Source organism: Janthinobacterium lyxosi (assembly GCF_051380665.1).
In the GTDB taxonomy this organism is placed as follows: Bacteria; Pseudomonadota; Gammaproteobacteria; order Burkholderiales; family Burkholderiaceae_D; genus Janthinobacterium.
Genome location: NZ_JBNYXM010000028.1, coordinates 1 through 56,796 on the forward strand (window position 1 = coordinate 1; position 56,796 = coordinate 56,796).

Sequence of the window (56,796 nt, forward strand, 5' to 3'; positions counted from 1 at the left end):
CAATATCCCGCAGCGCGCCTTACACCACCAGACACCCATCCAGGCGCTCAAAGAGTGGCAGGCAAAGAAGCCGGATTTATTTGTTAAACGCGTTTATAACCAAGCGGGTCTTGACAGCTATCGGCTGGGACGCGCCGCGTTTATATGAACGGTTTTGACTTGACGGCGCTCCAGGGTGCGCTGGCGGCCGCAGGACTTTCCACTTTCCACTTTCCACTTCGCGCTGACGCACAGACAGCTTGCGATGACACCCGACATACCTGTGTATGTGACCCTGCGCCAGAGGATGGCGCGCGCAGGGATTCATCAGCCATTCGACTTTGGGAGAACACTATGAATAAAAAGCTCGCTGCATTTCTTTTTGCGACAGGTCTCGGCTTAGCTGTGACTGCGACGCCAGCCTTTGCAAGCTGCTATCACTACTGCGCTGTCGAATGGCGGGCTTGCATCGCTGGCGGTACTTCTCAAGCCGAGTGCGGCGCCGAGCAGTCCGCCTGCCAACAAGCCTGCAATTGACAGGTGGGGGGCTGCGCGCGTACCAGGCGCAGCCCCCAGCCGGTGACGATCACTCCGTCACCGGTTTGCAGATGTGCCACGGCATCCATGAACGCCCTGCGCAGGCGCTGTCTGGCGTCGGCGTCCAGGCGGTCGATGTCATACGTGTCTGTCAGGGCGGCCCACAGTTCGTTGGGTGTGGGCGTCCATGGGACGTCGATATCGTCAAACGCGACCTGTGCAAACGCGCCATCGAGCAGCTCGCGCCAGCCGGCTTCCGACCCGGCGCGCCGGTCGCCGAAGCGCAGCGGCGGCAGCGCGTTGCTGGCGATCGGTTTGAACACGCGCATGAAAACATCATTGACTTCGCCCAGCAAAAAAGTCCGTCCGACGATGGCCGCGAACTGGCCGCCGGGCCGCAGCACGCGGCGCATTTCGCGCACGACTTGTTCGATATCGTCCATCAGCATCAGCGCCATGTGCGACACGAGATAATCCACGCTGGCCGATGGCAGGTCCAGTGCCTGGGCGCGGCCACACTGAAGCTGCACGGATAGGGGCAGGGTGGCGTGCGCGGCGGCCAGTTCCGCCTGGCTCATGTCGACGCCGAGCAGTTGCAGCTGGGGCTGCTGCCTGGCTGCCAACAAGCCCAGCAGATGGCCGTCGCCGCAGGCAAGGTCGAGCACCGTTAGGGGCATATTGCTGACCGGCACTAGGTCGGTCAGCACGGCATAGGACGAGGCGTAGCTGGTAGACGCAGAGCGGGCGGGCAGGTGTGCAAACGCTGCGGAGGTCACGCCGACCTGGCGCTGATGAAAGTCCCGCAAATAGGTTTCGGCCGCTGTCAGTGGGGGCATGCAAGGTCCGCAAAGTCGTGGCGCCCGGGCGCCGGATGGCCATCTTAGCATGGGGAAAGTTTCGCCAGCGACCGTGGTGCATTGCGTGTATGAGCGTTTTTATCTGCCCACCATTGCGCCAGATCAGACTGCAAAGAGTGGAAAGCGATCACAGTACCTGAGCCCTTTTCGCAGCGAGTGACGATCCTGCCTTCTCATGCGCATCCTGATACTCTGCTTTGCCGCTGGCGCCGCCTGGTTGCAGATGCAGGCCAGCTTGCCGCCGCACGCGGGCGCGCTGCTGTTGTCCGTCGCTGGCGCTGGGGCGTTGGCTAGTCTGGCGCTGCGCCGCCACGCGCGCTGGCGCTCTGCTGTCGCGCTTTCCGCCGGCGTGGGACTGGGCTTTTATTGGGCCGCCTGGTTGGCCCAGGCGGCCCTGGCCCCGCAGCTGGCGCTGGCCGATGAAGGCCAGGACATCACCGTCACGGGCACGGTCGTCAGTTTGCCGTACCGCTTCGAGCAGGGCGTGCGCTTCAATTTTTCCGTGGAAAAGGCGCCGGGTGCGAAGGTACCTCCCTTGATCGCCCTGTCCTGGTACGCGGGTTTTCGCGATGAGGTGACGAATCAGGTGGGGGACGTGCAGCCGGGCGAGCGCTGGCGCCTGACGGTGCGATTGCAGCGCCCGCACGGCAACGCGAATCCCATGGGTTTTGACTATGAGGCGTGGCTGCTGGAGCAGGGCGTGCGCGCCACCGGCTACGTGCGGCCGCAGCCGCGCGCCGATACGCCGAACGTGCGCCTGGCGGCCTTCGTGCCCGGCTTCGGCAATGTGGTGGAGGCCAGCCGCGCGGCGTTGCGTGCGCGCATACTGCGCAGCCTGGACGGCAAACAGTATGCAGGCGTGATCGTGGCGCTGGTGGTGGGCGACCAGCGCGCCATTCCCCAGTCGGACTGGCAAGTGTTCAACCGCACGGGCGTGAGCCACTTGATTTCGATTTCCGGTTTGCACATCACCATGATCGCGGGCCTGTTCGCCCTGGGCGCGGGCGCGCTGTGGCGGCGCTCATTCTTTACGGACCGGCAACTGCCTTTGCTGCTGCCGGCGCAAAAGGTGGCGGCGCTGGCGGGCGCGCTGGCGGCCTTTCTTTACGTGCTGCTGGCCGGCTTCGGCGTGCCCGCGCAGCGCACCTTGTATATGTTGCTGGTGGTCGCGCTGGCCCTGTGGCTGGGACGCATCACCAGCATAGGCCATATCCTGTGCCTGGCGCTGGGCGTGGTCGTGTTGCTCGACCCGTGGGCCGTGCTGTGGCCCGGCTTCTGGCTGTCGTTCGGCGCCGTCGCCACCATGCTGTACGCCACGGCGGGCCGCACCACGGCGCCCTTGCCGGAGAGCGCCAGCCGCTGGCGCCGTTTGCGCGCGGCCGTGGCGCTGGGCGCGCATACGCAGTATGTGGTGACGGTGGGGCTGGTGCCTTTGACGATGCTCCTGTTCTCGCAAGTATCGCTGGTCAGCCCCGTGGCCAATGCACTGGCCATTCCCATCATCAGCCTGCTCGTCACGCCCCTGTCGCTGGCGGGCAGCCTGCTCCCCGCGCCCCTGTGTGATGGGCTGTTGCTGCTGGCGCATGCCATCGTGCAGATGCTGGCGCAAGTGCTGGACTGGCTGGGGGCGCGCCGTTTTGCCGTGTGGACGGCGCCCGCGCCGCCGTGGTGGAGTTTTTGCTGGGCATTGTTCGGCACGGCGTGGCTGCTGGCGCCACGCGGATGGCCCCATCGCTGGGCCGGCATGCTGGGCTGGCTGCCGCTGCTGACGGCCTTGCCGTCCAGTCCGCCGCCGGGCCGCATGTGGGTCACGGCCTTCGACGTGGGACAAGGCATGGCCGTGCTGGTGGAAACGCATGGGCACCGCCTGCTGTACGACACGGGTCCGGCCTACAGCCTCGATTCCGATGGCGCCAGCAGGGTCATCGTGCCTTACTTGCGCGCGCGCGGCATAGGCAAGCTCGACGGCGTGATCATTTCCCACAGCGACCTGGATCATGGGGGCGGCGCCGTTTCCTTGCTGGAAAACATAGACGTGGGCTGGCTGGCCTCGTCGCTGTTCGATGGCCACCCGGCGGTCGAGGCCCGGCGGCAAGCCCGGCGCCCGTATTTGCACTGCATGGCGGGTCAGAGCTGGACCTGGGAAGGCGTACATTTCGCCATGCTGCACCCGCTGCCAGCGAGCCACGACGATATATCGCTGAAACCGAACGCCCGTAGCTGCACCGTGAAAATCACGGCAGGCGAGCATGCAATTTTGCTGGCCGGCGATATCGAAGCGGCGCAGGAAGCGCAGTTGCTGGCGCGCTCGGCCGAGGGCGACTTGGCGGCCGACGTGCTGCTGGCGCCGCACCACGGCAGCGGCACCTCGTCGACCCAGGCTTTCCTGAACGCCGTCCATCCGACCTTGGCAATTTTCCAGGTGGGGCACAGGAATCGCTATAAGCATCCGAAGGCGCAGGTGTATGCGCGCTATGGTGATATGGGCATCACGCGGCTGCGCACGGATGTGGCGGGAGCAGTGGTGATGGAATTTGGGAGCAATATTGATGTGACGCAGTATCGTGCCAGCCGGCCGCGCTACTGGCATGGGCGCTAGCGCTTTCATGCTACGCTGCCCAAATCATCGTCCGAGGAGCCCAGATTGAGCCATTCCAGCCACGCTTACCGTATTGGCACGGCCCAGGCCGCCGACATCGACGCCATCACTGCCTTGCTGCAAGCCAACTCCCCCTCGCAGGGCGGCAGCCTGACGGGTGAGTTTTCGCGCGACAAGGTGGCCGCCATGGCGGATGGACAATCGCCCGTCATCGTCGCGCTGCATGCAGCGGACGGGCCTGTCGTTGGCGTGCTGTTCAGCGCGGCGACCGCCACCGTGCAGGCGCCCGTGGTGCTGGCCATGCTGGCCGCATATGCCGGAAGTGAAAACGCTTATGTGTACGGTCCCGTCTGCATTGCGGACTCGGAGCGGGGACAGGGTTTGCTGGCGCTGCTGTACTCTGCCATGCGAGAGCAGCATGGGCGCGCGGAGGCAGTGCTGTTCATCCGGCGCGACAATATCGGCTCGCTGCGTGCGCACGAACGGCTGGGCATGCGCGAAGTGGCCGCTTTTGTCTTCGATGGCGCGCAGTTCGCCGTGTATAGCGACGCTGGCGCCGCGGCATAGGCGCTACATTAGCCGTTCATCTGGTATCTCCAGCCCCCGCTGGCGCACATATTCCAGAAACAGCCGCGCCCCCTTGGCCATGCGCGAGGTGCCATACACGGCATGGATGCTGGGATCGAGCTCCTTCGACGACGTCAGCCGGTACGCCGTGCAGACTCTGTGCAAGCTGCCGTTGGCGACAGCCGGTTCCGCCAGCCAGCTGGCCAGGCGCACGATGCCGGCGCCTTCCAGGGCGGCCTGGAAAGTGGCGATGCCGGAAGTGAAGCGGAAACGCGGTTGCACCTGGTAGCGTACGTTGCGGTCGCTGGAGACGAAATGCCAGTCGCGCAGGATGCGCGGGGCCGAGTGCATGATGATGTCGTGGCCGGCCAGCTCTTCGGGTTCGTCGGGCGCGCCCATGCGTTGTATATAGTCGGGCGAGGCGTACATGTAGCGGCGGTAGTTCCACAGGGGATAGCCGATCAGCTCGCTCGACTGGGGGAATGCGCCGCGGATGGCAAAGTCCAGCTTTTCCTGGATGGGATCGATCGACTTGTCCGAGAAATGGATGTCCACCGAGACGTTCGGGTAATCGCGCGAAAATTGCGCCACCACCTTCGGCAGGAAACCCAGCGAGAGGATTTCCGGCGCCGAAAGGCGCACCCAGCCTTGCGGCGAGTTGCTCAGCTCGGCCAATTGATCTTCCGCCTCGGCCTGCGTTTCCAGCAAGTGCTTGGCCGACGCATAATACGTTTCGCCGGCCGTCGTCAGGGTGAACTGCTTTTGCGTGCGCAGGATCAGCTCGGCGCCGATGGCGTCTTCGAGGAACTGGATGGCGCGCGTGACGGCGGACGGCGAGCGTCCCAGCATGCGCGCCGCGTGGATGAAGCTGCGCTTTTCGACCACGGTGCAAAAGGCACGGATCTCCCACATCAGTTTCATCGACATCGCGTGACTCCTGGCAAAAGAGGCCAGTAGACCGCACGGGGCGCATTCCGTCAAGCGTTACGCCTGATTGCGTTTTCCGCAATTTGAAGTTGCATCCGGAAAAATCCACGGCGCCTATACTGCCGCTGTCGCCCATTCCTTACTGCCTATCATGCTGACCATCTCGCTGCTGTGTTTATTTGCCTTCTTTGCCGGCCTGATCGATGCCGCCGTGGGCGGGGGCGGGCTGATCCAGCTGCCGGCCCTGTTCAACCTGATGCCGAACATGGCCTCCACATCTTTGCTGGGCACGAATAAACTGGCGTCCGCCTGCGGCACCACGTTTGCCGCCCGCTCGTTTGTCGGCAAGGTGCACATCCCCTGGCTGCTGGTGCTGCCGGCCGTGGCCAGCGCCTTCGTCATGTCCTTCATCGGCGCGGCGGCCGTGTCGTATGTACCGCAGCAGGTGGTGCGCCCCATGGTGCTGGTGTTGATCATCATCATGGCCATCTACACCTTCATCAAGAAGGATTTCGGCACGACGCGCGAAGCGCGCCCCATCGGTCCGCGCGAACGCATCCTCGCCATCGTCATCGGCGGCGCGATCGGCTTTTATGACGGCCTGTTCGGGCCGGGCACGGGCAGTTTTTTGATTTTCCTCTTCATCCGCGTCTTCGGTTTCGATTTCATCCTCGCTTCGGCCTGCTCGAAACTGGTGAATATCGCCACCAACGTGGCCGCGCTGGCTTTCTTCATTCCCGCCGGCCATGTGGTCTACGCGGTGGCCGCACCGATGGCTGTGTGCAATATCCTGGGCGCCCTGACAGGCACCTGGATCGCCGTGCGCCGCGGCGCCGCCTTCGTGCGCATCCTGTTCCTCGTGCTGCTGCTGCTGCTGATCGTGAAATTGTCTTACGACATATTTTTCAAGTAATTGACTGCACGTAAAAACCTCACCGTGAAAACCATCCAGGGCGTGCTGTGGGACAACGATGGCGTGCTGGTCAACACCGAGCAGCTGTTTTACGAAAGCAACCGCGACTTGCTCTTGCCCTACGGCATAGACTTGACGTCGAAGCAATTCTTTGACTGGTTCCTGGACAATAACTACGGCGCCTGGCATGTGCTGCTGGGGCAGGGCCACGCTATCGAACTGGTCGAGCGTCTGCGTGCCGAGCGCACCTTGCTGTTTGCGCAACGCTTGCGCCAGGCGCGTGGGCTGGCCATACCCGGCATCGAACCGGTGCTGGCGGCGCTGCGCCCGCATGTGGCCATGGGCGTGGTGACGAGCGCTTACGCACAGCACTTCCAGATCAGCCATGCGGCCACGGGCATGTTGCAGCACTTCGACTTCGTGCTGACGCGTGAAATGTATGGGGAGAGCAAGCCGGCGCCCGACGGCTATCAGCTGGGCTTGCAGCGCCTGGGCCTGGCCGCTGCCGACTGCGTGGCCGTGGAAGACTCGCCGCGCGGCTTGCGCGCCGCGAACGCGGCCGGGCTGGAATGCATCATTGTGCGCAATCACATGAACCGTCACCACGCGTTTGACGACGCTTTTTGTGTAGTGGAATCGATGGCCGAACTGGGGGAGGTGCTGGCTTCCTTCGTGCCCGGCATGGCGCCAACGCGCCCGCTGGTACCTCGGAAATTAGAGGCCTTCCTCTGATACGTCGTGCCGGCATGCCATTACAATTGCCTATCGCATTCACCGGCAACATCCCACGATGACACTCCCGCAACTGCACTTTGCCCACGCCAACAGTTATCCTGCCGGCACCTACCGCAAGCTGTTCGGCTTGCTGGGCCAGCACTACGATGTGCAGGCGCTCGACATGCATGCGCACGACCCCGAGTACCCCGTCAGCACGGGCTGGCCCGAACTGGTGCGCGAGTATATCGATGAGCTGGAGCGCCGCTACAGCGGGCCCGTGATCCTCGTCGGCCATTCGCTCGGCGGCATGCTCAGCGTGATGGTGGCCAAGCAGCGGCCCGACCTGGTGCGCTGCGTGGTCTTGCTCGATTCGCCCGTGGTGGCGGGCTGGCGCGCCTTGCTGGTGCGCCTGGCGCGCAACACGGCCCTGGGCGAGCGGTTTTCTCCGTCGCGTTTTTCCGCCCGGCGGCGCAAGCTGTGGCCCGACGCGCAAGCCGCGTATGCACACTTTGCCGCCAAGGACATGTTCGCTATCTGGGCGCCGCAGGTGTTGCGCGATTACATAGACAGCGGCCTGGTCCCTCATCCGCAAGGGGTGCAGCTGCGCTTTACGCGCGAAGTGGAAACCGATGTCTACCGCAGCTTGCCGCATCACATCGGCAGCCTCGTCAAGGATGGTTTTCCCGTGCCCATCGGCTTTATCGGCGGCACGGAATCGGTGGAATGCCGTCAGGCGGGCTTGATGGCCACGCGCAAGCTGGTCGGCAAGTTTTTCCGCCAGGTACCGGGCGGCCATCTGTTTCCCATGGAAAACCCTGAACTGACGGCGCAAGTGGTGCGCGAGATGATCACTTCCTTGCTGGCGAAACAGTAGCCTGACACCAACGATTTTCATCTCGCAAGGGCCAAAAGTGGCGGTTTTTCGCGTAAAATCCTGCCATTCGGGCCGTGCCTGCAGCAGGCGTGCGGCCCCCGCCATTCTGATATTCTAGAAAGAACCCCCTGCGATGACGATTAAAAGCGATAAATGGATACGCCGCATGGCGGAAACAACGGGCATGATCGAGCCGTTCGAACCGGGCCAGGTCAAGGAACGCGACGGCAACCGCATCGTATCCTACGGTACGTCCAGCTATGGCTATGACATCCGCTGCGCCGACGAGTTCAAGTTGTTCACCAACATCAACACCACCATCGTCGATCCCAAGGATTTTGACGCGAATAATTTCGTCGATGTGTCGGGCAAGGGTTATTGCATCATCCCGCCGAACTCGTTTGCGCTGGCCCGCACGGTCGAGTATTTCCGCATTCCCCGCAACGTATTGACGATTTGCCTGGGCAAGAGCACCTATGCGCGCTGCGGCATCATCGTCAACGTCACCCCGTTCGAACCGGAATGGGAAGGCTTTGTGACCCTGGAGTTTTCGAATACGACGCCGTTGCCGGCGAAAATCTACGCCAATGAAGGCGTGGCGCAAGTGCTGTTCTTCGAGTCCGATGAAGTGTGCGAAACCTCGTACAAGGATCGTGGCGGCAAATACCAGGGCCAGGTTGGCGTAACCCTGCCCAAGACCTGATTGCCGTGAAGGGCGGGGCACCAGGCCTGCCTGGTCTTGCTTTAAAACTGTTTCAGCAGCCACGCTTTCAGTGCGGCTGACGGCTGGTACAGGGGAACATGGCCGCGCAGCAAGATTTGCGTGCTGCGCCGGTAGGCCGCGCTGTCGATGACGATGTTTCCCGTCGCCCCGTCCTGGCGCGCCACGATGGTGGTGGCCAGGATGCCGGCCGGGTTTGCTATGCCCAGTTCAATCTCTGCATCCGCTTGCCCGACGGGCGGCACGCCGCGCACCAGCGCATGCGCCACCGTGCCCGGTATCAGACAAGCCGCCGCCAGGCAGCAGCCGCCCGAGACGGCCAGCGAGGCGTGGCCCGCTTGCGGCGTAAAGTAGCGTACCGCAATATTTCCCTCTCCCGTTGCCGCTGCCACAATGCAGAACTTGGGGATGGTTGCGCTGCGTTCCAGTTCTTCCAATGTCATCAACCCGCCATCGCGCCGCCGCAAGCCCATCAGCAGTCCCGCCGCGCTCCACACCTGGCGGATGGCTTGCATGAACGCCGTGTCCGCCTCCAGTTCCCGTATTGCTTCCTGTGCCGTCTTGCCGAACTGGCTCGCTAGCGCGATGACCATGGGCACGGCCACGTCCACGCACGAGACGTCGTAGCCGTGTACCTTGTCTTGCGCCTTGCCTGTCGGTAATAATTTACCCGTCTTGGCGCCCGCGGGTTGCTGCAGGAACAGGTCGACGCGGGGGAAGCTGCCGGGCACGCCGGGAATGCCGGTGGCCGTAAAGCTGCCATCGAGTTCGCGCGCCATGCGCGAGGTGGTGATGACGCCCGTGTTGGTGTTGCGGATATCGATATCGTGCGCGCCGATGGCCAGCGCCTCGATCACGCCGCTGTCCAGGCCCCACAGTTGCAGGGCGGACGACATATTGCCGCAGTTCACGCTCCAGTCGATATCTCCGTGCTCGCCGGCCAGCTGCGCCAGGGTGCTGACCAGGCGCGGCTGGCCGGCATGCTGTTCCACCTCGACCAGGAAGACTTTGTTGCTGGTGGGCGCACCGCGTCCCAGGCCCGTGATCTGCCGGTTGCCCGGCAGCTGGCCGGATTGGGGCACGCCCATCAGGTGGCGCAGCAATTCCTCGCGCAGCGCCGGGTCGGCCGGCACGCAGGACGCATGCAAGACCAGGCCTGTCGATGTGCCGCCACGCATGTGGTGGACGGGAAACTCGATCACGCCGCAGCGCTGGCGGGGCACGTGGTCGGGCAGGGCGGGCAGCAGGGACATGGCGATCCGATCAGGGTTTGGCTGGAGTAGCGTCAGTGTGCCAGTTTTTTGTGCCGAGGAGCAACAATGTGTGCCGGCCGCGCTCTTTACCTGCCTTTACACCCGCGGCACTACATCCGCGCCCATGCCTGCCGTTAACCTTGGTATCGACACATTCGGGAGGCATCATGGTAGCGGCAATCGGTTCAGGCAGCGCAGTCGGCACAGTCGGCGCGGCCGGTAGCGCCAGTTCGGGCAGCAGTTCGCAGATCGCGGCGCTGCAAAAGCAGATCACGGCGGCGCAAAAGCAGTTGACGGAAACGCAGAAGGGCACGCAGACGGACGCGTCGCAAAAGCTGCAGCAGCAGCTGGCGCAGCAAATCCAGGCCTTGCAGGCACAAATTGCGCAACTGCAAGCGGCGGCCGCGCAACAGGCGGCGCAACAAGATACGCCGACAACCAGCAGCGCCGATACGGCGACGAGTCCTGCCAAATCAAGCTCGTCCACCCTGGGCAGCATCATCGATACGCAGGCGTAACAAGGTTCCCGGTAATGCTCAACGCCAGGCTCGCCGACAGGTCAGCCTGGCGTTTTGACGGGCAGCAGCATTTCCACGCACAGCCCGCCACCGCTGCGCAAGGTGGCCCCGATGCGACCCCCATGGGCACTGATGACGTGCTGGGCGATGGCCAGGCCCAGGCCATGACCGTCCGTGCTGTGCTGGGTATGGCTGGCGCGGAAGAACGGTTGAAAGATGTTGGCCAGGTCGGCGCCGGCCACGCCTGGCCCCCGGTCCAGCACGGCGATGCGCAGCCAATCATGCTGGCGCGACAAATTCACTTCCACCGTGCCGCCATCGGGGCTGTGCTTGACGGCATTGCGCACCACGTTTTCCACGGCGCGCGCCAGCAGTTCAGGCCGGCCCGTGACAGCGGCGTCGGCGATGGCCGCGTCGCCCGCCATGGCTATGCCCACCTGGCGCGCCTTTGCTTCGTAGCGGGCGTCTTCCATAATGTCGTGCAACAGGTCGGCGATGCCGACGTCTTCGCTGAGGGGGGAGCCGGCGCCCGCTTCCAGCCGCGACAGGGTCAGCAGTTCGCCGATCAGCTTATCCATGCGTTCGCTTTCGCGTTCGATGCGCTGCATCGAGGCGTCCATCTTGTCCGGCTGCTGGTGCGCCAGGCCGATGGCGGCCTGCAAGCGCGCCAATGGCGAGCGCAGCTCGTGCGAGACATCATGCAGCAAGCGCGTCTGGCTCTCCATGAGGCTGCGCAAACGGCCCGTCATGCGGTCGAAATCGCGGCCCAGGTCCGTCAACTCATCGCCGCGCTTGCCGCTGGCATGAAAACGCGGCGCCAGGTTGCCTTGCGAGGCGGCCTCGAACGCTTGGCGCAAGTCGCGGATGGGGCGCGCAAAATACCAGGCCAGCAAGAAGGAGAACAGCAGGCTGGCGGCGATGGCGGCGGCCAAGGGAGTGAAGGTGCGGTAGGGGCTGTCCATGCGGGGGCCGGCTGGCATGCCGCGGCCGAATTCGCCGCGTGGCGGCGGGGCGCCCGCTTCGTTGGGTCGTGGACCGGGTCCCATGGAGCGCGGGCCGTTCATGGCGACGGCATTGAGCGTGTCGCGCGCGGCGCCCGCCTCGGCAGTGCGAAAGCGTACGGATGAGGGCAGGAACAGCAGGTAGCGCACGCCGTCGCTGCCGCTGACCTCGCGCACCACGGCATGCGGCGAGCCTTGCGCCAGCAGCGCGCGCGCCTTGCCGAGTATGGCCGGATGGACCTTGCGGCCCATCAATTCTTGCCCCTGCGCATCGATGGCAAACACGCGCATGCGCTCCATCTTGCCGAGAAATTTCTGCAAGGCCTGGCTGCCGCCCGTTTCCAGCGTGGCGCTGGCCGCTTCGATGGCCATCTGTGCGGGCGGACTGGTGTCGATGTCGAGCGCCCGCTCCTGCTGCGCAGCCCGGTTTTTCAGCCAGAAGGTGCCGCCGATGCCGATGGTGGCCGTCACTTGCGCCAGCATGATGCACAGAAAAAATTTCCAGAACAGACGGCCCACGCTTACTCCTTGATCAGCTGGTAGCCGAGACGGTACACGGTCTGCAGGCAGGAGCGGCCGTCGGCCAGGCTGCCGAGTTTACGGCGCAGGCTGCTCAAGTGCACGTCGATATTGCGGTCGAAGCGGGCCATGGGCCGTCCCAGACCCAGTTCAGACAATTGATTCTTGCTCACGGGTTTGCCGGCATGGCGCACCAGTACTTCCAGAAGGTTGAATTCCGTGCTCGTCAGTTCCAGGTGCGCGCCGGCCCAGGCAGCGCGGCGCTGTTCGGGCCACATCGTCAACTGGCCCACGGCCAGCAGCGCCAGGCCCGAGCTGTCGTGCGGCGCCGCTTGCGAACGGCGCAGGATGGCGCGGATGCGCGCCGTCAGCTCGCGCGGCGTGCACGGTTTCGTCACGTAATCGTCGGCGCCCAGCTCCAGCCCCACGATGCGGTCCGTATCGTCGCCGCGCGCCGTCAGCATCAAGATGGGCAGGCTGCTGCCGGCGCGGATGCGGCGCAGGGTTTCCAGGCCATTCATGCGCGGCATCATGACGTCGAGGATGGCGATGGCGTACAGGCCCGTCAGCGCTTCGGCCGCACCGCTTTCGCCGTCATGCACGGCACGGGCGTCAAAACCTTCCTGCGTCAGGTATTCCTGGAACATGCCGACCAGTTCCACGTCGTCATCGATTAATAAAACCTTGCTCATGCCTGTGCTTTTTTCGGGTGAATATCGCCCGATGATAGCAGTCAAAGGGCGCCGTTCAGGGCGGTTTTACCCGCTTTTACATACGTCCACTTACATTTGTGCACCTTCCTAGTGCACCTTCCTTTACACGCTTTTACGCGGCCCTAACGTTGCTTTACATGCCAGACGCCGACAATCAAGGCTGATCGTCACGAAAGGAAAGTCCGATGAAATACCTGAATATCGCCGTATCCCTGTTGCTGTTGTCCACCTGCAGCATGCCGCTGCTGGCGCTGGCCCAGCAAGAATCTGCACCGGACGGCCCGCCGCCGCGCGCCATGGAAGGGTCGCCGCCCGGCTTTGGCCACGCTCCAGGCGGACCCGGCGCGCAAGGCTTGCCGCCGTTCCTGCGCGGCATCGAGTTGAGTGTAGCGCAGCAGGACAAGGTCTTCGCCGCCACCTATGCCCAGGCGCCCCTGCTGCGGGAGCAGGAAAAGATCGCTTTCAAGGCCCATGAACAGCTGCGCGCGCTGGCCGCGTCCAGCGCTTACGACGATGCGAAGGCCAGCGCATTGGCGAACACGGCGGCGCAAGCGATGGCGACAATCAGCTTGCAGCAGGCGCGGCTGGAGCAGCAATTGCTGGCCGTGCTGACGCCGGAACAGCGCAAGCAGGCGCAGCAGCGGCGCGACAGCCGCCAAGTTCCGCGCCGCCCCCGGCGACTCCCGTAAACGGCACGCGCGACCACAGGGAAAGTCAGCATGCGCATCCATGCCTTGCGTCCGGGCAGCAGCTTGCAGGCGCTCTCGCGACATGCCACCACGTGCTGTTCCTGTGCGCCAGCCTGAGCCCCGCCTTGGCGGGCTTGCCCCACTTGTTGGAGCATGTATGGGATTACATGATCACGGCCTGGCATCCGACCTCTAAATGATGCGGCACCAGCCTGCAGATGGCCACGGTGACGGGCAATGCCACCGATGGTTATGTGGTGACCTTGACGGTGGCCGTGAACGGTTAGCTTGCCGTCATGAAACCCAGGTCGCGCCGGCTGAAGTTGCCGATATTCGGGAACACGTCGGGCAGCTGGCTGTCGGCCACGCCGAACCACTTGGCCAGGGTGGCGCCGTACTGGTCGACGGAGGTGGTCGGCAGCAGGGCGCCGGAGCCCACGTCCAGCGCATGGCCCAGGCCCGTGGTGGGGAAGGCGCCGTAGATATCGCCGCCCTTCACGGCACCGCCCACGACAAAGTGGTGCGCGCCCCAGCCGTGATCCGTGCCGTCGCCGTTGCTGCTGAAGGTGCGGCCGAAGTCCGATGCCGTGAAGGTCGTCACCTGGCGCCGCACGTCGGCGCCCTGCAGGGTCGCCAGGGTGGCGTCGAAATACGCCAGCGCGTGCGCCAGGCGGGCCATCAGGTCAGCATGCAGCACTTTTTGCCGGTCATGCGTGTCGAAACTGCCCAGGGTTACATAAAACACTTGCCGTTTCGCCCCCAGGGCGCCGCGTCCGCCGATGATGCGCGCCACCGTCTGTAATTGCACGGCCAACTGGTTGACGCCGGACGCGCCCGTGTTCGGGTTGACATAGGGCGGCGGATTGGGCACGCCGCCCGCGCCGGCCGCCAGCATGGCGCCGCTCAGCACGCTCTGGCTGGAAATGGCGCGCTGGACTGTCGCCACGTGTTCCTGTTCCATCATGTCGTCGCCCGCCGTGCTGATGATGTCGCGCAAGGCGGTCTCGCCCTGGGTGGTGCCGAACAGGTAGCCGCTACCGCCGATATTGCGGATCGGCACGGCGCCCGCCTGTCCCACCTGGAACTGGCGCACCTGGCGCCCGCTGAGGAACAGCGCGTTCGACGCGGCCGAGATGGCTGTGAACGTCGCATAGCCGTTGCCCGTGCCCAGCAGGTCGCCCAGGCGTCCGCCCCAGCCCACGCTGGCGCCTTCCGGCAGGCCCGATTGCCAGGTCGATTGCTGGTCGTTGTGCGAAAACAGTTTCGGCGGCAGCGCCACGTTGCCTGCCTTGTATTGCGCCAGAGTCACAGGCTGGATCAGGGTGCCCACATTGGCAAGGATGGCGGCACGGCCGCCGTCGAACAGGTCTTTCACGGGGGCGAGGGCGGGATGCAGGGCGAAGCTGCGGCCCGCCTGCGCCGTGGCGGGCACGATCGGCAGCACGCCGCCCGTTTCGCCGACGCCGGGCAGGTGGATCGAATCGTTGCCGCCCGTGTTGCGCAGCCGCAAATATTCACTCCAGGATGGCGTGTCGGTGGCCAGTACCGTGTTGAAGGTATCGTTGCCGCCGGCCATGAACAGGCACACGAGGGCCTTGTAGTCGTCGGCGGACTGGGCTGCGGCCTGGCCCATGGCGGCCAGGTTGAGGGCGAATGGCGCGGCCGTGCTGCCGGCCAGGCCCAGCATGGAACCGAGGAAGCGGCGGCGTGAGAAGTGGGAGGTGATAGTCATGCAGCTTCCTTATTTTTGAACCAGGTATTCAGGCGAGGCCATGGCCAGGAAAATGGCCAGGTGCACGCGGTTGGTTTTCGCCGTCGTCACTTGCGCGGCATTGCTGCCGCTGGCTTCGGGAATCGCGATGCTGGTCACAGCCGAGACGATCTTGCTGCGTAGCCGGGACGACATATTGCCGGACATCAACAGCAAGTTGACCCGCTCCAGCAAGGCGCCCGGCTGGTCGGCCAGAGCCAGTTCGGCCGAGTAGTCGGCCCGCACGGCACGGCTTTCCGCCACGCCGCCGCGGATGGCGTCCTGCATGAAGTTCAGGTAACCGGTGACGGACGGCTCGGACGTGATCTGCATTTCCGGCGCCACCAGGCCCGCCGTCGCCAGCGCCGAGTTGGGCGGCACGTACGAGGGGCGGAAGTAGTTGAAGACGGACGGCGCGTTCATGGGATTCTGCCCCAGTCCCGACAGCGGATCGCTCAGGTAATAGATGCGGTACTGCAAGGCGGCATCTTTGGCGTTAAACGCGCGCATCCAGTTGCCGAGACGCACAAGCGGTTCGCGCAGTTTGCCCGTGCGCAGGCTGCTGCCGGCTGGCGCCAGCGCCTCGGGGTCCAGCAGCACGGCGCGGATCACGGCTTGCATGTCGCCGCGCACACCAGAGCCATTATTGGCAAAGGTGGCCGCAACCCGGCCCACATAAGCCGGGCTGGGATTGCTGCTGACCAGGCGCTGGATCAGCTGGCGGCTAAAGAAGGGGCCCGCATTCGGATGGTTGAACAGGGTGTCGAGGGCCAGCGCCATGTCCGCTTCGCCGCCGGCCGCGCCCGCCGCGCTCACGCCGAGAAAGCGCTTTTCGCTGGTGGAGTGAAACGCCGCATAGTTCTGCATCGGTTTCCAGTCGCGGTCCGGATCGGCCACGCTGCCATAAAAACGGTTCGCGCCCTGGTCCGGGCCGGCCCAGCTCCAGCCCGTAAATACTTTCGCCAGGCCGCTCACATCGTCGCGCGCGTAGGTGTCGATGGGTTTGCCACCGGACAATTTCAATGAGCCATCCGCGTTCAGCTGGTACAGGCCGATGGTAAATAACTGCATGACTTCGCGCGCGAAATTTTCGTCGGGCGTGCGCGTGGCCGATTCCTTCTGGTTGCGCAGGTGCGACAGGTATAGCCCCATCATCGGGTGGGTGGCCACGCCCTGCAGCAGGGTGCGGAAGTTGCCGAACGCCTGTTGCCCCAGCATATCGTAGTAACTGGCGAGGCCCCGCGTTTGCGGCCATACGGCCTCGTTTTGCGTGGAGACGACGAAGATTTCCGACAGGGCAAAGGCTACGCGCTGGCGCAACTGGTCGTCGCCGCGCACGGCCTGCTGCCAGAACGATTCATAAAAATCGTTCGGCCTGGCCTGGGTGGCCGCCGCGCCCGCAGCGGGATACTTGGCGTCGATATATTTGCGATGCAAGGTTTGTGGCTTGGAAAACTGTGCGCGGAACCAGGCGTCGCTATCGCTGGCAGCCAGCGCATCGATGGCGGCCATGTCCGGGCCGAACGTGGCGCGGCCCAGGAAGCGCGACGCTTCCGGGCGCGTAAAAGTGGCCTTCTGGTTGGCCGGCGGCGTGGTCAGGGGGGGCGGCGGAATGGTGTCGCCAGGCGTGGTACCGGGGGCGGTGGTCGTCGGCGGCACGACCGAAACGTCCGGGTTCTGGGTGGAGCCGGTCTTGCTTTCGCCACCACCGCCGCAGGCGGCAAGCAGGCTGAGCAACGTGATGGCCAGCAAACGGCGCAAAGTAGGGTCAGTCATTTAATTTCTTTCGGGCAATAAAAATATAGCCCGTTAATTGTAGGGCTTGCTTACCAAAATCCTGTTTCCAATTAACTATTTACGTGTTGGCTACGTTTATTTTTGACGGGCGTTGACGTGTTATTGAGGATGTTTTTGGTGAGGTAGAGCGAAGTTTGTTTTTTGAAAATGAAAAATATTTTTTCCAGATCGCGTGCACTGTGGTGGATAGGCGACGTAATCATTCCTGCCAATTAAGCTTGTGTGAAAGCTTATCTTGACAAGGAAACTCGCTACGCCGGAAACGATGGTTTTTACGCTATCGGCGAAGAGCCGTTCGTCATCCGCCCCGTCCTTCAGCGGCGCCAGCCATGAGCAACCGTCTGAAATGAAAAACGCCGCCTGATCTGCATCAGGCGGCGTTCATTGCCACTGTTTAAGGAAGGGCGACGTTTTTAGACGTTCTCGTCCAATTTGACGCAGTCGACGAAGTAACCACGCTTGCCATCGACTTCGCGTTTCACGAGGCCATGCACATCCGTCTCGAAGCCGGGGAAGCGCTCGTTGAAGTCGCGCGCGAAGCGCAGGTAGTCGACGATGGTCTTGTTGAAGCGCTCGCCCGGGATCAAGAGCGGAATGCCCGGTGGATACGGCGTCAGCAGGATGGACGTGATACGCCCTTCCAGTTCGTCGATGGCCACGCGCTCGATTTCGCGGTGTGCCATTTTGGCGAACGCGTCCGACGGTTTCATGGCCGGGATCATGTCCGACAGATACATTTCCGTCGTCAAACGCGCCACGTCGTAAGCCTTGTAGAAATCGTGGATTTGCTGACACAGGTCGCGCAAGCCCATTTTTTCGTAGCGGGGGTTGGCCGCCGCGAATTCCGGCAGGATGCGCCACATCGGCTGGTTCTTGTCGTAGTCGTCCTTGAACTGCTGCAAGGCCGTCAGCAAGGTATTCCAGCGGCCCTTGGTGATGCCGATGGTAAACATGATGAAGAATGAGTACAGGCCGCATTTTTCAATGATGACGCCGTGCTCGGCCAGGTACTTGGTGACGATGGACGCGGGAATGCCCGTTTCGCCGAACTGGCCGTCCAGCGACAGGCCCGGGTTGACGATGGTCGCCTTGATCGGGTCGAGCATGTTGAAGCCGGGAGCCAGGTCGCCGAAGCCGTGCCAGTCATCCTCGGCGCGTATCATCCAGTCTTCCTGCTGGCCCATGCCTTCGTCGTTGAAGGTGGCCGGACCCCACACCTGGAACCACCAGTCCTGGCCCCATTCCTGGTCGATTTTTTTCATGGCGCGGCGGAAATCGAGCGCTTCCATGATCGATTCTTCCACCAGGGCGGTGCCGCCCGGCGCTTCCATCATGGCCGCGGCCACATCGCACGAAGCGATGATCGAGTATTGCGGCGAAGTCGAGGTGTGCATCAGGTAAGCCTCGTTGAAGGCGTCCTGGTCCAGCTTGACCGTGTCCGATTCGCGCACGAGGATTTGCGAAGCCTGCGACAGGCCGGCCAGCAATTTGTGCGTGGACTGGGTCGAGAAGATCATCGATTCCTTGGCGCGCGGACGGTCCTTGCCGATGGCGTGCATATTCTTGTAGAAATCGTGGAAGGTGGCGTGCGGCAGCCATGCTTCATCGAAGTGCAGGGTGTCGATCTTGCCGTCGAGCATTTCGCGCAAGGTTTCCACGTTGTAGATCACGCCATCGTAGGTCGATTGCGTGATGGTCAGGATACGTGGTTTCTTGTTCTTCGCTTCGCGCGCGAACGGATTCGCCTCGATCTTGCGGGCAATGCTTTCCGGCGTGAATTCATGCAGCGGGATAGGGCCGATGATGCCCAGGTGATTGCGCGTCGGCATCAGGAAGACGGGAATGGCGCCGCACATGATGATCGAATGCAAGATCGACTTGTGGCAGTTGCGGTCGACGACGACGATGTCGCCCGGCGCCACGGTCGAGTGCCATACCATCTTGTTCGAGGTGGAGGTGCCGTTGGTGACAAAATAGCAATGATCGGCATTGAAAATGCGCGCCGCATTGCGTTCCGACGCGGCGACAGGACCCGTATGGTCGAGCAGCTGGCCCAGTTCCTCGACGGCGTTGCAGACGTCGGCGCGCAGCATGTTTTCACCGAAGAACTGGTGGAACATCTGGCCGATCGGCGACTTCAGGAATGCCACGCCGCCCGAGTGGCCGGGGCAATGCCACGAGTAGGAGCCGTCGTTGGCGTAGTGCACCAGCGCGCGGAAGAACGGCGGCGACAGGCCATCGAGGTAGGATTTCGCTTCGCGGATGATGTGGCGCGCGACGAATTCCGGCGTATCTTCGAACATGTGGATGAAGCCATGCAGTTCGCGCAGGATATCGTTGGGGATATGGCGCGAGGTGCGCGTTTCGCCATACAGATAAATCGGGATGTCGGCGTTCTTGTAGCGGATTTCCTCGACGAAGGCGCGCAGCGATTTCAAGGCGTGATCGGTTTCCTCGATGGAACCGGCGCCGAACTCTTCATCGTCGATCGACAGCACGAAGGCCGACGCACGCGATTGTTGCTGGGCAAATTGCGACAAATCGCCGTAGCTGGTCACGCCCAGCACTTCCATGCCTTCTTTTTCCATTGCGGCGGCAAGGGCGCGAATGCCCAGGCCGGACGTATTTTCAGAACGGAAATCCTCGTCAATGATGACGATGGGGAAACGAAATTTCATGCATGTCTCCAAAAAAGCAAGCCGCCCCTGACATAATGAAGGGGCGGACTAGGGCGCAACAGCCAGGCGGTAGTGAACCCCGGCAGCCGCAGAAAAAAAATAAGAACGGGATTCTCGCAGAAATGCGGCGTCTGCGGGAAAAAAATATCGCAGCTAAGCGTCACAAGCTTGCGCTAGCGTGACGCAAAGGTGTGACAGGGGTATTACAGCAACATTCTGGCTATCAATATCACCATATCAGGCTTTGCGTTGCAGCGTGACAAAGGCGTAAGGCAGGCCGGCTTTCTCCGAAACATGCGCTTCGCGCGCGATTTCTTGCCATACAGCATGATCCACGGCGGGGAAAAACGCGTCGCAGTCAAACGCCTGGCCGATTTCCGTGATGATCAAACGCTGTGCCAGAGCCAGTGACTGCTTGTAGATTTCGGCGCCGCCGATGACATAGCCTTCGGCGCCATCCAGCAGGGCGATGGCAGCTTCCACCGACGACACCGCTTCCACGCCCTCATGGCGCCAGTCCGGATTGCGCGTGATGACGATGTTGCGGCGGTTCGGCAGCGGACGGCCGATGGAATCGAAGGTCTTGCGGCCCATGAGGATGGGATGGCCCGTCGTCAGGCGCTTGAAGTGCGCGAGGTCTTCCGGCAATTTCCACGGCAGGGTGTTGTCGATGCCGATGCCGCCTTGCTGGTCGGTGGCGACGATGATGGTCAAATGGCTCATTGGCTCTGTGAAAAAGGTTGGGGCGAGGCCCGATGCCCGTCATTATCGTTGAAATTGCCGGCAGCCTCCAGATGCGCACGCATGGCTTGCGCCAGCGCGCCTGGTGCCTCCAGCGGAATCATGTGGCCGGTGTTGTCTTTTAGTAAGTGCAAGGTGGCCTGCGGCAGGCGGGCGGCCATGGCGCGCAGATCGTCGGGATCGACGAGCTTGTCGTCTTCGGCGCCCACGATCAGCACGGGAAAATCGAGCTCCGGCAAGCGCGCCATCAGGTCGGGGCGGTTGATGGTGGTGATGAATTGCGCCAGCAGCACGTCCTTGCCCAGGTCCAGCCCCATCTGCTGGATCAGGCCCGTGATGGCGACATCGCCCAGGTGCGATGGATGTAGCAGTTCGCGCAGGCGCTGGCGCGTGATGCCCGCATAGGCATTGCGTTCGAGCATGGCGACGATACGCTGGCGCGCGCTAATTTCCGCCGGCAGCAAACCTTGGGCCGAATTGGCGATCAAAGTGAGGGACTTCACGCGCTGCGGGTGCGCCAGCGCGTGTTCGAGCGCCAGGTAGGCGCCCAGCGAAAAGCCCACCAGATGGGCTTGCGGGGCACTGTGGCTGGCGATCATCGATTGCATCTGCGTGCGCGTGCGCGCCTGGTGCAAGGGAACGTGCTGTACATGAAAAGCGTGGCCCAGGGCAGGCGCCAGGCGCGACCACAGGCGTTCATCGCACAAGGTGCCGGGAATGCAAACGAGTCGCGTGGTGCATTCAGGCAAGTTCAAGCCAGGAGTCGTATCGCTCATGATGGTGAAAATTTTTGTCGAGCGGCATTATCCGTCATTTTGCGCATCCAGGCCGCGGCATGGTATTTTCTGTATGGCATTATTTTCAATAGTGCGCGGCTGGCAAGCCGGGACTTTATGGTAGGCTCATGGCTCATCAAGCCGGCCTACCGGCGACGTGACCGGAAACACCGAATGCAACCCACACATTAAAGAGGAAACACCATGGCGATCAGTTTGCAAAAAGGCGGCAATGTCAACCTGAGCAAGGAAGCTCCCGGCTTGACGAAAATTGTGATTGGCCTGGGCTGGGATCCGCGCGCCACCGATGGCGCCGCATTCGACCTGGACGGTAGCGCCTTCCTGCTGAAAACGGATGGCAAGGCCCGTTCCGACGCCGATTTCATTTTTTACAACAACCTGAAGTCGGTTGACGGCTCCATCGTCCACGCGGGCGACAACACGACCGGTGGCGGCGATGGCGACGACGAGAAAATCGCCGTCGACCTGGCCAACGTGCCCGCCGACATCGACAAGATCGCCGTGGCCGTCACCATCCACGACGCGGAAAACCGCAAGCAGAACTTCGGCATGGTGGGCAAGGCCTACATCCGCTGCCTGAATGGCGACAATGGCGCGGAAATCGCCCGCTACGACCTGTCGGAAGACGGCTCGACGGAAGCGGCCATGATCTTCGGCGAAATCTACCGCGCCGGCAGCGAATGGAAATTCAAGGCCATCGGCCAAGGTTTCAAAGGCGGCCTGGGCCCTCTGGCCCGTTCGTTTGGAATTAATGCGTAAAAAGCATGTTGCCGCCTGAAAGGGCGTACCTTTGCCGGGTGGCCACGCTGCCCGGTTTTGCTTCTTCTTTACATCTCCCTTCTTATCTGCCTGACTCCATGGAAAACCTGATCAAGGGGCAGCGTCTTGCGCTGTCCGGCCTCGTCACGGGCAACGTCGTGCAACTGGGTCTCGCCAGTACCGGCGTGCCGCTGGACTTTGCCTGTTTCGGCCTCGACGCCAACGGCAAACTGTCCGACGACCGCTACATGACTTTCTTTAACCAGCCGCGCACGCCGTGCGGCGGCGTCGAAGCCTCGGCGCCGTCCGGCGATGCGGCCGGGTTCAGCTATCAGCTGGAGCGTTTGCCTGCCTCCATCGAACGCCTGGTCGTCACGGCCGCCATCGATGGCGCGGCCACCATGGCGCAGCTGGGCAGCGGCTATCTGCGCCTGCTCGACGGCGGGCGCGAGCTGGCCCGCTACACGTATGCGGGCGCTGATTTTGCGCAAGAAAAAGCCGTCATGCTGGGCGAGTTCTACCGCAAGGGCGGGAGCTGGCGCTTCATGGCCGTGGGCCAGGGTTTCAATGGCGGCCTGGACGCGCTGGTCGCCCATTTCGGCGGCGAAGTGGCGCCGGCCGCTCCCGAACCCGCGGCGCCGAAAATTTCCCTGTCGAAAATCTCGCTGACCAAGGCGGGCCAGACGCACAAGGTCTCGCTGGAGAAGGGCGCGGGCGCGCCGAGCAAACTCACCGTGAAGGCCACCTGGCTCGATAACGGCGATGGCGACGACGATAACGACGATCTCGATTTGCGCGTCGGCATTCTCTTGCCGAACGGCCAGATGCGCTTCATCCAGGCGCCGGACACGGCCGGCAGCTTCGACGTCATGCCGTATGTGCGCCACCTGGGCGATGTGGCGGGCGCGGCGGGCAAGGAGCCGGCCACGGAAACGGTGGAAGTCAATCCTGCGTTGGCGCAACATTACGGCGGCACGGTGGGCCTGGTCTTCAGCGTGTATTCGGCGCTGGCCAACGGCGCCGTCCCGGTGGCGTCCATGCGGCCGAAAATGGTCATGCAATATGGCCAGCAGATCGTCGAGTGCGCGTTCGACTTCCGCCTGTCCAAGGCAGCCGAGGACGACACGGTCTACACCTATGTGATCGGCATGGCGCGCATCACGCCCGACAGCATCATCCTGGAACCCTCGGGCAAGACGTCCGAGCCCGGCAGCGAAGCGACGCCGTGGCTGAGCTGGCAGGGCGAGAGCCTGCAGCTGGCCTTTAACGGTCCCGTCGTCTTCAAGGGCGAGGACAAGGAAGATGAAGATGATTTCAACGCGGACAATCCGCGCCGCTACATTGCATAGGAGACACTGATGGAAACCTTGTCCAAGGGACAGCGCTTGCCGCTGGCCAATCTCGTTCCCGATGGCGTGCTGGAAATCGGCGTGGCCGTGCAGGGACTGGCGCTCGATGTGGCGTGCTTCGGCCTTGATGCTGCCGGCAAACTGTCCGACGAGCGTTACATGACCTTTTTCAACCAGCCGCGCACGCCGTGCGGTGGCGTGGAAGCGCGTGCCGGCAGCGGTGGCGACATGGCCGCGTTTGCCTTGCAACTGGCGCGCTTGCCGGCCGGCATCGACCGCCTCGTCGTGACGGCGTCCATCGATGGCGGCGGCGTGATGTCGCAACTGCAATCCGGACACGTGCGCCTGCAGGCGGACGGACGCGAATTGGCCCGCTTTGCTTTCGCGGGCAGTGATTTCGTGCAAGAAAAAGCCGTCATGCTGCTTGAACTCTACCGCAAGGATGGCGGCTGGCGCTGCATGGCCGTGGGCCAGGGTTTCAATGGGGGACTCGACTCTCTGGTGCGCCATTTCGGCGGCGAAGTCGACCAGGCCGCTCCTGTCTCTCCTGCCGCGGCTTCGGCAATTCAGCAGGCGAAGATCAACCTGGAAAAGCGCGTCGAACGCGAGGCGCCGCAACTGGTCAGCCTGGTCAAGCAGGCCGGCGTGTCCCTGCAAAAAGTGGGCTTGTCCGAGCACCGTGCCAAGGTCTGTCTATGCCTGGATATTTCCGGTTCCATGGGGCGGCTATATAAAGAGGGGCTGGTGCAGCGCTTTGCCGAACGCATCCTCGCCCTCGGTTGCAAGTTCGACGACGATGGCGAGATCGACGTTTTTCTTTTTGGCAAGAATGTCCACCATCCGGCGCCCATGGAATTGAGTAATTGCAACACTTATGTGGGGCAGGCGATCACCCGTCACCCGCTGGAAGGCGATACGCGCTATGGCGCTGCCATGCAGGCGATTCGCGCGTTTTATTTCCCCGACGCGGCCGGCGGCGAGCGCACGCGGCCCGTCACCGCCGAGCTGCCCGTGTACGTGATGTTCGTCACCGATGGCGGCACCAGCGACCAGGCGACAACGGAGAAGCAATTGCGCTGGGCCAGTAACGAGCCCATCTTCTGGCAATTCATGGGCATCGGCAAGGGGCGCAAGTCGAAAAGCAAGTTCCTCGCCGCCTTTGCCGATTCCGACTTTCCCTTCCTGGAAAAGCTCGACGAATTGCAGGGACGCCTGGTCGACAACGCCAATTACTTTTCCGTCAGCTCACCAGACGAGCACAGCGATGCGGAACTGTATGACTTATTGATGACGGAATATCCGGGCTGGCTGAAACTGGCGCGGGGGCAGGGCTTGCTGAACTGATCGTGCTGCGATTTTAGTTGGTGAGCTTGATGGCAATCGTGGTACCTGCTTCTGGCAGCAAGAAGCGCGCCTTGTCGTAGCTGGGCGGCCCCATCAGTGAACTCGCGTCGTTGCTGCTGCCCGTGGGTTCGCTGGGAATCTTGAAAAAGTTGCTGTCCAGCTTGCCGTTGGCATTCACGTCCTGGAACACCGCGACAGCGTATTCGCCCACAGGCAATTTATCCAGGTGCAGCTGGACGGTGCTGCCGTTGGCTGGCACCGTGGCCTGCTGCAGGGGGTTCGAGAGGAAATGCGCGGCCGATTGGTAAATGGCCGCTTTTACTGTGCCTGCACCGGGCTGGACATTGTTGACGGTCACGAGCAGGTCGGCGGCGCAGGCCAGTCCTGCGGCTGGCAGCAGCAGTGCGATGCACCAAGGTATGATTTTTCTCATTTTTCGTCCTTCGGTTGATGTTATATGGACAGCAAGCGGCGCAATTCAGTGACATGCGCCTGGTAGGCGGCGCGTCCTTGCGCAGTGGTATGGATACGGGTTTGCGGTTTCTTGCCGACGAACTGCTTTTCGAGCGTCACATAGCCTGCGCGTGCCAGCGTGTCCAGGTGAGCCCCAAGATTGCCGTCGCTTGCCTCGGTCAGCGCTTTCAGGCGCACGAACTCGATGCTTTCATTTACTTGCAATACATTCAGGGCAGTCATGATGCGCAAGCGCGTGCTCTGATGGATGATGTCGTCCAGGCCAGCCATGATGTTCTCCTCAGGCGGCGCGGCGCAGCCAGGTGCCGCCAAGCAGCAATCCGCCCCCCGCCAGTATCGCCATGGCCAGATTGAACCAGGGGGCGAGAAAATGGTAGGCGATGAAAGTCAGCACGCAAATGCTGGAGCCCAATATCGTCCACCGCACACCATGCCAGAGGCCGGCAAGCATATACACGAGCATGAACAAGCTGGTCCAGAATACCGAGATGGCGCCGGGCCGGTGCACGATGAAAGTCGACACCATGATGCCGAAGGCAACGAGAATGGCCATGGCCAGCCAGATGCGCCGGTCGCCCGGCTGGCTGGCGGTCTTTTGCCGGCTCAGCAGATACGCCGTACCGAGCATGCCTGCCACGTCGGCAATCAGCCAGCAATATCCGGTGCGTGCCGGTGCAAGATAGCTGCCGAGATAGGCGCAGAACCAGACCACGCCCCACAGCTGTACGATGACTCCCGAGCGCCAATAACGCAAATAATGTTCACTGCGCGTCTGGGTTTGCTCCACTTCCTGCAGGTATTGTTGGGCTTGTTGCGGATTTAGCATCGTGTTCTCCTTATTCGCTCTGTTGTGCAGAGTACTCTATAAGTAGGATATTCTTTCGTCAAGCGTTTTGTTTTACCTTCAACTGTATGAGGCTGTACGACCACAAGTGGAAGAGATTTGTAAATTGAAGTAAATAACAATGGTTCGCATTTGCTTTGCCCCCGGGACTCGTGGCATGCTTTGAATGTGCCCTCACGCTGCGGCGTAGCGCCTCATCCGTAGCGTCTCGATTATTTTTTAGCCAAATGCATAAACTCCTTTTCCACTGTCTGGCGGGCGGTAGCCTGTTGGTCTCCGGCGCCGCTGTCCAGGCGCAAACTGTCACCGGCGACGCCGTCGTCAAGCCCGCACCAGCACCGATATCGGCCAAGGCGCCGGCCGCCGATACCCCTTCCGTCAGCGTGACGGCCGAACGTCCCACGGGCCGTATCGACAGGCAAGTCTACGATGTCAAGTCCGATGTGAGCAGCAGCAATGGCACGGCGGCCGATGCGCTCAACAATGTGCCGTCGGTGGCCGTCGATCCCGACGGTTCCGTGTCCTTGCGCGGCAGCAGCAATGTGCAGATATTGATCGATGGCAAGCCGTCGGCCATGCTGCAGGGCGATTCGCGCGGCGCCACCCTGAACGCCATGGCGGCCGACGATATCGAATCGGTGGAGGTGATCAACAACCCCGGCGCCCAGTTCGGTAATGAAGCCGGTGGCGGCCCGATTTTGAACCTGGTGATGCGGCGCAACCGCAAGCCGGGCGGCTTTGCCACCGTCAACGCAAATGCGGGCATCGCCGGGCGCTACAACAGTGCCGTCTCCGGCACCTATAATGAAGGGCCGTGGGGCTACCAGGGCGGCATCAATGTGCGCCATGACGGCCGCAATTCCGTCGCCGAGGTCAGCCGCGAGCGCCTGGAACGCTTGGCGCCCGGTATGGGCGCCTTTGCCCCCAGCAGCCAGCATTCCACCAGCAATGGCTTGAATGACTCGCTGGGCTTGCACGGCACCGTGAATTACAACCTGAATACGAATGACACCCTGGCCGCCAGCGTGTCGTATAACGGGCGCAGCAACGACCAGCGCTCGCTCGACCGCTACATCAATGGCGACAGCACGGGCAGCACCATCGGCGACTATGTGCGCAGCACCGTGCGCAACGGCGACAGCCGCAACTATAGCTGGGGTGCGCGCTACGACCACAAGGGCGAATTGCCAGGCGAAACCCTGAAAATCGACCTGCGCGTATCGTCCTCGACCAACGAGAGCGACAGCGATTACGCCAACAGCTACACGGTCGCGCCCGTCAACGCTTTCGACAGCCGCGCGCGCCAGCACAGCGAGACGGGCAACCGCATCGTCGACTTCAGCGGCGACTACGAGCGTCCGCTGGCGGGCGGCACGGCCAAGCTGGGCTACAAGGTTGCCGACAACCAGAGCAGTTTCGACACCCTGTACACGGACATCCGCCCGGGCAGCCTGGCGGAAACCGTCAACCCCATGCGCAGCAACCGTTTCGAGATGGACGAGCGCACCGTCGCGCTGTACGGCTCCTACCAGATGCGCCTGACCGAGCGCTGGGGCGCGCTGGCCGGCTTGCGCGCCGAATACACGGACTTGAACGTGCGCCAGATCACGGGCGGCGTCGAGGCAGGCAACAATTACGTCAACTACATTCCCAGCCTGTTCGCTACGTATAAAGTCAGCGACGAGAGCAATCTGCGCTTCAGCTATGCGCACCGCCTGCGCCGTCCCAGCGCGGGCGACCTGAACCCGTACGTGGTGTATCGCGATGAATTCAATGTGTCGGCCGGCAATCCCAAGCTGAAACCTACGCAGACGGACTCGTTCGAGATCGGCTATGAAACCAAGCTGTTTGGCCTGGAAAGCAGCTTGCGCGCCTATCACCGGCGCGACACGGACGCCATCGTCGATTACCGTTACTTCATCAGCGATAACGTACTCTTGACCACGCGCGAAAACGGCGCAGGCAGCCATTCGAGCGGTCTGGAGTTCAGCGTCAGCGGCAAGCTGACCCCGTCCTTGACCCTGAACACGAGCGGCAACCTGGCGCGCAGCCAGCAGACCAGTTCGGACGACCTGGGCAACCGCAGCACGCGCACGGCGAATGCCCTGAGTGGCCGCGCGCGCTTGAACTACCAGTTCGATGCGGCGAACCAGCTGCAGCTGGCCCTGCAAATGCAAGGCAAGATGCTGTCGGGACAGGGCTACCGCTCGCCGAACAATACGGTGAATATGAGTTGGCGCCACACGGTGACGCCGCAACTGAGCCTGGTCATGAATGTGACCGATGTATTCAGCAGCAACAAGATGGAAACCGTCATCAACAGCGCTTCCTTGCGCGAGACGAGCACGCGCCGCTTCGATGGGCGCATGATTTATGTGGGGCTGTCGTACCGCCTGGGCGGTGCCACCTCGGCGGTGAAAGAGGGCGTACGGGAACCGCGCTTCGGTCCGCCGGGCGGACGCGGGCCAGGCGGCCCCGGCCCGGGCGGACCGGGAGGCGAAGCAGGCTAGGCCGCCAGCGCGATCTCGTGCAGGAAGGCGATAAAATCGTCCGTATGGAGTTCGAAGCGCCATCCGCCCGTGCCATGTTTGGCACGGTACACGGGCAAGTCGCCGTCGATGGTTTTTTCTTCCAGGTGCAGGCAGTACGGGTCACCGCCCGCATCGGCAATCACCACCAGCTTCGGCGGCCAGGTCGCGATTTTGTGAGGGTGCACGGCATGGATGGCGTAGCCGTGCTGGGCCTTCACCAGCTGCGCCGCGCCGTACAGATGCAGGCCCTGGAGGAAGCGCTTGCCGTCGACATGCACGCGCAGTGGCGAATACCATTCCAGGAAGCGGCGGTATATCTCCGGCAATACCCAGTGCGCGTCGATCTCGGCCATGTCGTCGTCGCTGGCGACCGTCAGCCAGTTCGACGGTTGCGCCAGGTCCTGTTCGCGCTGGCGCAGCAGCGCCAGTTTTCGCTCCAGGAAGGCGGCGGCAATTTCCAGGCGCGAAAGCGGCCGGGTCAGCGTGTAATGCGTGGCGGGCGCCTTGTAGCCTGCACCGTCAGGGTAGCCGTCCGCTTGCCAGGCCAGTACGGCGCTTAGTCGCAGCTGCTCTGCCTTCCAGTGGCCGGGATCGGGCGGCAAGCCCTGGTCAAACGGTTGGCGGCTGAACACGGCCAGGCTCTTGATCGCCTTGGCGCGCACTTCCAGGCTGGTGGCGCCGGACGTTGCCAGCGCCACCAGTGGCGCATACGCATCGACGCCTGTACTTTTCAGCAAGCCATCGACGCCCCAGTATGCCAGTTCTGGCTGCTCCAATGCCCAGGCGAAAAAGGCCGCATGTTTGTTGCCTTCCACCAGGTGCACGATATCGCTCATCAAAAAGGAGCGCCAGTGCAGCAGTTGCCCATCGCGCGCATACGCCGTCAGGATATCGAGCACGGCCAGCCGCTCGTCCGCGGCATGCTTTTTCAGCAGGCGCTCTTTTAGCCGGGCAAACTTGCTGCCATCCGTTTCGTCAAACAGCTTGCGGTGCAGCGCTGCCAGCGGTACGACCGCCATCAGACGGCCATCGCTGCCTTGATGGGCGCATGGTGTTCATAGCCTTGCAGCGAGAAATCCGATGGTTCGATCTTTTCCAGCCATTCCGGCTCGTACTTGCCCGTCTTGGCGTAGTCGGGCACGCGGTCGGAAATGACGAAACGGGGCGCCGGGAAGGGCGTGCGCTTCAGTTGTTCTTCCACCATGTCGAGGTGGTTTTCATAGATGTGCGCGTCGCCGATGAAATAGGTGAACCAGCGCGGCGTGTAGCCCGTCAGGCGCGCCACCAGGTGCAGCAGGGCTGCGCCTTCGGCGATGTTGAAGGGCGTGCCCAGGCCGATATCGTTACTGCGCACATATAAACACAGGGAAATTTCGCGCGTGCTGGCGTTCGGGATGAACTGGTACAGCAAATGGCAGGCGGGCAGGGCGACGGCGTCCAGCACGGCCGGGTTCCAGCCGTGGAACAGGATGCGCCGGCTGCCCGGGTTATTCATGATGGTGTCGAGGCACTCGCGCAACTGGTCGACCGCCTTGTACAGCAGCACTTTTTGCACGCCGTCGTCGACGATGGGGGCAACCAGCGCAAAACCGTTGGCTTGCGCATCGGCAATCTGCGCCGGCTGGTCGGCGGCCAGCAGTTTATACGCGGGCCATTGACGCCATTGCACGCCATACACGGGGCCCAGGTCATCCTCGCCTTCGCGGTAGGGATTGGCCAGCCATTGCGCATTTTCGTTGGCGTTCTGGTCCCATACCTTGCAGCCCAGCGCGCGGAACTCGGCTGCGTTGCGCGAGGCGCGCAGGAAGGCGCATAATTCGCCGATCACGGATTTGAAAGCCAGTTTCTTGGTCGTTACGGCAGGGAAGTTGCCGTTGGCCAAGTCGAAACGCATCATGGCGCCCGGCACGCTCAGGGTGCGGATGCCCGTGCGGTTGTCTTGCCAGCTGCCCGTTTCGAGCACGGTCTTGATCAAATCTTGATATTGCTGCATGTATTTCTCCAACGGTAAGGATGGTGATTGTAACGCAGGCGCGACAGGCAGGCTGCAGGCCGCACACATAAATGCGCTGCCGTTTCACCTGCAAACATGACTCTGTGGTAATTTGTGTGTCCTTAAAGAAATACACAGAAACGGCAGATGCTGCACCATGTTCTTGCGACAATTTGTAACTAATAATAACGCCGCCGTGGTGGAGATGAGCAGGGCCGATTTTCTCAAGGTCAACCTGCGCCTGATCCTGGCCTGGCCCTTGCTGGGGTTGGTCCTGTGCGCGGTGCTGTGGACGGCCACCTTGCTGCAGCTGGAGGCGGAAAAGAAGGTGGCGCAGCAGCAGGCGCTCGACAGCGTGTCTTCGATGTCGAAAGCGTATGGCCAGTACCTGCTGCGCACCCTGGAGCAGATGGACCAGCTGACCTTGCAGCTCAAGTATGAGTGGGAAAATTCGCGCGGCCGGCTGCGCCTCGATCAATTGAAGACGCAGGGCATGTATGCCTTGCCGCAATTTGCCATCGTTGCCATCCTCGACCGCAAGGGTCACCCCGTGACGGCTACGGCGCCGCTGCAGCGCCTGCGGGTCAACGAGCGCAGCGATTTCCTGCTGCGCCACTGGCGCAGCAATTCCAGCGCGCTGCGTATCGCGCTGGGGAGGGCCAATGCAGCCAGCGAGGCCACAGTGCCCGGCGCGGACGAAAGCCTCGTGCATTTCACGCGCCGGCTGGAAGACGAGGATGGTAATTTTGACGGCGTGCTGCTCATTTCCCTTCATTCCAGCTATTTTTCAGAATTCTACAACAGCGTCAATTTCGGCAAGTTCGGCATGTCCGCCATGGTAGGCGAAGAGGGCGAGCCGTTCAGCACGCGCCTCGGTTCGCGCGTCCTGCCCATGCAGAGTGGCCAGGGCACGCCGTTTCTCGATACCAGCTTCCTGGAAACGGAGAGCGGCGCCATGCATTCGGGCGGTAGGATCGCTTTTTCCGACAAGCAAAGCCGCTACGTGGGCTGGCAGGCGCTGAAAGGCTATCCGTTTACGGCCGTGGTCGGACTGTCGGACGGCGAAATGCTGCACCCCTACGAGGAAACGCGCACCATTTATATCGGCATCGCCCTGGCCGTCACCGTGCTGCTGCTGGCCTTTGCCGCCGTCGCCACCGTGCTGTCGCTGCGCCTGGCGTGGCGCCACCACCAGTCCGAAGGCGTGCGCAATGCTTATCGCATGGCTACCGAAGGCACCAGCGACGGCTTTTACATCATTGCCGCCCTGCGCGGCGAGGATGGCAGCATCCTCGACTTCGAGATCGTCGACTGCAACGAGCCGGGCGCCGGCTACTTCGGCGTGCGCCGCGAGCAGCTGCTGGGCATGCGCCTGCAGTCGCGTGCCCACGAACCGTATTTCCGCGACCTGATCCATCATTACCGGGCCGCCATGGTCTCCGGTTTTTCCGAAGAAGAGATCGAGTTGCCGGAAGGTAACCCGTTCAAGCTGCGCTGGATACGCCGGCGCCTGGTACGCAGCGGCGACCGCCTGGCCGTCACCCTGCAAGACATCGGCACGGCCAAGGAGCACGAGCGCGACCTGCGCCGCCTGGCCAATGAAGATGGCTTGACGGGCTTGCCCAACCGCTACTGGCTGCAGCAATTCCTGCCCGGCGCCCTGGGCCGCGCCGCCATTGCGCGGCAGATGCTGGCGCTGCTGTTCATCGACCTCGACGGTTTCAAGGATATCAACGATACGCAGGGCCACGCGGAGGGCGACAAGGTGTTGCGCGCCGCCTCGCTGCGCCTGAAGGCCGTGCTGCGGCCGGGCGACCATGTGGTGCGCCTGGGCGGCGACGAATTCGTCGTCGTGCTCGACCCGGTGGAAGACGACAGCCGCGCCGAACAGGTGGCGCAGCGCATCGCCATCGCCTTCGACGAACCGTTTTATCTGGGCAGCGAGCGCCACAAGATGGGCGCCTCGATCGGCATCAGCCTGTATCCGCGCGATGGCGCCGACACGGAAGTGCTGCTGAAGAACGCCGATATCGCCATGTATGCCGTGAAAGTGGCAGGCAAGGGCCATCACCGCTTCTTCCAGCCCGAATTGTTCGAAACCATCCGCAACCGCCGCGAACTGGAGCAAAGCCTGGTGGCGGCGCTGGAGCAGGACCAGTTCCTCGTCGTCTACCAGCCGCGCGTCGACGCCATGAGCGGGCAACTGTGCAGCATGGAGGCGCTGGTGCGCTGGCATCACCCGCAGCATGGCATGGTGCCGCCGCTGGAATTCATCCCCGTGGCCGAGAGCAGCGGCCTGATTTCGCAGCTGGGCGAAGTCGTCATCGAGAAGGTGTGCCTGCAAATGGCGCGCTGGCAGGCCAGCGGGCTGGAACTGGTGCCCGTCTCCATCAACGTCTCGGCGCGCCAGTTCGGCCGTGGCGACGTGCACCAGGTGCTGGCGTCCGCGCTGGCGCGCCACTGTATCGATGCGCGGCTGATTGAGGTGGAAATCACCGAATCGGCCATGATGGATGAACAGAACCGCGCCGTGGAGCAGCTGTCGGCCATCCGCGCGCTGGGCGTGCGCCTGCTGGTCGACGATTTCGGTACCGGCTATTCTTCGCTGTCGCAGCTGCAGAAGTTCGCCATGGATGGCTTGAAGATCGACCGCGCCTTCACCATGGAGCTGGGCCGCTCGGAGCAGGGCGAAGTGTTCGTGCGCGCCATCCTGTCGATGGCGCATGCGCTGGGCATGAGCGTGGTGGCCGAAGGGGTGGAGACGCGCGAGCAGCTCGACATCCTGCGCGCGCTGCAATGCAACGAAGTGCAAGGCTACTTCATTTCGCGCCCCGTGCCGGCCGAACAGATGCTGGCGCTGATGCATCAGCGCTTTCTGATACCGCTTCCAGCGCCCGTGCTGCCCCCGTATAGCCCGGCGATTGGTGAGGAAAACAACGCTGTTTCTTAAAAAGAGCGAACGTTCGCTTTTTTTTTAAAAATATTATATGCTTCGCTCATGCCGTCAGTGAATTGGAGTTCACGGCGGCAAGAACAGTGCAAGACGGGGCAGCTTGAGCTACCCGAGACAATGTGACGAAGACACTTCATATAATAAAGAGAGACTAACTTGAAACATAAATATCTGCCCCTCCTGATCGCCGTCGCATGCGCCGGCTTCGCTTCCACCGCCCAGGCTTCCGGCTACCGTTTCGGTTCGCAAAGCGTGTCTGCCCAGGGCACGGCCGATGCCAGCGGCGCCGAAGCGGCTGACGCGTCGACCATTTTCTACAATCCGGCCGGCCTGTCGCGTTTGGAAGGCACGCAGTTCGTCGGCGGCGGCACCCTCGTGGTACCGCATTCGACCTACCAGGATACGGGTTCGAGGACCTTCACGAACCGTGATCCAGGCGGCACGACCAAGGATTACGCGCCGGACGCGGTGGTTGCGCCTGCCCTGTATGCCAGCAAGAAGGTCAATGAGCAATGGACCGTCGGCATGGGCCTCTTCGTGCCATACGGCGCCAAGCTCGATTACGGCAATGACTGGAGCGGCCGCTATGCGATCACCAATATCAAGCTCGAAGCCATCGCCCTGAATCCTTCCGTATCGTTCAAGCTGGACCAGCACCACTCGTTCGGCTTCGGCGTGACGGCTGAACACATGAAGGCGGAACTGGGCCAGGCCGTCGACGTGCCGGGCACAGTGAAAGCCATGCATGATAAGTCCCCTGCCGCTGCGATCGCGTTCGTGACGAATATCGGCAGAACGCAAGGCGCGGCAGCAGCTGGCGCTGCGCAGCAAGCGCTGAACAATACCAAGGATGGCCACGCCTCGATGGATGGCGACGACTGGGGCTTCGGCTTCAACCTGGGCTATCTGTACCAGATGAATGAAGGCACGCGTTTCGGCATCGCCTACCGCTCGTCGATCTCGCACAAGCTGAAAGGCGACACGATCTGGGACTTCTCGCAAGTGTCGAACAACGCCGCCGTGAATGGCTTCATCAGCGCTGCATCGGGCAAGGTCAATTCCGAGGCGCTGGTCGAACTGCGCACGCCGGAAACCCTGTCGGTCAACGCCTTCCACCAGATGGATGATCGTTGGGCCTTGATGGGCGACGTCACCTGGACCCGCACCTCGCGCCTGCAGAACCTGGATATCCAGTTCCCGCCGACGGCCGAAGGCGCCGAGCGCATCCGCCAGCAGTGGAAGAACACCTACCGCGTGTCGCTGGGCGCCAACTACAAGTACAGCGAAAACCTGTTGCTGCGCGCCGGTATCGCGCATGACCAGGCGCCAGTGCGCAGCGCCGAACTGCGTCATCCAGCCCTGCCGGACAGCGATCGCATGCAGTACTCGATCGGCGCGAACTGGAAGCTGAACGCCAATTCCTCGCTGGATCTGGCTTACAGCTATATCGATTTCAAGGATGCTGACGTCAACTATACAAACGACTGCTCGCCGGTTAAAAAGGGCTGCACCGGCAACGGTGAAACCACCAAGGGCCTGTTCAAGACTCGCATGCAGTTGATCGGTCTCGCTTATAACTACAAGTTCTAAGCAGGTAGTGGCGGCCAACCCGGCCGCCATGAAAGAAAAAAAGCGCCTTCGGGCGCTTTTTTTTGGGTGCATGGGGGTCAGACCCGCCGGGTCTGACCCCAGCCTTTCATGGGTTTTACTTTGTGGTAGCGCGGAAGTTGTCGGGTTACGCGCTGCGCGCTAACCCGACCTACCATGCTCATTCCATAGCGCGCATCGCCCGATCCAGCAAGGTCAAGGCCTGCCGCACCGTGTCGTCCGGCAGTTCCAGCAACTGATCCCCCACATACCACTCCACCACGCTGTGCCCTGGCAGGGCGGCGTGGCTGGCGCGGCCGAACAGCCAGATGCCGTGCTCCTCGGCCACCTGGTTGCGGATGGCGATGGCCCGCTCGCGCGAGACGGGCAAGTGCAGGTGCAGCATGTTGGCCTGCGGCTGGGCGGGGTTGACGGCGATGCTCGGGAAGTCGCGTAGCAGCGCGTACAGCCACTGCGTGCGTGCGAAATAGCGGGGCATGGCGGCGAGGCGCGCGTCGAACTGCATGGCGGCGGCCACCACGTAGGGCGTGCGGTGGACGATGTTGCCGCCCTGGCGGTGAAACCACGCGCGCGCCCGTTCGACAAACGGGCGGCTGCCGGCCAGCATGGCGCCACCGAGGCCGCCGATGCCCTTGTACAGCGACACGTAGACGGAGTCAAAACCATCGCAGATGGCGGGCAGGGGCTGGCCAAAACCCGCTTGCGCTTCCCACAGGCGCGCGCCATCCATGTGCAGGTGGATGTTGTGCTCGCGGCAGTGCCGCTTGATGTCGTTTAACTCATCCCAGGACGGGCACTGGCCGCCGATTTCGCGCATCGGCAGTTCGACCTGGGCGGCGCCCAGCGCATCGGGCACGGCACGCAAATCGTCCACCGTCCACGGACGGTGCGGGTCGCCGATCATCAAACCCTTGAAGTGCTCCAGCAATGCATGGTTGCCCCGCTCGTGGCGCAGGATGTGCGACGTCGGATGCAGCGCCGCCAGCGAGGAACCGCGATCCTGGCAAGCCAGGCGCAGGGCCGTCACCTGTGTCATGGTGCCCGTGATGCAGAACACGGCCGCTTCGAAGCCGAGCAGGCTGGCGACCTTGTTCTCGAACTGTTCGATCAACGCGCCTTCGCCATAGGTGTCGTGCGCGACGTCGTTGGCGTCGCACCAGGCGGCCATGGCGGCGAAAGTGGCCGCTGGCGCAGGCTGGCGGTGGCCCGGCAAGGCGGTATGGCAGCGCTGGCGCAGTTCAAGCTCGCTCACGGTAGTTCCTTACAGTGTGGCCGTGGCGAGCTTCGCGCCGAAGCCGATGAACATGGCGCCCACGCCGCCACCCATGCCGGCCGACAGGCGGCGGCGACGGCGGAAGGTCTCGGCCAGGCGCGCGCCCACAAAAATAATGGCCGTCAGATAGCTAAAGCTGATCACCTGGCAGATCAGGCCAAGGCCGATGAAAGACAGTACCGGATTCGGGAAGGCCGGGTCGACGAACTGGATGAAGAAGGAAATGAAGAACAAAATGGCCTTCGGGTTCATCAGGCTGATGATCAGGGCCTTGCGGAATGGATCGCTTTCCTTGACGGGCGCTGGCGCCGCTGCCGCTTCGCCTTCAGCCGGCGCGGGCGCGCGCAACTTGCGCCAGCAGCCGATCAGCATCTGCAGGCCGATCCAGCCCAGATAGGCCGCGCCAATGTATTTGACCACGTAGAACAGGGCCGGGCTGGCTTTCAGCAACGAGGCCACGCCGCAGGCCGACAGTACCATCAGTATCAGGTCGCCGGCGAAGATGCCGAAGGCGCCCTGGTAGGCGGGCCGCACGCCGCGCTGGGCGGCGACCGACAGCACATACATGGAGTTAGGGCCGGGCAGGATGACGATGAAGATGGTCCCCAGTAAAAAGGTCCAGAAATCGGTGATGCCCAGGTTGGCGTGGAATAAGGCGTTCATGGCGAGTCGTGTTTAATTCAGTTGTACGTGATGAAATTGCAGGGCCGCCAGGTTGGCATAGATGCCGCCCAGGGCGACGAGCGAGGCGTGGGTGCCCGTTTCGACGATTTTGCCGTCTTCCATGACGATGATGCGGTCGGCCCGCTGGACGGTGGCAAGGCGGTGCGCGATGATGACCGTGGTGCGGCCTACCATGGCCGCTTCCAGGGCCTTTTGCACCAGGCGTTCCGATTCCGCGTCCAGCGCGCTGGTCGCTTCGTCGAGCAGCAGCAGGGGCGGGTTTTTCAGCAGGGCGCGGGCGATGGCGATGCGCTGGCGCTGGCCGCCGGACAGGCGCACGCCCCGCTCGCCGAGGAAGGATTTATAACCATTCGGCAGGCGTTCGATGAATTCATGGGCTGCCGCCATCTTCGCGGCCGCGATGACTTCCTCGTCGCTGGCGCCGGCGCGGCCGTAGCGGATGTTTTCCATGGCGTCGGCCGAGAAGATCACCGTATCTTGCGGCACGATGCCGATGGCGTCGCGCAAGGTATGCAGGTCGAGCTGCTTGATGTCCACGCCATCGAGGCGGATGCTGCCGCTTTGCGGGTCATAAAAACGTAAAAATAGCTGGAACAGCGTGGTCTTGCCGGCGCCGGAAGGGCCCACCACGGCCACCGTTTCGCCGGCGCGGATGTCGAGGCTGACGTGATCCAGCGCGGCAGTATCTGGGCGCGACGGGTACGAGAACATGACATCATCCAGGGACAGCGCGGCGCCATTCGCGGCGCGCGCCGGCAGCGGCAGGGGCGTGACAGGCGACTCGATTTCCGATTTGACGGCCATCAATTCCAGCAAGCGCTCGGTGGCGCCCGCGGCGCGCTGCGCTTCGCCCATCACTTCAGACAGTGCGCCGATGGCGCCGGCCACGATGGAGGCGTACAGGATGAACTGGCCTAAATCTCCGCCCGTCATCGAGCCTTCCAGCACGGCGCGCGCGCCCAGCCACAGCACAAACACGATGGTGCCGAAGACCAGCAGGATGGCGATCATGGTGAGCAGGGCGCGGGCGCGGATGCGGCGCATGGCCGTCATGAAGGCGCCTTCGACGGAGTCGCCGAAGCGCTTCGATTCGATTTTCTCGTGCGTGAAAGCTTGCACGGTCGGCATGGCGTTGAGGATTTCGCCGGCCATGGCCGAAGCGTCGGCGATGCGGTCCTGCGAATCGCGTGACAGCTTGCGTACCTTGCGGCCAAACACGATGATGGGCACGACGACGAGGATCAGCAAGCCGATGATGATGCCCGCCAGCTTGGCGCTGGTGACGAACAGCATCACCAGGCCGCCCAGGAACAGCAGCACATTGCGCAGGGCCATGGAGATGCTGGTGCCGACCACGGCTTGTATCAAGGTTGTGTCGGTGGTGATGCGCGACAGGACTTCGCCCGTCTGCGTGGTTTCAAAGAATTCGGGGCTTTGCGTGACGACGTGGCGGTACACGGCGCTGCGGATGTCGGCCGTGACGCGCTCGCCCAGCCACGACACCGTGTAAAAGCGCGCGGCCGTGGCCAGCGCCAGGATGGATGCCACGCCGAACAGGGCCAGGAAGACCAGGTCGACATGCTGGATGCTGCTCGAGCCGGCCGCGCCGCCGAAACCGAGGTCGATCATCTGCTTGAAGGCGGCAGGAATGGCCAGGGTCGAGGCGGCGGCCACCACCAGCGCGATACCGGCCAGGAAAAACTGTTTGCGGTATGGCGTCAAAAAGGGCATTAAACCCTTGAAGGCGGCCAGGCTGCCTTTTTTCAGTTCGCGGCTGCTGCCGGTGTCAAGAGCTGGTGTGGCGGTTGCGGCGGTTGCTGTACTTGTGCTGCCTGTTTCTGTGCTGGTTGTCATTGTTTTTCGCTTTGATTTACATATTCGATGGTGCTGATAACGCTTATAACTTCATCGGTTGCACGTAGCCCGTCATTTCCAGGTAGGCGCGGCCCACCGGCTGGCCATCGCGCTCCACTGTCACGGCGCCTTCCCAGTATACGGCGCCCGTCGAGCGGCGCGAATCGAGTTCCTGGTCAGCTTGCAGTGGCTTGATCTGCCAGCGCGTGGCGCCGGTACGGATTTCGGTGGCGACAGGGTATTCGGCCTGCGTGCGGGGCGAACGCCACAGCTGCGTGGGCGTGAAATCGACCTCGCCGGGGGCGAATTGCGTCATCTTACCGGACGCATCGCGCCATGTCGCGTGCGCCCATAGTTTAGCACCTGTCTTGCTGCGGATCTGGAAGGTCATCAAGGCGCCGCCATCATCGAGGTTGACGCCTATCCAGTTCCAGCCACTGGCGTCTGCATCGAGCACCTGGCTCGACCACTCGTGATCGAGCCAGGTGGTGCCAGTGACGGCTTCCGGTTTGCCGCCTGTGCGGGCGATTGTGCCACGGGTAGCAAGCTGCGGCTCGCTGTAGTAGTAGCTCGATTGCGCGGGCCGCGCGCCCTTGCGCGAGTAGCCGCCTTCGCCCTGTAGCAGCACGGGCTGCGTGGGGGCCAGGGTCAGCTGCAAGCTAAAGTCGCGCGCGGCCAGGCTGACCTGGTAGCTGCCGTCGGCTTGACGCTGCATGCGCCAGTCGTCGAGTTTCACATCCGTGTCTCCCACCTTGGCGTAGGCCAGGCCGAAACCTGCGCGCGCGCTTTTTTCGTCGTGCAGCAGCTTGCCCAGCTTCGGGTCGGACAGGGCCGCATGGCCGATGATCAGCTGTTTCGGCGCGAAGGCGCTGGGATTGTCCGCATCGGTGGCCGTGGCGCTGCGAAAGAAGGTCACCTGGTAGCCCAGCTGTTCTCCGGAGCTGGTTTTTACCCACCCTGTGGCGTACCACCATTCCGTTTTATACGCGGGATGGGCGCCGAAGTCGTGTGGCAGGCGCAGGCTTTGCCCGGCCGGCAGCGGCGTGACGGGGGCGAAGGCAGGCGGCGCGGCGTTGGCGGCGGCGCTGCATAACAACAGTAGACAAGTCAAACGGCGCATTACCAGTCCTCCCTGACGGCGCGGATGGGGCCAGCGGACAGCGCCTGGCGGCCTGCGATGAGGGCCGTGGCGGCCGCTGCCGTCAGCAGGGCGCCGGCCACGGTGGCTATCAAGGGCCACGGCAGGTGCAGCTGCATGGTCCAGTGGAACGATTGCGGATTGACGATGAAGACCAGCACAAAGCTGATCAACAGTCCCAAAACAAAACCGGTGGCGATGCCCAGCGCCGTCAGCGCGCCGCCTTCCAGCGCCAAAATGGACAAAATCTGCCCGCGCGTCACGCCCACGTGGCGCAGCATGCCGAATTCGCGCGCACGCGCCAGGGTCTGCGCGGAAAACGTGGCGGCCACGCCAAACAGGCCGATGACGATGGCGATGGCTTCCAATAAATACGTGACGGCGAAGCTGCGATCGAAGATTTGCAGGCTCAGGGCGCGGATGGCCGACGGATTCGACACTTCCAGGCTGGCGCCAAATGGCAGGGCCTTGAGGCGCTGCTGCAGCTGCTCGCCCGTGGCGTCCTTGGCCAGCCACAGGGCTGCATCGCTGACATCGAGGTCGCCCGTCAGGGCGCGGTAGTCGGCCAGCGGCATCTGGATGGCGCCGGAAGAGCGCGCATAGTCGCGCCAGATGCCGGCGACGAAGAACTTGTGCAAGCCGCCTGCCAGCGGCAGGGCTATCTGCTGGCCGGGTTTGATGCTGTACAGGTCGGCCGCCGCCTCGGACAGCCACACGGGTTTCGCGCCATCTGGCACGGGCAGGGTGTCACCCACCAGCACCATGCTTTTTTCCGGATCGGCCAGGTTGATGGGGCGTGCCAGCAGCACCACATTCGGTCGGTCAGGTGCCAGCGACAGCGAGCGCAGGCGCTGGAAATCCACCCTGGCCACGCCGGGAAGGGCGGTGATGGCCGCTTGCTCGCGCGGGTTCAGGCCCGCCGTCCCGCCGCTGGCGGCCGTGCGCGCATACAGGTCGGCCGGCAAGATCTGCAGCAGCCAGTCATCGACGGAGACGCGGAAGCTCGACACCATGATGGCCATCGCCACCATCAGGCTAAAGCTCGACAGCACGCCACCGAGCGCGATGCCAGCCTGGCCCGAGGCATTCGCCAGGCGGGCCAAAGTCAGGCTGCGCACGGGCGCATGCGCGCTGGTCTCCGTGCGCAGCCAGGTGCGCTGCAGGAAACGGAAGACCACGGCCGCCAGCTGCGGCATCAGGGCGATGGCGCCGATCAGCAGCAGGGCGATGGACAGATAGCCGAACAGGGGCAGCTCGAATACGGGTGGTAAAAACGTCAAGGCGCCGGCCAGCAGCAGGCAAGCCAGCGCGGGCCAGGTTTTCGCCAGGCGCGTCGTTACCACTTCTTCGCTGCCCGATTTCAGGGCGATGGCGGGGGCGGCGCGCGCCGCTTCCAGCGCGGGCGCCGCGCAGCCCAGCAAAGCTACACCGAGGCCGAGGGCAAAGTAGACGAAGGCGGCGACGGGCGTGAATTGCACCTGCGGCTGCACGCCCGCGAAATAGCCGGCGCCCAGGTCGCCACCGAAGAAGCGCAAGGCGACGGCCGCCATGGCATAGCCGCCGGCGATACCCAGCGCGGCGCCGACGATTCCCAGGCTGGCGCCCTCTAACAGTACCTGGCGCAGCAACTGGCCCCGCTCCATGCCCAGCACGCGCAGCAGCGCGAACTGGCCGCGGCGGCGGATGACGGACAGCGCCTGCGTGGAAAAGACCAAAAAGGCGCCCGTAAACAGGGCCACCAGGGCGAGCACCGTCAGGTTGACCCGGTAGGCGCGGCTGAGGTTATTGTTGCGGCTATTCTGGTTTTCGTCATTCGGCTGGCCCACCTGGAAACGCCCCGGATACTGCGCTTCCAGCGCGCGCGCCAGCTCGGCCTGGAAGGCGTCGCGGTTGACGCCCTGGCGCAGTTTCAAGTCGATGCGCGACAGCTTGCCCAGCTTGTTGAAGCGCCACTGCGCCGCGCCGATATCCATCACGGCGATGCGCTGGCCGGCGCGCGCGCGCTGCAGCGAACCGGCCACGCGCAGCGGTACCGTGCCAGTGCCCGACTGCACGGCAATCTTGTCGCCTTGCGCCAGGTTCAGCCAGCGCAAGGCGGCCGGCGATAAAAAGAGGGCGTCGTCGGCCAGGGTGTCGAAAGGCTGGCCATCGGCGGGAGCGCCGATCAGGTCGGGCGAGATGAAGCCGGCGCGGAAGACGTCGAGCGCCAGGATGTGCAGCGGGCCGCCGTCAGTCTTGCCGGCCACCGCGGCCTGCAGGTCCAGCACGGGCGAGGCCATGGCCACGCCGTCGCGCTGCGCCAGCCATGGATAGATGCTTTCATCGAACAGCGCTTCGCGCCCGGCCACCTGCACGTCGGCCTGGCCGGACAGGCTTTTGACGGCCGTGGAAAATTCATTGAAGGCGGCCGCGTTGATCAGGTGGATGGCAAAACCCAGCGACACGCCGATGGCGATGGCCAGGATGGCGACGAGGGCGCGCACGGGATGCGCGCGCCATTCGCCCAGCAGCAGCCAGCGCGACAACAGGCGCGTCGTCGCCGGGCTGGCCAGCGGCGCACTCAATTCAGACATTCGACGGCCAGGCGTTCGCCGGCGCGCCGCGCTTTCAGTTGCGCCGCGTCGCGGTTCTTGTCGCCTGCGCCGACGGCGTCCTGCGCCGCCCATTTTTGTTCCAGGCGCAGCTGCGCGCAATGCTTGTCGTGCATTTCCTTCTGTTTGGCGGCCCGTTCGCGCGCCTGGTCTTCGAGCTTCTCGCGCTGCTTGCGCGCCGCTTCCATCTGGCTCGCCACCCGTTCCTGGCGCGTGGCCGCACCCTTGTCGACGGCAGGTGGGGGCGAGGGGATTTCCAGGATCTGCAGCTGGCCGCCCGTGCATGGCGTGGCACTGTAGCTGGTCTGGCCATCCTGCACGCATTTGTAGACGTCCTGCGCACTGGCGGGGCCGGCCAGCAAGGCCATGGCGCAAAGCAGGAGGGAAGGCGACTTCACAATACCTTCCCCGGATTCATGATATTTTGCGGGTCCAGCGCCTGTTTCACGGCGCGCATCAGCTGCAGTTCCAGCGGCGACTTGTAGTGCGCCAGGTCGTCCTTTTTGAGGGCGCCGATGCCGTGTTCGGCCGAAATCGAGCCGCCAAAGCCATGGACCTGGTCGTGCACGATGCGGTTGATCGCCTCCTGGTTGGACAGGAAATCCGTATCCGTCATGCCGGGCGGCGGCGCCACGTTGTAATGCAGGTTGCCGTCGCCCAGGTGCCCGAAGCACACCAGCTGGCAGCCGGGGAAGGCCGTTTCCAGGGCCACGTCCGTGACGGAAATGAAATCGGCGATGCAGGAAATGGGCAGCGAGATATCGTGCTTGATGTTCTTGCCCGCCTGCGCCTGCGCCAGCGGAATGTGCTCGCGCAACTGCCACAGGCCTTCGGACTGCGCCACGGAACTGGCGACGACGGCGTCGGCGATCAACTCGACTTCCAGCGCCGCGCCGATGCTCGCTTCCAGCAATTCCACGGCATGCGCCTCGGACTGGCTGCTGGACAATTCGAGCAGCACATATTGGCCGTGGCCATGCGCTTCGGCGAATGGGCGCGGCAGCTGGGGGAACTGCTCCGCCACCAGTTGCAGACAATACTGCGACATCAATTCAAAACCCGTCAGGCTGGCGCCGCAATGGTCCTGCATCAGGCTTAATAGACGCAGGGCGTGGGAGGGCGAGGGCATGGCGGCCAGCGCGGTGATGCAGGCTTTCGGCTGCGGATACAGTTTCATGACCGCGCCCGTGATCACGCCCAAAGTACCTTCGGCGCCGATGTACAGGTCGCGCAAGTCGTAGCCGGTATTGTCCTTGCGCAAACCGCGCAAGCCGTTCCAGATTTCGCCTTGCGGCGTGACTACTTCCAGGCCCAGGCACAGCTCGCGCGTATTGCCGTAACGCAATACGGCCGTGCCGCCCGCGTTGGTGGCCAAATTCCCCCCGATGGTGCAACTGCCTTCGGCCGCCAGCGACAGGGGGAACAGGCAACCAGCGGCGCTGGCCGCTTCCTGGATGGTTTGCAAAATGCAGCCCGCGTCCACCGTGATGGTGCGGTTGACGGGGTCGAGCGCGCGGATGCTGTTCAGGCGCGCCAGCGACAGCACGATGGCCGTGCCCGCGTCGTCCGGGATGCTGCCCAGTACCAGGCCCGTATTGCCACCTTGCGGCACGACGGGAATCTGCCATTGCGCGCAGGCGCGCAGCACGCCGGCCACTTGTTCCACCGTGGCGGGGCGCAGCACTGCCAGCGCCTTGCCCGTGAACCTGTCGCGCCAGTCGGTGAGGAAGGGCGCTGTGTCGGCGTCCAGGGTGAGGACGTAGCTGTCGCCCAGCAGGTCGCGGCAGGCGGCAAGGAAATCGGCTTGGTCACTCATAGTCTGTTCGCTCATTTCTTGATGCTCACTTTATTCACTTTTTCCAGCAGTTCCCTGGCCATGCGCTTGGCCGCCTTTTTATACGGGCGCAGATACAGCACGGCGCAGACAAAATAGATGCAGACGATGGCCGCCTCGCCCCAGGCCATCAGGGCCGAAGTGGCGTTCGTGTCGCTGTAGCCGCGCACCACGCCCTCTGTAAAATACAGCAGGATCACCATCGACGACCATTGCAGGGTGTAGACGTCGCGCTTGATCACGCCGTACAGGGGAATGAGCAGGGGCGCCGCCTTCAGCACGACCCAGGAGCCGCCCGGCTGCAGCGGCGCGACGACGGTTTCCCACAGCAGGCACCAGAAGATCAGGGTGACGAGACTGGCGATGGCGCCCCAGTGAAAATACTTGTGCAGTGTGCCGTGCATCATGCGCCTGCCAGTTTCGCGGCGTTTTCCGCCAGGCGCCGGCCCAAAGCGATGGCCAGGCGTTTTTCATCGTCGCTCAAGGCCTTGTCGCCGGAGATGCCCGACCAGTGCGTGGCGCCATACGGCGAGCCGCCCGTCGAAGTCGTCATCAGTTCCGCATGCGTGTAGGGCAGGCCCATGACCAGCATGCCGTGGTGGAAAAGGGGGATCATCATCGACAGCAGGGTCGATTCCTGGCCGCCGTGCAGGCTGCCCGTGGAAGTGAACACGCAGGCGGGCTTGCCGGACAGGCTGCCGGCCAGCCAGTCGCTGGCCGTGCCATCCCAGAAGTACTTCATGGCGGCGGCCATGTTGCCGAAGCGCGTGGGCGACCCCAGGGCCAGGCCCGCGCATTCCTGCAAGTCTTCCAGTTCCACATAGGGCGCGCCGTCAAGCGGGACTTCCGGCGCTGTCGCTTCGGTCACCGTCGAGACGGCGGGCACGGTGCGCAGGCGCGCATCGCAGCCAGGCACGCTTTCTACCCCTTGGGCTATCAGCTCGGCCAACTGGCGCGTGGCGCCATGGCGTGAATAAAACAATACGAGAATAATCAGATTGGTTGGCTTCATCATTGGTATTATAGGGCGCTTTACAGCCTGATACGACTGCTGTCATGGCGCCGTTCTGATTTCGCACATGTTTTCAAAATATATACTCCCCATCTTTCAATACCTGTGGCGCGCCCTGAGCATGGGGCTGGCCGTCGTGCGCGGCCTGACGTGGTCCGAAACGCGCGACCTGCTGCAATTCGCGCGCCGCCGCGTGCGCGAGGAAAGCTTGCCGCAAGTAGCCGGCAGCCTGACGTTCGCCACCGTGTTTGCGCTGGTGCCGCTGCTCACGCTGGCCCTGGCCATCTTCACCACGTTCCCCCTGTTTAATACCTTCCGCCACGCGCTGGAAGATTACTTCGTGCAAAGCGTGATGCCCAAGGGGATTTCGAACACCATCCTCGACTATCTGACGACGTTTGCCTCGAAAGCCACGCGCTTGTCGGCCATCGGCGCGGGCGCCCTGATCGTCACCTCGGTGGGCATGATGGGCTTGATCGAGCGCGTCTTCAACCGCATCTGGCGCGTGCGCCAGGAACGCCGCTGGACCAAGCGCCTGCTCGTGTACTGGGCCATCGTCACCCTGGGACCGCTGCTGGTGGGCGTGTCGCTGACGGTGACGTCGCGCCTCTTCATGGCCACCAGCGGCGTGGTGGGTGCTGTGCCTTTCCTCGGCGCCGTGTTTTATACGCTGGTGTCGATCGGCCTGACCATGCTGGCGTTTACCTTGCTGTACATCGCCGTGCCGAACCGCGATGTTGACTGGCGCGACGCGGCCTGGGGCGGCTTGCTGGCGGCGCTGGCGTTCGAGGTGGCCAAGCGGGGCTTCGGTGAATTCATCCAGGAATTCCCCAGCTATTCGCGCATCTATGGCGCGCTGGCCGCCTTGCCGCTGTTCCTCGTGTGGATTTACCTGAGCTGGATGATTACCCTGGTGGGCGCCTTGCTGGTGGCCGCCTTGCCCGTCGTGAAATATGAACGCTGGTGGTACGAGGCGGCGCCGGGCAGCGAATTCGTCGATGCCGTCGCTATCTTGAAGGTGCTGCACCGGGCGTGTCGCTGCGCCGATTCGGCCCTGGTGGGCGCGGCCGAGATCCGCCGCAGCACGCGCCTGGGTTTCGAAGAGATGGAAACCCTGCTCGACAAGATGGTGCAGCAGGGCTGGGTGGGACGAGTCAATGTGGATGGCGCCGTGCGGGTGCAGTGGGGCAAGCGCGTGGCTGACAGTTCCGATCACTGGGTCTTGCTGGGCAATGTCAACCGCATCAGCCTGGCCGATGTCTACCGTTTATTTGTCTTCGGCGGCATGCGCGTCAATTCCGGCTATCCGGCCGGTTCCACCAATGAGCGCGACATCAAGGCGGCAGAAGAAGCGGCGGCCCTGGCGGCGCAGGTGGAAAACGCCGTGGAGCAGGGGCTGGGATTGAGTTTGGCCCAGCATTTCGGGGAAGTGCGCTGCGCCTGACGAGCGATCAGGTATCGAGCCTGTCGTACAGCAGCGCATCGAGCGCGCCCGTCAGCGTAATGCCCGCTTCGTCGAGCAGCGTGTAATCCTGCTGGCTGTCGCCGAGCGAGGCGCTGCCTTCGATGCCGCACACCAGCTGGTACGTGGCATCATCGATGGCCAGCTTGATCAAGGCCAGGATTTGTTCGCGCTGGCCATCTGCCAGTGCCAGCCCGTCGAGCAGGGCGCCAAGCCGGGTCTGTCCCTGGCGACCCTGCGCATACAAGGTCAGTAGCGATGCATTGGATGCGACGACATCATCGATGAATTTTTTCGCGTGCATGGCTACCTTGTCTTGAACTGGCGTGGCCTCATGGCCGCCGCCGGGTGGAAAAACTTATAGCAGCACGGGCCGCAAGGCCGCCTGCAGCGCCAACTTGCTGAACGCCGCCGCATCGGACGCGCGCACCACGCCCAGGTAATACGTGTCTTCGCCGCCGTGCATGTTCACCAGGCGTAGCTGGTGCGGCGCCAGGTGGGCGGCGATGGCGGCCAGGCCTTCGGCCATCGCCTCGCCATCTTTGCGCCCGGCCCAGCGGAAGTCCTGCAGCGCCGGCAGGCCGATATGCTGGCCGATGCACGGCACTTCATCGACCGATTTCCAGTCCAGGGTGGTGCCGTGGCCCAGCACATCGGCGACCGTGGACCAGAGCAGGAAGAAGCACGCCGCTTCGGGTGTGTCGCCTTCGTATTCTTCTTCCTGGTCGTCCTCCGCCAGCTCTTCCAAAGTGATGTCCACGCAACGCGCGGCCAGTTCTGCATCGCCCAGCAAGAGCAGGGCGGCCATGGCGCGCAACTGTTCGCGGTCGGCCCGCGCCAGGATCTGCGGCGGCGTAAAGCTGCGGCGCCTGACTGGCTTTTTCTTGCTCAGGCCCAGGGCCGCGCTCAGCTGGGCCGTGACGGCCGCCTTGAAGTTTTCCACGGTGTCGAACTGTTCCAGCAACTGGCCCGTGAAATCCATGCTCCAGGCCATGCCATCCTTGACGACATATAAAAAATCGCTTTGCACGGCCACGCCGCGCAAATGGTGGGCGGGCGGATACAGGGGCGTGAAGGCCTGTTTTCCATCGAGCGTCAGCATGCAGGCCAGCCCCTGCGCATCGATGGCGAAGATCAGGTTCTTGCGCAGCCTGGGCGGCGACGAGGTGGTGGCGCTATCGATGGCTTCGTACTGGCATGGCGCCAGCAGTTCGGCCTGGCTATTGATCAGGCCAAACAGGGAGCGGCCATCGATGCGCTGGCTGACGATGGCGATTTTTCTCTTCGTGCCGAAATCATGCACGGAGTTGTAGGCCGTCGGCACCACGACCTTGCCTGTCTTGTCGAGCACGCCGCAGACATTGCGTTCGTCGTCATTGTCTGTCTGGCGCTCGATGTCGATATAGCCGTCTTCGCGCTCGCACATGTTGTCGACCCTGTCAATGAGCAGCGCGCCGTCGGGCAGGTGCAACAAGCGGCTGGCGCCGTCTGTATCGATCTGCTGCACCAGGTGGGGGCTGATCACGTACAGGGCGCCGGGGGCAGGCGGCAGCACCAGCGTGCCGTTGAGGTCCAGCACGCCGTGCGCATCGGGTACGTCCGTCGTGGTAAAGGTGATCCAGCCATCTTCCACATCGTGTGCACGCAGGTCGACATAGCGCTGCGACAGCGGCACGATCCAGCGGCCGTAGGGCGTGACCAGGCCGGTGACGGCCGGTTCGCCGGCGGTGCGCACCTCATAGCACAGCGCGTCCTCCTCCCATCTCACTACTTCCAGGTCTTGCAGGAAAGGCAGTTCGTCCGCGCCGAGTTCCTCGACATCGGCCAGCTGCGCGGCGGCCGTGGCGGACCAGTAGCCGGTGGCGGGCGCTGCAGAACCGGCGGCCAGCAGAGGCGCCAGGGCTTCCTTGTCGCCACGTAGCAGGGCAGCGTGCAAGGCTTGCGCTTCGGCGCGCAGGGCCTCGAGCGCGACAGCGTATTCCGGCGTGTCGATATCGTGCGCGATCAGCTGCACGCAATCGAGAATCAGCCACGCCTGGCCGCCGGTCAGCAGGGCGCTGATGGCGCTGCGCGCGACGATGGCGGCCGCGTCGCGCGGCCAGTCCATCAGGGCGGACAGGGCTTGCCAGCTGGCTTGCGCCTGGAGCATTGGCGCGGCCAGCACGCAGGGACAGTCTTCGCCGTCGTCGTAGATGGGCCAGGCGACGGCTTGCGTGCCGGCGCCGATGAGCAGCTTGAACAGCATGGGCATGTCCAGCCGCCATTCGGCCAGGCCCGTGATGGTCTCGGTGTCGAAACCGTCCTGGCCGGGCAGGAAGGTGGTGCTGAACAGGGCTGCGGTATTGATCATTGATATTTATTTAAAAGTGAACGGGGGTATTCAGGGCGATGGCGGCATGACCCAGTGCGCCAGCGCGCTGCGCTCCAGGCCCAGATGCTTGGCCACGGCGGCCGCCTCGAAGGCCCACAGGCCGTAATAGCCGCCCAGGCCGTGCGCGCGCAAATGGCCGTTGAACCAGTCTTCGTGCACCAACGCGCCATGCCAGCTTGCCAGGTATTGCCGCAGGTGTTCCAGTTGCTGCGCGGGATCGGCTTCGTCGAGGCAGTCGAACAGGGCTGAGTAGGGCTCGGCGAAATACCATTCGTCGACGGCGGGACGCTGTGGATCGATGGTCGACAGCAGGGCCTCGTACACCCCATCTTCGCCATCGAAGGCCGTCTGCAGGGCGGCCAGGCGGGCAGCGAGATCGTGGCGACCGAACAGCAGGGTCGCGCCCAGCAACTGTAGGGTGCGCGCATAGTCCGTCAATTGTTCGAAATCAAAGGCGGGCAAGGAGTCGTCATCGTAGGCCGCAGCCAGGGTTGCGCGCGCCGTTTCGCAGGCGGCGATGGCCGTTTCTAGCGCCGTTTCCACCTCCGGCAAGGGCAAGCCTGCCGTGTAGCGCAGCGAGAATACCTGGTAGGCCGTGCTGGCGGCGGCGCAAGCCCAGTAGGCATCATCGCCGCCATCGACTTCCGCTTGCGCCTGCGCGCGTCCATAGGCGGCCAGCAGGGCGTCAAGGTAAGCGAGGTTGCGGCTAAAGTCGAAAGGGCCGGGCGGCGTCTGGCGCGGTGTATGGGGCCAGGGTGCGGATGCTGGCAGACAGGTATCGGCGCATTCGCGCTGGATGGCCCAATCGGCGAAGATTTGCTGCATATACTGCGCCGTCTCGTCGTCGTGGGCGATGGCGCCGACACCCACCATGGTCGTGCCCAGCAGGGTGTAGCCAGGGAAGCGGCTGCTCTCGTAGGCAATGGTAGTCACGCTCTGGATGGCCCTGCCGTCGCTCAGGTCGCGCACGCGGAAGTACACGTCGTCCCAGCCGGCTTGCGGTGGCGCTGGCGGTTCATTCGGCAGGGTGGCCCAGCTGCCGTCCGGCTGCTCTTCATAGGCCTCGAGCAGTTCATCGAGGCCACCGGGGCGGTCGATGCGGTTGTTGGCATCGTATTGCAGGCCCAGTTCGGCACCGAAAGCTGCCGCGTGGCGGCCCTCGAAGACCAGGTACTGGGCGCTTGTGGTACCGACCAGCAAGTCCGTGTGCTGGCCCGCCACGCTGAGCGCCTGCGGCAGCCGGCACCATTGGTAGTACGGAATGCCGGCCATGGAGCCGCCTTCGGCCGCCTGCGGGTTGGTGAAGCGCAGCTGTTCCAGCCATTTATAGCGTTCGTACCGCTCATCTTCCGTGCCGCTGTCTCGGCCAGTCAATTCATCGAGCAGGGTATTTAACAACATCATCTATCTATCCTAATAAAGTGTGCGTGGCATGGCGTCATGCCGGCGTGCTTTGCGCAAACGCAAACAGCGCGTCGAGCACGGCGTCGGGCTGCTCGGCCATCAATTCGTGCCCGCTGTCGACCTGCACCACCGTGCCATGCGCGATGGTGGACGTCAGCAGCCTGGTCGATTTGGGCGGCGTCATCATGTCGCGCGCGCCAAAAATGAATAAAGTGGGGCAGTGTACCGAAGCTGCGGCAATTTCGCCGTTCGCATAGGCATTGCAGGCGAAAAAATCCGTATGAAACACGTGATCGGGGTTGAGGGAGGCGATGCGCTGTTTCAAGCGCCGCGCGCCGCCCATGGCATAGAAGCCGGGGCCGGGGAACGACGGCTTTTGCGCGATCGACGAGTGCGACCAGATATTGACCATGTCGATGGCCGCCTGTTCGTCTTTGAGCGAAGTTTCCAGCAGCGCGGGCGAGACTTTCATCGGGTAGGTGGAACCCAGCATGGCCAGGTGGCTGATCCTCCCGGGCGCCAGGAATGCCGCTTCCAGCGCGATCAATGAACCCATGCTGTGGCCGATCAGCATGGCCTTGGCCGCGCCAGCCGCGTCCAGCACGGCCAGTATCCAGCGCGCCAGCTCTTCGACGCTGGTTTTCGCCGCGCCCGGGCTGCGGCCATGGCCCGGCAAGTCGACGGCCAGCACGTTCCAGCCGTGGTGGGCGAAATAGCGCGTCTGCAGGGCCCACACGGAGTGGTCGTTCTGCGCGCCATGGATGAAGACGGCCGTCGGCTGGCTCGGGTTGAATGGTTTGCCGCCCGTGTAGCAGTAGGCCGTGGTGTTCTCGATGGTGAATAACATGTCAGGCGCCTTTCTGCGACAATTTCAGGCCGCGGGCCAGGTCTTCAATCAAATCGTCCGCGTCTTCCAGGCCCACCGATAAGCGCATGGTGCCCTGCGTGATGCCCGATTGCGCCAGTTGATCGTCTGGCACGCGGAAGTGCGTGGTGGAGGCGGGGTGGATGACGAGCGACTTGGCGTCGCCCACATTGGCCAGGTGCGAGAATATCTTGAGGCTGTCGACAAAGCGCTGGCCCGCCGCGCGGTCGCCGCGCAGCCGGAAGGTGAACACGCCGCCCGCGCCTTTCGGCAGCAGGGTTTTCGCCAGTTCGTAGTCGGGATGCGACGGCAGTTCAGGGTAGGACACGGATTCCACGGCCGGATTGGCCAGCAGGAAGTCGATCACCTTGCGCGTGTTGGCCACGTGGCGGTCCATGCGCAGGCCCAGGGTTTCGATGCCCTGCAGGATGGCGAAGGCATTGTGCGGGCTCATGACGGCGCCGAAATCGCGCAAGCCTTCGCGCCGCGCGCGCAGGGCGAATGGCGCCACCGTCGATTCCTCGGCGAAGACCATGCCGTGAAAGCCGTCATACGGTTCGCACAGTTCGGCGAAACGGCCCGTCTTGTCGTACGCCGCTTGCCAGTCGAAGGTGCCGCCGTCGACCAGCAAGCCGCCGATGGCCGTGCCGTGCCCGCACAGGAACTTGGTGGCCGAGTGGAACACCAGGTCGGCGCCATGCTCGAAGGGGCGCAGCAGGTAGGGCGTGGTAAACGTCGAATCGAGCATCAGGGGCAGATGGTGCTCGTGCGCCAGGGCGGCAATCGTCGGGATATCGAGCACGTCGAGGCCTGGATTGCCCAGGGTTTCCGCAAACAGCACGCGGGTAGTGGGGCGGATGGCGGCGCGCCAGGCATCCGCATCGCGCGGGTCGACAAAGGTCGTCTCGATGCCGAAGCGTTTCAAGGTGTAGGCCAACAGGTTGTGCGAGCCGCCGTACAGGGCGCGCGAAGCGACGATGTGCGAGCCGGCGCCGGCGATGGTACATAAACCAAGGTGCATGGCGGCCTGGCCGCTGGCCGTGGCGATGCCGGCCACGCCCCCTTCGAGCGCGGCGATGCGCTCTTCCAGCACGGCGTTGGTGGGATTCGAGATGCGCGAGTACACGTGGCCGGCCCGTTCCATGTTGAACAGCGAGGCCGCGTGCTCCGAACTCTTGAAGGCAAACGAGGACGTGAAATGGATGGGCGTGGCGCGCGCGCCCGTAGCCGGGTCGGGCGTCGCGCCCGCATGCAGGGATAAAGTATCGAAACCGGGGTATTTCGGGCCGCTCATGGTGTCTCCGCCAAGTTTTATAGTGGCAAGATCATAAGCTGATTTACGGCTGAGCAAAAGGGTGCGCGTGCAGGGCGCATGGCGCCGTGCTGGCGGGCGGCGCGTGTCACTTGAAGTCGAAAAAAGCGACCGGCTCCGCGTGGCGGTGGTACGATGCCGTGTCAGTGATATTCGGGCTGTTCAACCTTCGCGCGTGCGCCGCACCGCCAGGAAGCGGCTGCAAACGAACGAAATCCTGGGCTTCAGGCGCACTCTCATGCATGTCCACCAGGAAAGATTCTATGCCCGCAATATCGTTCGACGGCTCCCTTGCCGTGCCCGGACCCTCTATCGTCGACGGCCTGTGCCGCGCAGGCTGGCACATGCAAGAGCATTTCATTTCTCCTGAACTCAGCCGCCAACTGGCCGCCGAATGCGTGCAATCCATGCTCAGCGGCAAGATGAAAGGCGCCGGCGTGGGCAGCGGCCATGCGCCCCTGCTGCAGCCGGATATCCGCGGCGACCATATCGCATGGCTGGAAGCGGGCCGTTCAGAGGCATGCGACCGCTATCTGGAACGCATGGAAGCATTGCGCCAGGTACTCAACCGCGAACTGTTCCTGGGGCTGGACGAGTACGAAAGCCATTTCGCCCTGTACGCGTCGGGCGCTTTTTACCGGCCCCATCTGGACCGTTTCCGCGACGACGACAAGCGCACCGTGTCCGTCGTGCTGTACCTGAACGACGGCTGGCTGCCCGAACACGGCGGCGCGCTGCGTTTGCACCCGCAGGACGGCGACCACGTGGATATCGCGCCCGAAGCAGGGCGCATGGCCATGTTCCTGTCGGGCGAGATGTTGCACGAGGTATTGCCGACGGCGCGCCAGCGCTTGTCGATCGCTGGCTGGTTTCGCCGGCGGGCATGACGAAAAGTTGCGCGCAATCCCCTTCGATTTGATTGCGCGCAAGGCTGGATTTTTCCGCAGGCTTAGGCTACAGTCGCAGTAAGGGCTAGAATAACTAAAATACCAATCACGCGGACAGGACGGCCAATATGAAAGTATCTGAAATTCTCCAAGTCAAGGGCAATATCCTCTACACGGTCACGCCTGACCAGCCCCTGCTTGACGCGGCCAATACCATGGCCGAAAAAGACATCGGTTCGCTGGTGGTCATGGAATTTGGCGACCTGGTCGGCATGCTGACCTTCCGCGAAGTGCTGAACGCGCTGCATGAAAACGCGGGCCAGATCGGCGGCGGCACCGTGCGCAAGCACATGGACGACCACCCGATCACCGTCACGCCCGATACGGAAGTGAACGAAGTGCGCCGCATCATGCTGGAAAAACATGCGCGCTACCTGCCTGTCATGAATGCCAAGACCTTGCTGGGCGTCATCTCCTTCTACGACGTGGCACGCGCCGTGCTCGAAGCGCAAAGCTTTGAAAACCAGATGCTCAAGGCGTATATTCGCGACTGGCCGGCTGAAACGACTGACTAAGTGATCGCAATGCAGTAATAACAACGCCGGCAACTGCCGGCGTTTTACATTGTCAATTCAAGGTGGCGCCTATGCGGCGCCCTGCAGCGCCTCGTTGTTCAGCCAGGTGCCCAGCGCCGTGGCCGTCATGGGGCGGGCAAACAGGAAACCTTGCGCCATCGGGCAGCCCAGCGCCTGCAGTATCTGCGCCTGGCGCTCGTCTTCCACCCCTTCGGCGATCACGGCGAGGCCCAGGTTGCGGCCCAGCTGGATGACCATTTCGGCGATGCTGCTGCCGCGCGCGGAGCCCGTGATCTCGGTGACGAAGGCACGGTCGATTTTCAGGCGGTCGACCTGCAGGCGCTGCAGGTACGACAGCGAGGAGAAGCCCGTGCCGAAATCGTCGATGGCGATGCTGACGCCCGTCTGCTTGATCTGCCACAACATCTTGATCAGCATGTCCGGTTCTTCCATGGCCATCGATTCCGTGATTTCCAGCTCGATGAACTCGGGTGGCGCCTGCGTCTCTTCCAGCGCCGCGCGCAGCATTTCCAAAAACAGGGGGTGGCGGAACTGTACTTGCGACACGTTGACGGACATGACGAAGTTGCGGTGGCCCTGCTCGCGCAGCAGCACCAGTTCCCGGCAAGCCGTGCGCAGCACCCATTCGCCCAGGTCGATGATGATGCCCGAATATTCGGCAATCGGGATGAAGCGGTCGGGTGAGATGAACTTGCCGTCCGGCGTCTGCCAGCGCAGCAGCGCTTCGGCGCCCACGGGGCGGCGCGTGGTCAGGTCGATCTGCGGCTGGTAGACGACAAACAGCTGGTCCTGGCTGAAGGCCGTGCGCAGCGCGTGCATCATGCGCACCCGTTCGCGGATTTCAATGCCCATGCTGCGCGAGAAATAGAAGTGTCCGGCGCGCTGCTGGCTTTTCGCCCGTTTCAAGGCGATATCGGCATCCTTCAGTGCATCGGCGCCCGTGCCCGCATGTTCGCCCAGCCGCACCAGGCCCAGGGTGGCGGACAGTTGCACATCCTGGCCATCGATGCTGAAAGGTGCCTGGAACAGGGCCAGGATGTTGGCCGGATTGACTTGCGACGAGTCGCCCAGCACGCAAAAGATGTCGCCGCCCAGGCGCGCCACCGTCAACTGCGGCCCCAGCTGGGTTTGCAAGCGGCCCGCCACGGCGACCAGCAGGGTGTCGCCGAACTGGTGCCCCAGCGCGTCGTTGGTCTCGGCAAAGTGGTCGAGGTCGACCAGCGCCAGGGTGGCGTCGTCGCGCGCGGGGCCGGCCAGGGCGGCGTCGAGGATTTCCACCAGGCGCGTGCGGTTGGGCAGCTTCGACAACTGGTCGTAGAAGGCGGCATTGTGCAGGTGCGATACCAGTTCGACGTTGTCCAGGCCCACGGCGACGTTGCTGCAAAACACTTCCAGCAGGCTTTCATCGATGGCGGTGAGGGGGCGTGGCAGGATCAGATAGGCGGCCGCGTCACGGCTGGTCTTGCCCGCGAAGTACAGGGTGGCGTAGTCGTGCGCGTACACATTGCGCCGCTGCGCCAGTGTGTGCTCGATGGCCGCCATCACGCGGGGGTTTTGCAGGCCGCACAGGGCGATGTGCGGCAGGCTGGAAAAGCTGCCCGTGCAGGCCGAGACGAGCAACTCCCTGGCGCCGCTGTCCTGCAAGTCCTGCACGCACAGCACGCCGTCGGCGCGGATGCCCAGCAGGTCGGCGATTTGCGCCAGCACGCCGGCCGAGAAGTTTTGCACGCCGTGCAGCGCCATCAGCTGCGTGCTGGCGTGGACGATCCGGTCCAGGCCGCGCCGGCTGTTGCTGATCGAACGTATCTGCTCGTACGAGCGGATGGCTGCCGTCACCGTGGTAAACAGCTTGATGCGCGTCAGTTCGGACTTGGTCTTGTAATCGTTGATGTCGAAATCGCGGATGGCGTCGATTTCCGGCGCATAGCCGGGCTGGCCCGTGCGCAGGATGATGCGCACGTCCGTCATCTTCAAGGTTTCGCGGATGTAGCGCACCAGGTGCAGGCCCGCGTCATCCTGTTCCATCACCACGTCGAGCAGGATGACGGCGATGTCATCTTCATGCTTGAGCAGTTCGCGCGCCTGGCCGGCCGAATACGCATGCACGAATTCCAGCGGGCGGTGCTGCATTTCCAGGTTGCCCAGGGCGAAAGTGGTGGTGGAGTGGACGTCTTCATCGTCGTCGATGATCATCACCCGCCAGACGCTGCGCGGTGCGACGGCCAGCGGCGGTGCTGGTTGCTCATCGAGGAATACCAGGTCGTCGTGATCGTCCTTGTTGGCGTCAAGGGGGATGATCGGTGCGGGCATGTATGGCTTCTCCAGGATGACTCGATATTTTTACGAGCGCATCACAAAAAGCCCATGGCGTTGTTGCGTTGCCTCGCCGTACTCGCGTACTGTCTTCGGCAACGACGCCTAGCCCTGGGCATTTTTTGACGTGCTCTCGGCGCAGCCTAAATCTGGTTTGGTAACCAGTATCGTATCGCGCGCTTTGATCCAAGTATATAG

At 63.3% G+C, this 56,796-nt stretch carries 47 protein-coding genes; 17 read left to right on the plus strand and 30 right to left on the minus strand.

Annotated features, from left to right (window positions below):
* Positions 1-464: 464 nt before the first annotated feature.
* Complete coding sequence (locus ACQ4WP_RS22985) at positions 465-1,352, minus strand: class I SAM-dependent methyltransferase (RefSeq protein WP_436524675.1); 888 nt, start codon at positions 1,350-1,352, stop codon at positions 465-467.
* Positions 1,353-1,548: 196 nt separating this feature from the next.
* On the opposite strand from ACQ4WP_RS22985, the gene ACQ4WP_RS22990 reads away from it, so the two are divergent.
* Positions 1,549-3,972: a DNA internalization-related competence protein ComEC/Rec2 gene (locus ACQ4WP_RS22990; RefSeq protein ID WP_436524677.1), complete on the plus strand. Its 2,424-nt coding sequence runs from the start codon at positions 1,549-1,551 to the stop codon at positions 3,970-3,972.
* 45 nt (positions 3,973-4,017) lie between these two features.
* Positions 4,018-4,539, plus strand: coding sequence for a GNAT family N-acetyltransferase (locus ACQ4WP_RS22995; RefSeq protein ID WP_436524679.1), 522 nt, complete (start codon positions 4,018-4,020; stop codon positions 4,537-4,539).
* Between the two features lie 3 nt (positions 4,540-4,542).
* On the opposite strand, the gene ACQ4WP_RS23000 is transcribed toward ACQ4WP_RS22995, so the two are convergent.
* Positions 4,543-5,466, minus strand: a complete 924-nt coding sequence (locus tag ACQ4WP_RS23000) for a LysR family transcriptional regulator (protein ID WP_436524680.1) — start codon at positions 5,464-5,466, stop codon at positions 4,543-4,545.
* Between the two features lie 151 nt (positions 5,467-5,617).
* Between ACQ4WP_RS23000 and ACQ4WP_RS23005 the strand changes: the two genes are divergently transcribed.
* The 4 genes from ACQ4WP_RS23005 (at position 5,618) to dcd (ending at position 8,673) form a co-directional block, all read left to right on the plus strand.
* Positions 5,618-6,379 (plus strand): sulfite exporter TauE/SafE family protein, encoded by a 762-nt coding sequence (locus tag ACQ4WP_RS23005; RefSeq protein ID WP_436524682.1) that lies wholly within the window; start codon positions 5,618-5,620, stop codon positions 6,377-6,379.
* Positions 6,380-7,111: an HAD family hydrolase gene (locus tag ACQ4WP_RS23010; RefSeq protein ID WP_436524684.1), complete on the plus strand. Its 732-nt coding sequence runs from the start codon at positions 6,380-6,382 to the stop codon at positions 7,109-7,111. It begins immediately after the preceding gene.
* Positions 7,112-7,169: 58 nt separating this feature from the next.
* Positions 7,170-7,970, plus strand: a complete 801-nt coding sequence (locus ACQ4WP_RS23015; protein ID WP_436524686.1) for an alpha/beta fold hydrolase — start codon at positions 7,170-7,172, stop codon at positions 7,968-7,970.
* A gap of 133 nt (positions 7,971-8,103) precedes the next feature.
* A complete protein-coding gene (dcd, locus tag ACQ4WP_RS23020) occupies positions 8,104-8,673 on the plus strand; it encodes a dCTP deaminase (protein ID WP_035819543.1) in 570 nt (189 codons plus the stop codon).
* Between the two features lie 41 nt (positions 8,674-8,714).
* Here dcd and ACQ4WP_RS23025 read toward each other — a convergent pair whose 3' ends face one another.
* A complete protein-coding gene (locus ACQ4WP_RS23025; protein ID WP_436524688.1) occupies positions 8,715-9,944 on the minus strand; it encodes a PrpF domain-containing protein in 1,230 nt (409 codons plus the stop codon).
* A 167-nt stretch (positions 9,945-10,111) separates the two neighbouring features.
* Between ACQ4WP_RS23025 and ACQ4WP_RS23030 the strand changes: the two genes are divergently transcribed.
* On the plus strand, positions 10,112-10,462 hold the full coding sequence (locus tag ACQ4WP_RS23030) for a FlxA-like family protein (RefSeq protein ID WP_436524690.1): 351 nt from the start codon (positions 10,112-10,114) through the stop codon (positions 10,460-10,462).
* 41 nt (positions 10,463-10,503) lie between these two features.
* Here ACQ4WP_RS23030 and ACQ4WP_RS23035 read toward each other — a convergent pair whose 3' ends face one another.
* On the minus strand, positions 10,504-11,982 hold the full coding sequence (locus tag ACQ4WP_RS23035) for a sensor histidine kinase (protein WP_436524692.1): 1,479 nt from the start codon (positions 11,980-11,982) through the stop codon (positions 10,504-10,506).
* Between the two features lie 2 nt (positions 11,983-11,984).
* On the minus strand, positions 11,985-12,674 hold the full coding sequence (locus ACQ4WP_RS23040; RefSeq protein WP_436524694.1) for a response regulator transcription factor: 690 nt from the start codon (positions 12,672-12,674) through the stop codon (positions 11,985-11,987).
* A 206-nt stretch (positions 12,675-12,880) separates the two neighbouring features.
* Here ACQ4WP_RS23040 and ACQ4WP_RS23045 point away from each other — a divergent pair, with 206 nt between their 5' ends.
* Complete coding sequence (locus ACQ4WP_RS23045; protein ID WP_436524696.1) at positions 12,881-13,384, plus strand: Spy/CpxP family protein refolding chaperone; 504 nt, start codon at positions 12,881-12,883, stop codon at positions 13,382-13,384.
* Between the two features lie 283 nt (positions 13,385-13,667).
* Here ACQ4WP_RS23045 and ACQ4WP_RS23050 read toward each other — a convergent pair whose 3' ends face one another.
* From ACQ4WP_RS23050 to ACQ4WP_RS23070, 5 genes are all read right to left on the minus strand, one after another.
* A complete protein-coding gene (locus ACQ4WP_RS23050) occupies positions 13,668-15,116 on the minus strand; it encodes a DUF1501 domain-containing protein (RefSeq protein ID WP_436524698.1) in 1,449 nt (482 codons plus the stop codon).
* Between the two features lie 9 nt (positions 15,117-15,125).
* Entirely contained in the window at positions 15,126-16,910 is a 1,785-nt protein-coding gene (locus ACQ4WP_RS23055; protein ID WP_436524700.1) for a DUF1800 domain-containing protein, read from the minus strand.
* Between the two features lie 434 nt (positions 16,911-17,344).
* Entirely contained in the window at positions 17,345-19,609 is a 2,265-nt protein-coding gene (locus ACQ4WP_RS23060; RefSeq protein WP_426073678.1) for an Orn/Lys/Arg family decarboxylase, read from the minus strand.
* A 237-nt stretch (positions 19,610-19,846) separates the two neighbouring features.
* On the minus strand, positions 19,847-20,332 hold the full coding sequence (locus tag ACQ4WP_RS23065; protein WP_436524703.1) for a dihydrofolate reductase: 486 nt from the start codon (positions 20,330-20,332) through the stop codon (positions 19,847-19,849).
* The gene (locus ACQ4WP_RS23070) at positions 20,329-21,126 is read right to left on the minus strand and encodes an alpha/beta fold hydrolase (RefSeq protein WP_436524705.1); all 798 of its coding nucleotides are present in this window, start codon (positions 21,124-21,126) and stop codon (positions 20,329-20,331) included. The genes ACQ4WP_RS23065 and ACQ4WP_RS23070 overlap by 4 nt, the downstream gene beginning before the upstream one ends.
* 204 nt (positions 21,127-21,330) lie before the next feature.
* Between ACQ4WP_RS23070 and ACQ4WP_RS23075 the strand changes: the two genes are divergently transcribed.
* From ACQ4WP_RS23075 to ACQ4WP_RS23085, 3 genes are all read left to right on the plus strand, one after another.
* A complete protein-coding gene (locus tag ACQ4WP_RS23075; RefSeq protein ID WP_099763491.1) occupies positions 21,331-21,906 on the plus strand; it encodes a TerD family protein in 576 nt (191 codons plus the stop codon).
* A gap of 98 nt (positions 21,907-22,004) precedes the next feature.
* Positions 22,005-23,255: a TerD family protein gene (locus tag ACQ4WP_RS23080; protein ID WP_436524707.1), complete on the plus strand. Its 1,251-nt coding sequence runs from the start codon at positions 22,005-22,007 to the stop codon at positions 23,253-23,255.
* Positions 23,256-23,264: 9 nt separating this feature from the next.
* Positions 23,265-24,599, plus strand: coding sequence for a VWA domain-containing protein (locus ACQ4WP_RS23085; RefSeq protein ID WP_436524709.1), 1,335 nt, complete (start codon positions 23,265-23,267; stop codon positions 24,597-24,599).
* 13 nt (positions 24,600-24,612) lie between these two features.
* On the opposite strand, the gene ACQ4WP_RS23090 is transcribed toward ACQ4WP_RS23085, so the two are convergent.
* From ACQ4WP_RS23090 to ACQ4WP_RS23100, 3 genes are read right to left on the minus strand one after another with little or no spacing between them, the layout of a single operon-like run.
* Entirely contained in the window at positions 24,613-25,032 is a 420-nt protein-coding gene (locus ACQ4WP_RS23090) for a DUF2141 domain-containing protein (RefSeq protein WP_436524711.1), read from the minus strand.
* A gap of 20 nt (positions 25,033-25,052) precedes the next feature.
* Entirely contained in the window at positions 25,053-25,343 is a 291-nt protein-coding gene (locus tag ACQ4WP_RS23095; protein ID WP_436524713.1) for a winged helix-turn-helix domain-containing protein, read from the minus strand.
* 10 nt (positions 25,344-25,353) lie between these two features.
* Positions 25,354-25,899, minus strand: coding sequence for a hypothetical protein (locus ACQ4WP_RS23100; RefSeq protein ID WP_436524715.1), 546 nt, complete (start codon positions 25,897-25,899; stop codon positions 25,354-25,356).
* Positions 25,900-26,144: 245 nt separating this feature from the next.
* On the opposite strand from ACQ4WP_RS23100, the gene ACQ4WP_RS23105 reads away from it, so the two are divergent.
* Positions 26,145-28,427 (plus strand): TonB-dependent receptor domain-containing protein, encoded by a 2,283-nt coding sequence (locus ACQ4WP_RS23105; RefSeq protein WP_436524717.1) that lies wholly within the window; start codon positions 26,145-26,147, stop codon positions 28,425-28,427.
* On the opposite strand, the gene ACQ4WP_RS23110 is transcribed toward ACQ4WP_RS23105, so the two are convergent.
* Positions 28,424-29,467 (minus strand): SMI1/KNR4 family protein, encoded by a 1,044-nt coding sequence (locus tag ACQ4WP_RS23110; RefSeq protein WP_436524719.1) that lies wholly within the window; start codon positions 29,465-29,467, stop codon positions 28,424-28,426. The two genes, ACQ4WP_RS23105 and ACQ4WP_RS23110, sit on opposite strands and share 4 nt — an antisense overlap.
* A complete protein-coding gene (locus tag ACQ4WP_RS23115; RefSeq protein WP_436524721.1) occupies positions 29,467-30,441 on the minus strand; it encodes a thymidylate synthase in 975 nt (324 codons plus the stop codon). Before ACQ4WP_RS23115 ends, ACQ4WP_RS23110 begins: the two co-directional genes overlap by 1 nt.
* Positions 30,442-30,646: 205 nt before the next feature.
* On the opposite strand from ACQ4WP_RS23115, the gene ACQ4WP_RS23120 reads away from it, so the two are divergent.
* Together ACQ4WP_RS23120 and ACQ4WP_RS23125 are read left to right on the plus strand one after the other, a co-directional pair.
* Entirely contained in the window at positions 30,647-33,391 is a 2,745-nt protein-coding gene (locus ACQ4WP_RS23120; protein ID WP_436524723.1) for a bifunctional diguanylate cyclase/phosphodiesterase, read from the plus strand.
* A gap of 159 nt (positions 33,392-33,550) precedes the next feature.
* Entirely contained in the window at positions 33,551-34,984 is a 1,434-nt protein-coding gene (locus ACQ4WP_RS23125; protein WP_436524725.1) for an OmpP1/FadL family transporter, read from the plus strand.
* 178 nt (positions 34,985-35,162) lie between these two features.
* Here the strand turns inward: ACQ4WP_RS23125 and ACQ4WP_RS23130 are convergent, their stop codons facing one another.
* Genes ACQ4WP_RS23130 through wrbA form a run of 9 tightly spaced genes read right to left on the minus strand, consistent with a single transcriptional unit; the run spans position 35,163 to position 45,388 of the window.
* Entirely contained in the window at positions 35,163-36,254 is a 1,092-nt protein-coding gene (locus ACQ4WP_RS23130) for a threonine aldolase family protein (protein ID WP_436524727.1), read from the minus strand.
* Positions 36,255-36,263: 9 nt separating this feature from the next.
* The gene (leuE, locus tag ACQ4WP_RS23135) at positions 36,264-36,938 is read right to left on the minus strand and encodes a leucine efflux protein LeuE (protein WP_436524729.1); all 675 of its coding nucleotides are present in this window, start codon (positions 36,936-36,938) and stop codon (positions 36,264-36,266) included.
* A gap of 12 nt (positions 36,939-36,950) precedes the next feature.
* Complete coding sequence (locus tag ACQ4WP_RS23140; protein WP_436524731.1) at positions 36,951-38,813, minus strand: ABC transporter transmembrane domain-containing protein; 1,863 nt, start codon at positions 38,811-38,813, stop codon at positions 36,951-36,953.
* 43 nt (positions 38,814-38,856) lie between these two features.
* Entirely contained in the window at positions 38,857-39,933 is a 1,077-nt protein-coding gene (locus ACQ4WP_RS23145) for a lipocalin-like domain-containing protein (RefSeq protein ID WP_436524733.1), read from the minus strand.
* Complete coding sequence (locus ACQ4WP_RS23150; protein WP_436524735.1) at positions 39,933-42,524, minus strand: FtsX-like permease family protein; 2,592 nt, start codon at positions 42,522-42,524, stop codon at positions 39,933-39,935. Before ACQ4WP_RS23150 ends, ACQ4WP_RS23145 begins: the two co-directional genes overlap by 1 nt.
* Positions 42,512-42,940: a DUF4124 domain-containing protein gene (locus tag ACQ4WP_RS23155; protein ID WP_436524737.1), complete on the minus strand. Its 429-nt coding sequence runs from the start codon at positions 42,938-42,940 to the stop codon at positions 42,512-42,514. The genes ACQ4WP_RS23150 and ACQ4WP_RS23155 overlap by 13 nt, the downstream gene beginning before the upstream one ends.
* Positions 42,937-44,358 carry an FAD-binding oxidoreductase gene (locus ACQ4WP_RS23160; protein WP_436524739.1) on the minus strand — a complete coding sequence of 474 codons (1,422 nt, stop codon included), beginning with the start codon at positions 44,356-44,358 and terminating at the stop codon, positions 42,937-42,939. The genes ACQ4WP_RS23155 and ACQ4WP_RS23160 overlap by 4 nt, the downstream gene beginning before the upstream one ends.
* 11 nt (positions 44,359-44,369) lie before the next feature.
* Positions 44,370-44,783 carry a DUF2069 domain-containing protein gene (locus ACQ4WP_RS23165; protein WP_436524741.1) on the minus strand — a complete coding sequence of 138 codons (414 nt, stop codon included), beginning with the start codon at positions 44,781-44,783 and terminating at the stop codon, positions 44,370-44,372.
* Positions 44,780-45,388 (minus strand): NAD(P)H:quinone oxidoreductase, encoded by a 609-nt coding sequence (gene wrbA, locus ACQ4WP_RS23170; RefSeq protein ID WP_436524789.1) that lies wholly within the window; start codon positions 45,386-45,388, stop codon positions 44,780-44,782. Before wrbA ends, ACQ4WP_RS23165 begins: the two co-directional genes overlap by 4 nt.
* A gap of 67 nt (positions 45,389-45,455) precedes the next feature.
* Between wrbA and ACQ4WP_RS23175 the strand changes: the two genes are divergently transcribed.
* The gene (locus tag ACQ4WP_RS23175; RefSeq protein WP_436524743.1) at positions 45,456-46,832 is read left to right on the plus strand and encodes a YihY family inner membrane protein; all 1,377 of its coding nucleotides are present in this window, start codon (positions 45,456-45,458) and stop codon (positions 46,830-46,832) included.
* A 7-nt stretch (positions 46,833-46,839) separates the two neighbouring features.
* On the opposite strand, the gene ACQ4WP_RS23180 is transcribed toward ACQ4WP_RS23175, so the two are convergent.
* The 5 genes from ACQ4WP_RS23180 to ACQ4WP_RS23200 are packed head-to-tail and all read right to left on the minus strand — an operon-like array spanning position 46,840 to position 52,784.
* On the minus strand, positions 46,840-47,154 hold the full coding sequence (locus tag ACQ4WP_RS23180; protein WP_436524744.1) for a hypothetical protein: 315 nt from the start codon (positions 47,152-47,154) through the stop codon (positions 46,840-46,842).
* Positions 47,155-47,208: 54 nt separating this feature from the next.
* A complete protein-coding gene (locus tag ACQ4WP_RS23185; protein WP_436524746.1) occupies positions 47,209-49,200 on the minus strand; it encodes a DUF6630 family protein in 1,992 nt (663 codons plus the stop codon).
* A 30-nt stretch (positions 49,201-49,230) separates the two neighbouring features.
* The gene (locus ACQ4WP_RS23190; RefSeq protein WP_436524748.1) at positions 49,231-50,625 is read right to left on the minus strand and encodes a PoNe immunity protein domain-containing protein; all 1,395 of its coding nucleotides are present in this window, start codon (positions 50,623-50,625) and stop codon (positions 49,231-49,233) included.
* Between the two features lie 34 nt (positions 50,626-50,659).
* A complete protein-coding gene (locus tag ACQ4WP_RS23195) occupies positions 50,660-51,472 on the minus strand; it encodes an alpha/beta fold hydrolase (RefSeq protein ID WP_436524750.1) in 813 nt (270 codons plus the stop codon).
* 1 nt (position 51,473) lies between these two features.
* Entirely contained in the window at positions 51,474-52,784 is a 1,311-nt protein-coding gene (locus tag ACQ4WP_RS23200; RefSeq protein ID WP_436524752.1) for an O-acetylhomoserine aminocarboxypropyltransferase, read from the minus strand.
* Between the two features lie 281 nt (positions 52,785-53,065).
* Between ACQ4WP_RS23200 and ACQ4WP_RS23205 the strand changes: the two genes are divergently transcribed.
* Positions 53,066-53,689 carry a 2OG-Fe(II) oxygenase gene (locus ACQ4WP_RS23205; protein ID WP_436524754.1) on the plus strand — a complete coding sequence of 208 codons (624 nt, stop codon included), beginning with the start codon at positions 53,066-53,068 and terminating at the stop codon, positions 53,687-53,689.
* A 128-nt stretch (positions 53,690-53,817) separates the two neighbouring features.
* Positions 53,818-54,264: a CBS domain-containing protein gene (locus ACQ4WP_RS23210; RefSeq protein ID WP_010398828.1), complete on the plus strand. Its 447-nt coding sequence runs from the start codon at positions 53,818-53,820 to the stop codon at positions 54,262-54,264.
* 69 nt (positions 54,265-54,333) lie between these two features.
* Here the strand turns inward: ACQ4WP_RS23210 and ACQ4WP_RS23215 are convergent, their stop codons facing one another.
* The gene (locus ACQ4WP_RS23215; RefSeq protein WP_436524756.1) at positions 54,334-56,595 is read right to left on the minus strand and encodes a putative bifunctional diguanylate cyclase/phosphodiesterase; all 2,262 of its coding nucleotides are present in this window, start codon (positions 56,593-56,595) and stop codon (positions 54,334-54,336) included.
* Positions 56,596-56,796: the final 201 nt, after the last annotated feature.

Excerpts from the sequence above, each read along its gene's own strand:
- ACQ4WP_RS22985 (WP_436524675.1), bottom strand. The coding sequence starts at position 1,352 with ATGCCCCCACTGACAGCGGCCGAAACCTATTTGCGGGACTTTCATCAG.
- ACQ4WP_RS22990 (WP_436524677.1), top strand. The coding sequence starts at position 1,549 with ATGCGCATCCTGATACTCTGCTTTGCCGCTGGCGCCGCCTGGTTGCAG.
- ACQ4WP_RS23000 (WP_436524680.1), bottom strand. The coding sequence starts at position 5,466 with ATGTCGATGAAACTGATGTGGGAGATCCGTGCCTTTTGCACCGTGGTC.
- ACQ4WP_RS23005 (WP_436524682.1), top strand. The coding sequence starts at position 5,618 with ATGCTGACCATCTCGCTGCTGTGTTTATTTGCCTTCTTTGCCGGCCTG.
- ACQ4WP_RS23015 (WP_436524686.1), top strand. The coding sequence starts at position 7,170 with ATGACACTCCCGCAACTGCACTTTGCCCACGCCAACAGTTATCCTGCC.
- dcd (WP_035819543.1), top strand. The coding sequence starts at position 8,104 with ATGACGATTAAAAGCGATAAATGGATACGCCGCATGGCGGAAACAACG.
- ACQ4WP_RS23025 (WP_436524688.1), bottom strand. The coding sequence starts at position 9,944 with ATGTCCCTGCTGCCCGCCCTGCCCGACCACGTGCCCCGCCAGCGCTGC.
- ACQ4WP_RS23030 (WP_436524690.1), top strand. The coding sequence starts at position 10,112 with ATGGTAGCGGCAATCGGTTCAGGCAGCGCAGTCGGCACAGTCGGCGCG.
- ACQ4WP_RS23040 (WP_436524694.1), bottom strand. The coding sequence starts at position 12,674 with ATGAGCAAGGTTTTATTAATCGATGACGACGTGGAACTGGTCGGCATG.
- ACQ4WP_RS23045 (WP_436524696.1), top strand. The coding sequence starts at position 12,881 with ATGAAATACCTGAATATCGCCGTATCCCTGTTGCTGTTGTCCACCTGC.
- ACQ4WP_RS23050 (WP_436524698.1), bottom strand. The coding sequence starts at position 15,116 with ATGACTATCACCTCCCACTTCTCACGCCGCCGCTTCCTCGGTTCCATG.
- ACQ4WP_RS23055 (WP_436524700.1), bottom strand. The coding sequence starts at position 16,910 with ATGACTGACCCTACTTTGCGCCGTTTGCTGGCCATCACGTTGCTCAGC.
- ACQ4WP_RS23060 (WP_426073678.1), bottom strand. The coding sequence starts at position 19,609 with ATGAAATTTCGTTTCCCCATCGTCATCATTGACGAGGATTTCCGTTCT.
- ACQ4WP_RS23065 (WP_436524703.1), bottom strand. The coding sequence starts at position 20,332 with ATGAGCCATTTGACCATCATCGTCGCCACCGACCAGCAAGGCGGCATC.
- ACQ4WP_RS23070 (WP_436524705.1), bottom strand. The coding sequence starts at position 21,126 with ATGAGCGATACGACTCCTGGCTTGAACTTGCCTGAATGCACCACGCGA.
- ACQ4WP_RS23075 (WP_099763491.1), top strand. The coding sequence starts at position 21,331 with ATGGCGATCAGTTTGCAAAAAGGCGGCAATGTCAACCTGAGCAAGGAA.
- ACQ4WP_RS23080 (WP_436524707.1), top strand. The coding sequence starts at position 22,005 with ATGGAAAACCTGATCAAGGGGCAGCGTCTTGCGCTGTCCGGCCTCGTC.
- ACQ4WP_RS23085 (WP_436524709.1), top strand. The coding sequence starts at position 23,265 with ATGGAAACCTTGTCCAAGGGACAGCGCTTGCCGCTGGCCAATCTCGTT.
- ACQ4WP_RS23090 (WP_436524711.1), bottom strand. The coding sequence starts at position 25,032 with ATGAGAAAAATCATACCTTGGTGCATCGCACTGCTGCTGCCAGCCGCA.
- ACQ4WP_RS23095 (WP_436524713.1), bottom strand. The coding sequence starts at position 25,343 with ATGGCTGGCCTGGACGACATCATCCATCAGAGCACGCGCTTGCGCATC.
- ACQ4WP_RS23100 (WP_436524715.1), bottom strand. The coding sequence starts at position 25,899 with ATGCTAAATCCGCAACAAGCCCAACAATACCTGCAGGAAGTGGAGCAA.
- ACQ4WP_RS23105 (WP_436524717.1), top strand. The coding sequence starts at position 26,145 with ATGCATAAACTCCTTTTCCACTGTCTGGCGGGCGGTAGCCTGTTGGTC.
- ACQ4WP_RS23110 (WP_436524719.1), bottom strand. The coding sequence starts at position 29,467 with ATGGCGGTCGTACCGCTGGCAGCGCTGCACCGCAAGCTGTTTGACGAA.
- ACQ4WP_RS23115 (WP_436524721.1), bottom strand. The coding sequence starts at position 30,441 with ATGCAGCAATATCAAGATTTGATCAAGACCGTGCTCGAAACGGGCAGC.
- ACQ4WP_RS23120 (WP_436524723.1), top strand. The coding sequence starts at position 30,647 with ATGAGCAGGGCCGATTTTCTCAAGGTCAACCTGCGCCTGATCCTGGCC.
- leuE (WP_436524729.1), bottom strand. The coding sequence starts at position 36,938 with ATGAACGCCTTATTCCACGCCAACCTGGGCATCACCGATTTCTGGACC.
- ACQ4WP_RS23140 (WP_436524731.1), bottom strand. The coding sequence starts at position 38,813 with ATGACAACCAGCACAGAAACAGGCAGCACAAGTACAGCAACCGCCGCA.
- ACQ4WP_RS23145 (WP_436524733.1), bottom strand. The coding sequence starts at position 39,933 with ATGCGCCGTTTGACTTGTCTACTGTTGTTATGCAGCGCCGCCGCCAAC.
- ACQ4WP_RS23150 (WP_436524735.1), bottom strand. The coding sequence starts at position 42,524 with ATGTCTGAATTGAGTGCGCCGCTGGCCAGCCCGGCGACGACGCGCCTG.
- ACQ4WP_RS23160 (WP_436524739.1), bottom strand. The coding sequence starts at position 44,358 with ATGAGTGACCAAGCCGATTTCCTTGCCGCCTGCCGCGACCTGCTGGGC.
- ACQ4WP_RS23165 (WP_436524741.1), bottom strand. The coding sequence starts at position 44,783 with ATGATGCACGGCACACTGCACAAGTATTTTCACTGGGGCGCCATCGCC.
- wrbA (WP_436524789.1), bottom strand. The coding sequence starts at position 45,388 with ATGAAGCCAACCAATCTGATTATTCTCGTATTGTTTTATTCACGCCAT.
- ACQ4WP_RS23175 (WP_436524743.1), top strand. The coding sequence starts at position 45,456 with ATGTTTTCAAAATATATACTCCCCATCTTTCAATACCTGTGGCGCGCC.
- ACQ4WP_RS23180 (WP_436524744.1), bottom strand. The coding sequence starts at position 47,154 with ATGCACGCGAAAAAATTCATCGATGATGTCGTCGCATCCAATGCATCG.
- ACQ4WP_RS23185 (WP_436524746.1), bottom strand. The coding sequence starts at position 49,200 with ATGATCAATACCGCAGCCCTGTTCAGCACCACCTTCCTGCCCGGCCAG.
- ACQ4WP_RS23190 (WP_436524748.1), bottom strand. The coding sequence starts at position 50,625 with ATGATGTTGTTAAATACCCTGCTCGATGAATTGACTGGCCGAGACAGC.
- ACQ4WP_RS23195 (WP_436524750.1), bottom strand. The coding sequence starts at position 51,472 with ATGTTATTCACCATCGAGAACACCACGGCCTACTGCTACACGGGCGGC.
- ACQ4WP_RS23200 (WP_436524752.1), bottom strand. The coding sequence starts at position 52,784 with ATGAGCGGCCCGAAATACCCCGGTTTCGATACTTTATCCCTGCATGCG.
- ACQ4WP_RS23205 (WP_436524754.1), top strand. The coding sequence starts at position 53,066 with ATGCCCGCAATATCGTTCGACGGCTCCCTTGCCGTGCCCGGACCCTCT.
- ACQ4WP_RS23210 (WP_010398828.1), top strand. The coding sequence starts at position 53,818 with ATGAAAGTATCTGAAATTCTCCAAGTCAAGGGCAATATCCTCTACACG.
- ACQ4WP_RS23215 (WP_436524756.1), bottom strand. The coding sequence starts at position 56,595 with ATGCCCGCACCGATCATCCCCCTTGACGCCAACAAGGACGATCACGAC.